The sequence below is a fragment of the Cytobacillus sp. Bac17 genome, assembly GCF_024519925.1.
Taxonomy (GTDB): domain Bacteria; phylum Bacillota; class Bacilli; order Bacillales; family Cytobacillaceae; genus Cytobacillus; species Cytobacillus pseudoceanisediminis.
In genome coordinates this window covers 346,029-403,699 of record NZ_JALJRC010000001.1, presented here as the reverse complement: position 1 = coordinate 403,699, position 57,671 = coordinate 346,029, and the positions used below count along the sequence as shown (strand labels likewise).

The 57,671-nt window shown below is 40.5% G+C and carries 56 protein-coding genes, 1 tRNA gene, 1 pseudogene and 1 riboswitch; of the genes and pseudogenes, 45 read left to right on the top strand and 13 right to left on the bottom strand.

What is annotated here, in order from left to right:
• Positions 1-123: 123 nt before the first annotated feature.
• Positions 124-1,188, bottom strand: a complete 1,065-nt coding sequence (locus NR125_RS02025; protein WP_009330576.1) for a YeiH family protein — start codon at positions 1,186-1,188, stop codon at positions 124-126.
• Positions 1,189-1,600: 412 nt separating this feature from the next.
• Between NR125_RS02025 and NR125_RS02020 the strand changes: the two genes are divergently transcribed.
• Genes NR125_RS02020 through NR125_RS02010 form a run of 3 tightly spaced genes read left to right on the top strand, consistent with a single transcriptional unit; the run spans position 1,601 to position 4,488 of the window.
• The gene (locus tag NR125_RS02020) at positions 1,601-2,596 is read left to right on the top strand and encodes a TRAP transporter substrate-binding protein (RefSeq protein ID WP_071156582.1); all 996 of its coding nucleotides are present in this window, start codon (positions 1,601-1,603) and stop codon (positions 2,594-2,596) included.
• Between the two features lie 19 nt (positions 2,597-2,615).
• Positions 2,616-3,188, top strand: a complete 573-nt coding sequence (locus NR125_RS02015; RefSeq protein ID WP_009330574.1) for a TRAP transporter small permease — start codon at positions 2,616-2,618, stop codon at positions 3,186-3,188.
• A gap of 19 nt (positions 3,189-3,207) precedes the next feature.
• Positions 3,208-4,488, top strand: coding sequence for a TRAP transporter large permease (locus NR125_RS02010; protein WP_071156580.1), 1,281 nt, complete (start codon positions 3,208-3,210; stop codon positions 4,486-4,488).
• 17 nt (positions 4,489-4,505) lie between these two features.
• Here the strand turns inward: NR125_RS02010 and NR125_RS02005 are convergent, their stop codons facing one another.
• A complete protein-coding gene (locus NR125_RS02005; RefSeq protein ID WP_009330572.1) occupies positions 4,506-5,123 on the bottom strand; it encodes a trimeric intracellular cation channel family protein in 618 nt (205 codons plus the stop codon).
• Between the two features lie 238 nt (positions 5,124-5,361).
• Between NR125_RS02005 and hflX the strand changes: the two genes are divergently transcribed.
• The 7 genes from hflX to NR125_RS29575 all read left to right on the top strand — a co-directional run bounded on the left by hflX (position 5,362) and on the right by NR125_RS29575 (position 11,720).
• The gene (gene hflX, locus NR125_RS02000; protein ID WP_256814675.1) at positions 5,362-6,618 is read left to right on the top strand and encodes a GTPase HflX; all 1,257 of its coding nucleotides are present in this window, start codon (positions 5,362-5,364) and stop codon (positions 6,616-6,618) included.
• A 13-nt stretch (positions 6,619-6,631) separates the two neighbouring features.
• Complete coding sequence (locus NR125_RS01995; RefSeq protein ID WP_071156576.1) at positions 6,632-7,903, top strand: methionine gamma-lyase family protein; 1,272 nt, start codon at positions 6,632-6,634, stop codon at positions 7,901-7,903.
• 188 nt (positions 7,904-8,091) lie between these two features.
• Positions 8,092-8,499, top strand: a complete 408-nt coding sequence (locus tag NR125_RS01990) for a MerR family transcriptional regulator (protein WP_009330569.1) — start codon at positions 8,092-8,094, stop codon at positions 8,497-8,499.
• A gap of 105 nt (positions 8,500-8,604) precedes the next feature.
• Positions 8,605-9,939: a type I glutamate--ammonia ligase gene (gene glnA, locus NR125_RS01985; protein ID WP_009330568.1), complete on the top strand. Its 1,335-nt coding sequence runs from the start codon at positions 8,605-8,607 to the stop codon at positions 9,937-9,939.
• A 473-nt stretch (positions 9,940-10,412) separates the two neighbouring features.
• Positions 10,413-10,643, top strand: a complete 231-nt coding sequence (locus NR125_RS01980) for an HNH endonuclease (protein ID WP_019381829.1) — start codon at positions 10,413-10,415, stop codon at positions 10,641-10,643.
• Between the two features lie 121 nt (positions 10,644-10,764).
• The gene (locus NR125_RS01975) at positions 10,765-11,256 is read left to right on the top strand and encodes a CBO0543 family protein (protein WP_071156572.1); all 492 of its coding nucleotides are present in this window, start codon (positions 10,765-10,767) and stop codon (positions 11,254-11,256) included.
• Entirely contained in the window at positions 11,253-11,720 is a 468-nt protein-coding gene (locus NR125_RS29575; protein WP_071156569.1) for a CBO0543 family protein, read from the top strand. Before NR125_RS01975 ends, NR125_RS29575 begins: the two co-directional genes overlap by 4 nt.
• Before the next feature lie 137 nt (positions 11,721-11,857).
• Here the strand turns inward: NR125_RS29575 and NR125_RS29870 are convergent, their stop codons facing one another.
• From NR125_RS29870 to lexA, 3 genes are all read right to left on the bottom strand, one after another.
• Complete coding sequence (locus tag NR125_RS29870; protein WP_341002609.1) at positions 11,858-12,220, bottom strand: hypothetical protein; 363 nt, start codon at positions 12,218-12,220, stop codon at positions 11,858-11,860.
• A gap of 325 nt (positions 12,221-12,545) precedes the next feature.
• The gene (locus NR125_RS01970) at positions 12,546-12,830 is read right to left on the bottom strand and encodes a DUF4257 domain-containing protein (RefSeq protein ID WP_009330566.1); all 285 of its coding nucleotides are present in this window, start codon (positions 12,828-12,830) and stop codon (positions 12,546-12,548) included.
• A gap of 285 nt (positions 12,831-13,115) precedes the next feature.
• Positions 13,116-13,739, bottom strand: a complete 624-nt coding sequence (gene lexA / locus NR125_RS01965) for a transcriptional repressor LexA (RefSeq protein ID WP_009330565.1) — start codon at positions 13,737-13,739, stop codon at positions 13,116-13,118.
• Between the two features lie 155 nt (positions 13,740-13,894).
• On the opposite strand from lexA, the gene yneA reads away from it, so the two are divergent.
• From yneA to NR125_RS01920, 9 genes are all read left to right on the top strand, one after another.
• Entirely contained in the window at positions 13,895-14,227 is a 333-nt protein-coding gene (gene yneA, locus NR125_RS01960) for a cell division suppressor protein YneA (protein ID WP_071156567.1), read from the top strand.
• 9 nt (positions 14,228-14,236) lie between these two features.
• Positions 14,237-14,884 carry a YneB family resolvase-like protein gene (locus NR125_RS01955; RefSeq protein ID WP_071156565.1) on the top strand — a complete coding sequence of 216 codons (648 nt, stop codon included), beginning with the start codon at positions 14,237-14,239 and terminating at the stop codon, positions 14,882-14,884.
• A 143-nt stretch (positions 14,885-15,027) separates the two neighbouring features.
• Positions 15,028-15,261, top strand: a complete 234-nt coding sequence (locus NR125_RS01950) for a DUF896 domain-containing protein (RefSeq protein WP_035330672.1) — start codon at positions 15,028-15,030, stop codon at positions 15,259-15,261.
• Positions 15,262-15,491: 230 nt separating this feature from the next.
• Complete coding sequence (gene tkt / locus NR125_RS01945; protein WP_071156563.1) at positions 15,492-17,498, top strand: transketolase; 2,007 nt, start codon at positions 15,492-15,494, stop codon at positions 17,496-17,498.
• A gap of 276 nt (positions 17,499-17,774) precedes the next feature.
• Complete coding sequence (gene sirA, locus NR125_RS01940; protein WP_009330560.1) at positions 17,775-18,212, top strand: sporulation inhibitor of replication protein SirA; 438 nt, start codon at positions 17,775-17,777, stop codon at positions 18,210-18,212.
• 86 nt (positions 18,213-18,298) lie between these two features.
• Positions 18,299-18,514, top strand: coding sequence for a YneF family protein (locus NR125_RS01935; protein WP_009330559.1), 216 nt, complete (start codon positions 18,299-18,301; stop codon positions 18,512-18,514).
• 134 nt (positions 18,515-18,648) lie between these two features.
• Positions 18,649-19,089, top strand: coding sequence for a DUF6376 family protein (locus NR125_RS01930; protein ID WP_251155984.1), 441 nt, complete (start codon positions 18,649-18,651; stop codon positions 19,087-19,089).
• Positions 19,090-19,195: 106 nt separating this feature from the next.
• Complete coding sequence (locus NR125_RS01925; RefSeq protein ID WP_071156559.1) at positions 19,196-20,944, top strand: ABC transporter transmembrane domain-containing protein; 1,749 nt, start codon at positions 19,196-19,198, stop codon at positions 20,942-20,944.
• Positions 20,945-20,948: 4 nt separating this feature from the next.
• Positions 20,949-22,742, top strand: coding sequence for an ABC transporter ATP-binding protein (locus tag NR125_RS01920; RefSeq protein ID WP_071156557.1), 1,794 nt, complete (start codon positions 20,949-20,951; stop codon positions 22,740-22,742).
• A 39-nt stretch (positions 22,743-22,781) separates the two neighbouring features.
• Here the strand turns inward: NR125_RS01920 and NR125_RS01915 are convergent, their stop codons facing one another.
• On the bottom strand, positions 22,782-23,543 hold the full coding sequence (locus NR125_RS01915; protein WP_071156555.1) for an MBL fold metallo-hydrolase: 762 nt from the start codon (positions 23,541-23,543) through the stop codon (positions 22,782-22,784).
• A 118-nt stretch (positions 23,544-23,661) separates the two neighbouring features.
• Between NR125_RS01915 and NR125_RS01910 the strand changes: the two genes are divergently transcribed.
• Complete coding sequence (locus NR125_RS01910) at positions 23,662-24,069, top strand: Lrp/AsnC family transcriptional regulator (protein WP_071156553.1); 408 nt, start codon at positions 23,662-23,664, stop codon at positions 24,067-24,069.
• 60 nt (positions 24,070-24,129) lie between these two features.
• Here NR125_RS01910 and NR125_RS01905 read toward each other — a convergent pair whose 3' ends face one another.
• Positions 24,130-24,300: an aspartyl-phosphate phosphatase Spo0E family protein gene (locus NR125_RS01905; protein WP_009330553.1), complete on the bottom strand. Its 171-nt coding sequence runs from the start codon at positions 24,298-24,300 to the stop codon at positions 24,130-24,132.
• Positions 24,301-24,646: 346 nt separating this feature from the next.
• Here NR125_RS01905 and NR125_RS01900 point away from each other — a divergent pair, with 346 nt between their 5' ends.
• The 3 genes from NR125_RS01900 (at position 24,647) to NR125_RS01890 (ending at position 26,633) form a co-directional block, all read left to right on the top strand.
• Positions 24,647-25,354, top strand: coding sequence for a cytochrome c biogenesis CcdA family protein (locus NR125_RS01900; RefSeq protein ID WP_071156551.1), 708 nt, complete (start codon positions 24,647-24,649; stop codon positions 25,352-25,354).
• Between the two features lie 278 nt (positions 25,355-25,632).
• A complete protein-coding gene (locus NR125_RS01895; protein ID WP_009330551.1) occupies positions 25,633-25,992 on the top strand; it encodes a response regulator in 360 nt (119 codons plus the stop codon).
• A gap of 152 nt (positions 25,993-26,144) precedes the next feature.
• On the top strand, positions 26,145-26,633 hold the full coding sequence (locus NR125_RS01890; protein WP_009330550.1) for a CcdC family protein: 489 nt from the start codon (positions 26,145-26,147) through the stop codon (positions 26,631-26,633).
• A gap of 50 nt (positions 26,634-26,683) precedes the next feature.
• Here NR125_RS01890 and NR125_RS01885 read toward each other — a convergent pair whose 3' ends face one another.
• Positions 26,684-27,178 (bottom strand): DinB family protein, encoded by a 495-nt coding sequence (locus tag NR125_RS01885; protein ID WP_071156549.1) that lies wholly within the window; start codon positions 27,176-27,178, stop codon positions 26,684-26,686.
• Positions 27,179-27,324: 146 nt separating this feature from the next.
• Complete coding sequence (locus NR125_RS01880; RefSeq protein WP_019381898.1) at positions 27,325-27,750, bottom strand: DUF2621 domain-containing protein; 426 nt, start codon at positions 27,748-27,750, stop codon at positions 27,325-27,327.
• A gap of 123 nt (positions 27,751-27,873) precedes the next feature.
• Between NR125_RS01880 and NR125_RS01875 the strand changes: the two genes are divergently transcribed.
• A tRNA-Sec gene (locus tag NR125_RS01875) sits at positions 27,874-27,970 on the top strand.
• Positions 27,971-28,164: 194 nt separating this feature from the next.
• Positions 28,165-28,659, top strand: coding sequence for a YehS family protein (locus tag NR125_RS01870; RefSeq protein ID WP_071156547.1), 495 nt, complete (start codon positions 28,165-28,167; stop codon positions 28,657-28,659).
• A 256-nt stretch (positions 28,660-28,915) separates the two neighbouring features.
• On the opposite strand, the gene NR125_RS01865 is transcribed toward NR125_RS01870, so the two are convergent.
• Entirely contained in the window at positions 28,916-29,884 is a 969-nt protein-coding gene (locus NR125_RS01865; protein ID WP_071156545.1) for a helix-turn-helix transcriptional regulator, read from the bottom strand.
• Between the two features lie 97 nt (positions 29,885-29,981).
• Here NR125_RS01865 and NR125_RS01860 point away from each other — a divergent pair, with 97 nt between their 5' ends.
• From NR125_RS01860 to NR125_RS01840, 5 genes are all read left to right on the top strand, one after another.
• Entirely contained in the window at positions 29,982-30,893 is a 912-nt protein-coding gene (locus NR125_RS01860; RefSeq protein ID WP_071156543.1) for an SDR family oxidoreductase, read from the top strand.
• Positions 30,894-31,052: 159 nt separating this feature from the next.
• Positions 31,053-33,128, top strand: a complete 2,076-nt coding sequence (locus NR125_RS01855; protein WP_251155985.1) for a DUF4179 domain-containing protein — start codon at positions 31,053-31,055, stop codon at positions 33,126-33,128.
• Between the two features lie 159 nt (positions 33,129-33,287).
• On the top strand, positions 33,288-33,659 hold the full coding sequence (locus tag NR125_RS01850; protein ID WP_009330543.1) for a GntR family transcriptional regulator: 372 nt from the start codon (positions 33,288-33,290) through the stop codon (positions 33,657-33,659).
• Between the two features lie 4 nt (positions 33,660-33,663).
• Complete coding sequence (locus tag NR125_RS01845) at positions 33,664-34,530, top strand: ABC transporter ATP-binding protein (RefSeq protein WP_071156539.1); 867 nt, start codon at positions 33,664-33,666, stop codon at positions 34,528-34,530.
• Entirely contained in the window at positions 34,523-35,128 is a 606-nt protein-coding gene (locus tag NR125_RS01840; RefSeq protein ID WP_251155986.1) for an ABC-2 transporter permease, read from the top strand. Before NR125_RS01845 ends, NR125_RS01840 begins: the two co-directional genes overlap by 8 nt.
• 128 nt (positions 35,129-35,256) lie before the next feature.
• Here the strand turns inward: NR125_RS01840 and NR125_RS01835 are convergent, their stop codons facing one another.
• Entirely contained in the window at positions 35,257-35,967 is a 711-nt protein-coding gene (locus tag NR125_RS01835; RefSeq protein ID WP_071156535.1) for a FadR/GntR family transcriptional regulator, read from the bottom strand.
• A 199-nt stretch (positions 35,968-36,166) separates the two neighbouring features.
• On the opposite strand from NR125_RS01835, the gene NR125_RS01830 reads away from it, so the two are divergent.
• The 7 genes from NR125_RS01830 (at position 36,167) to add (ending at position 44,086) form a co-directional block, all read left to right on the top strand.
• Entirely contained in the window at positions 36,167-37,558 is a 1,392-nt protein-coding gene (locus NR125_RS01830; RefSeq protein ID WP_071156533.1) for an FAD-binding oxidoreductase, read from the top strand.
• A 4-nt stretch (positions 37,559-37,562) separates the two neighbouring features.
• Positions 37,563-38,537: a bile acid:sodium symporter family protein gene (locus tag NR125_RS01825; protein ID WP_009330538.1), complete on the top strand. Its 975-nt coding sequence runs from the start codon at positions 37,563-37,565 to the stop codon at positions 38,535-38,537.
• Positions 38,538-38,801: 264 nt separating this feature from the next.
• Positions 38,802-40,169 carry a glycerol-3-phosphate transporter gene (gene glpT, locus NR125_RS01820; protein ID WP_009330537.1) on the top strand — a complete coding sequence of 456 codons (1,368 nt, stop codon included), beginning with the start codon at positions 38,802-38,804 and terminating at the stop codon, positions 40,167-40,169.
• 202 nt (positions 40,170-40,371) lie between these two features.
• A complete protein-coding gene (locus NR125_RS01815; protein ID WP_009330536.1) occupies positions 40,372-41,136 on the top strand; it encodes an NUDIX domain-containing protein in 765 nt (254 codons plus the stop codon).
• 30 nt (positions 41,137-41,166) lie between these two features.
• Positions 41,167-41,862 carry a nicotinamide riboside transporter PnuC gene (pnuC, locus tag NR125_RS01810; protein WP_071156531.1) on the top strand — a complete coding sequence of 232 codons (696 nt, stop codon included), beginning with the start codon at positions 41,167-41,169 and terminating at the stop codon, positions 41,860-41,862.
• The gene (gene nadR / locus NR125_RS01805) at positions 41,863-42,885 is read left to right on the top strand and encodes a multifunctional transcriptional regulator/nicotinamide-nucleotide adenylyltransferase/ribosylnicotinamide kinase NadR (protein WP_071156529.1); all 1,023 of its coding nucleotides are present in this window, start codon (positions 41,863-41,865) and stop codon (positions 42,883-42,885) included. It abuts the gene before it with no gap.
• Between the two features lie 45 nt (positions 42,886-42,930).
• Positions 42,931-43,030: riboswitch (purine riboswitch) on the top strand.
• Between the two features lie 54 nt (positions 43,031-43,084).
• Positions 43,085-44,086: an adenosine deaminase gene (add, locus tag NR125_RS01800; RefSeq protein ID WP_071156527.1), complete on the top strand. Its 1,002-nt coding sequence runs from the start codon at positions 43,085-43,087 to the stop codon at positions 44,084-44,086.
• 87 nt (positions 44,087-44,173) lie between these two features.
• Here add and NR125_RS01795 read toward each other — a convergent pair whose 3' ends face one another.
• The gene (locus tag NR125_RS01795; protein ID WP_217025236.1) at positions 44,174-44,677 is read right to left on the bottom strand and encodes a GNAT family N-acetyltransferase; all 504 of its coding nucleotides are present in this window, start codon (positions 44,675-44,677) and stop codon (positions 44,174-44,176) included.
• Between the two features lie 232 nt (positions 44,678-44,909).
• On the opposite strand from NR125_RS01795, the gene NR125_RS01790 reads away from it, so the two are divergent.
• The 3 genes from NR125_RS01790 (at position 44,910) to NR125_RS01780 (ending at position 46,527) form a co-directional block, all read left to right on the top strand.
• Complete coding sequence (locus NR125_RS01790) at positions 44,910-45,440, top strand: cell wall hydrolase (protein WP_256814669.1); 531 nt, start codon at positions 44,910-44,912, stop codon at positions 45,438-45,440.
• A gap of 126 nt (positions 45,441-45,566) precedes the next feature.
• Positions 45,567-46,049: an AraC family transcriptional regulator gene (locus NR125_RS01785; protein ID WP_256814668.1), complete on the top strand. Its 483-nt coding sequence runs from the start codon at positions 45,567-45,569 to the stop codon at positions 46,047-46,049.
• A gap of 106 nt (positions 46,050-46,155) precedes the next feature.
• Positions 46,156-46,527, top strand: coding sequence for a DUF5367 family protein (locus NR125_RS01780; RefSeq protein ID WP_019381974.1), 372 nt, complete (start codon positions 46,156-46,158; stop codon positions 46,525-46,527).
• 426 nt (positions 46,528-46,953) lie between these two features.
• Here NR125_RS01780 and NR125_RS29865 read toward each other — a convergent pair.
• Positions 46,954-47,149 (bottom strand): annotated as a pseudogene (locus tag NR125_RS29865) (toxin C-terminal domain-containing protein); the annotation flags it as partial.
• 709 nt (positions 47,150-47,858) lie between these two features.
• Here NR125_RS29865 and NR125_RS01770 point away from each other — a divergent pair.
• From NR125_RS01770 to NR125_RS01750, 5 genes are all read left to right on the top strand, one after another.
• On the top strand, positions 47,859-49,034 hold the full coding sequence (locus NR125_RS01770; protein WP_071156522.1) for a styrene monooxygenase/indole monooxygenase family protein: 1,176 nt from the start codon (positions 47,859-47,861) through the stop codon (positions 49,032-49,034).
• A gap of 827 nt (positions 49,035-49,861) precedes the next feature.
• Positions 49,862-50,947 carry a Wadjet anti-phage system protein JetD domain-containing protein gene (locus NR125_RS01765; protein WP_009330525.1) on the top strand — a complete coding sequence of 362 codons (1,086 nt, stop codon included), beginning with the start codon at positions 49,862-49,864 and terminating at the stop codon, positions 50,945-50,947.
• Positions 50,938-52,449: a hypothetical protein gene (locus tag NR125_RS01760; RefSeq protein ID WP_226280715.1), complete on the top strand. Its 1,512-nt coding sequence runs from the start codon at positions 50,938-50,940 to the stop codon at positions 52,447-52,449. The genes NR125_RS01765 and NR125_RS01760 overlap by 10 nt, the downstream gene beginning before the upstream one ends.
• On the top strand, positions 52,449-53,195 hold the full coding sequence (locus NR125_RS01755; protein WP_034295673.1) for a DUF6063 family protein: 747 nt from the start codon (positions 52,449-52,451) through the stop codon (positions 53,193-53,195). Before NR125_RS01760 ends, NR125_RS01755 begins: the two co-directional genes overlap by 1 nt.
• Entirely contained in the window at positions 53,173-57,633 is a 4,461-nt protein-coding gene (locus NR125_RS01750; protein ID WP_256814666.1) for a coiled-coil domain-containing protein, read from the top strand. The genes NR125_RS01755 and NR125_RS01750 overlap by 23 nt, the downstream gene beginning before the upstream one ends.
• The last annotated feature ends 38 nt before the right edge of the window (positions 57,634-57,671 follow it).

The window sequence follows — 57,671 nt, the reverse complement described above, 5'->3', positions numbered from 1 at the left end:
TTTATATAGGAAAAATGGTTCAATGGCCCAACCTATTTTATTAAATCATTAACGGGTCAAGTAATCAACACCGCTATCTTAATTTTCTCAAAAAGGTAAATAGAGCTGCCTTCATAGGCAGCTTTAAATGAAATAAACGATTAAAAATCCCAAGGCTGCTAAGGCGGCAGCTCCGAAAGTTCCAGTAAAAATCACCTTGCTGTTTAACTTTTTAAATTCAGTATAATTAACTCCTAAACCTAAGCCTGCCATGGCCATGGATAATAAGAAGATACTTAGTGCGATCAGCATTTGGGTCATTCTATCAGATAATATGCCAGCCGTATTAACCAGGCACATAATCAGAAAGCCGAAGATGAACCAGGGGACCGGCAAATCTCTGAATCTTGTTTTTTGTTTCTTTAAGCTGTTCTTATTAAATATCACTCCAAGTATAATCGCTGCAGGAATTAATAATGCTACACGTCCCAGTTTTACCAGAATGGCAGTATCACTGCTCACATCTCCTCCTGGAGCAGAAGCTGCAATGACATGCGCAAGCTCATGCAAGGTTGCCCCTGTTAAAACTCCATAATCATAAGGGCTCAGGCCCAGTACGGGGAACAAAAAAGTATAAATGATTGTCACAATAGTACCCACAATGGCAATAAAAGCTACGGAGATTGCAGTAAACTCATTTTTAGCCCGGATCAGGGGGGCAACAGCAACTATGGCAGCAGCCCCGCATATTGCTGTTCCAACGGCAATCAGTGCTGATAAATGGCGGTCGATCGAGAGAAGTTTTCCGATATACATCATAAGGACAAGAGTGAAAGCGATTACAAGGATATCGACAATAATAAGAGAGAAACCAGCGGCAAAGATTTGTTCAACATTCAGTCTTAATCCCATCAGAATAATACCCGCACGAAGAAGAGTCTTGCTGCTGAATGTGATCCCTGCAGATGCATCGGCTGGTACATCCATTATTCCTTTCCAGCTCATGCCAAGCAGTATGGAAACAATCATAATTCCCATTACTGAAAAAACAGGCAATTTCGCTATGGAACCAGCTAATACAGCAAGTATTAAAGTTAGCAGGACTCCTTTTAGCCAGCCCTTTTGCAACTTTAGGGTTTTAATTTTTTTTCTTGTGTGAAGGGGAACTGTTTTTGCTTTATGCAGTTTTGTTGCTCCAGCATTGCTCAATCTTCTGCCTCCTTTTCCGCAAAATTGGTCCAATGGTCAGGAGACCCAACCAATATAATCTCATTTAAGCATTTTTAAAAAGAGTTATCAAGAAAAATATAAAAATTAAACAAAAAAATTTAGAAAGTATTGATTTTTTAGAAAATTATAAATAGAATATGGATAGTGGTTGGGTGACTGTACCATAACTTAAGTATTCTCCTTTAAGAAAAGTCAGTCCATAAAGATTTTAATAGATCAGCAGGCTAGTGAATAAAAAGGAGGAATTTTAAGTGAAAATCAATTTAGTCTAATCAATTAACAATATTAACAACTATTTTTGTAGACCTGGCGGCGGTAAATCTGAGGATATTAGCAGTTTTTCAATCATGTATTTGTAAGGGCTTACAATATAGTGCGGGAGGCGAATTATATGAGAGTATACCTGTCTATCTTATCAATCCTATTGTTAATATTTGTGAGCGGCTGCTCCAGCAATGTTAATGGCAAAGAGCGGGATGCAGAATATGTTTTGAGACTGGGCCATCTTCAAACGGAAACTCACCCTTACCACAAAGGGGCATTGAAGTTTAAAGAACTGGTGGAAGAAAAATCTAACGGGCGGATAAGAATCGATATATTTCCAAGCAGCCAATTAGGAAATGGAAGAGACCAAATAGAAGGAGCGCAAATTGGCTCCATCCATTTTCATATTGGCTCAGTAGCACCAGTAACCAATTTCGCCCCTAAATTTAATTTGCTTAACCTTCCATATTTATTTGAAAGCCGGGAGCATGCTTTTCGGGTCCTGGATGGGGAGATCGGCAAAGAGATAGCTTCTGATTTAGAGAACAGGGGCCTTATCAACCTCGGCTATATGGAGAACGGCTGGAGGCATATGACGAATAATAAGAAACCCATTAAGACAAGTGCCGATGCAGCGAAATTAAAATTGAGGGTCCAGGAGTCACCTCCATACATCTCATTCATTAAAGCTCTTGGCTCAACTCCTGTTCCTGTTCCATTCGGTGAACTATATACTGCTTTGGAACAGAAAGTGGTCGACGGCCAGGAAAATCCCCTTGCGCAAATCTATTTAAATAAATTTCAAGAGGTGCAGAGCTATTTGACATTAACTGCCCATAACTATGATGCTGCTGTTTTTCTTATGAGTAAAACAACATTCGACACATTGCCTGAAGAACTGCAAAAGGCAGTATCTGAAGCCTCTGCAGAAGCAGTTGATTATGAACGCAAAGTAGCAATGGAGGATGAGAAAAAACTGTTGGAGGACCTTAAAAAGACGGAGATAGAAATTGAAGAAAATCCAGATTTGGATTCATTTAGAGAAGCAGTAAAGCAGGTTTATGAGGAATATGAAGAAACGATAGGAAAGGAACTGTTTGATAAGATAGAAAGCTTAAAATAAATGACGGGGGTGTAGAAAAATGAGTGAATTTTTCAGGAAATTGAGTGACAAAGCGGATAAGATATCGAAAAAAATTGTTATCTTATTTTTTGTCATTGCCTTTATCTCCACAGTGTATCAAGTATTTTCAAGATACGTCCTGCAAAGTGCGTTTGCAAAAAGTATACTCCCTTTTGCAGATTTCAGTATTTTCAACTTAACCTGGATTGAAGAACTTATCAGGTACATGTTTGTATGGATCGTGTTCTTAGGAATCGGAATCGTATATAAAAGCAAAGGGCATGCACAAGTAGAAATTCTCCATCATTATTTATCTGAAAAATGGAAAAGTAAAGTAATGCTGCTGGTTGAATGTATTAACAGTGCACTTTTTCTGTTTCTCATTATTTATGGATCAAGAATATTGAAGTTCTCCATTCAGCAGATTTCTCCTTCGCTTGGGCTGAATATGACTTTTATTTACGGAGCAGTCCTAGTCAGTTCAATTGTCTGTTTTGTTCACTCATCGGTCAATATTTTGGAGCTCCGCACTGCAAAAAGAGATGAAAGAGTGGTCGTTCAAGCAGAATCCCAAAATACAAATATGGGTTAGTTGAAAGGGAGGGAAATTGATGACGGTAGCAATAATAGTATTGGTTGTATTGTTTTTATTAATGATTCTGGGTGTGCCAATTGCAATATCTTTAATTATAGCTTCCATTTCCGGATTTATATCAAGCATATATTATATTCCTCTTGAAGTGGTTCCACAGCGTTTGATTACATCAGTTGATTCCTTTCCGCTGCTGGCAATTCCATTCTTCATGCTTACAGGGGAATTTATGATGTCAGGAAGCATGGGGAAAAGAATAGCAGCATTTGCTTTTGCTGCTGTGGGCTGGGTAAGGGCAGGTCTTGCACAGGTTTCAACCTTAACAAGTATGTTTTTTGCAGGGATATCCGGTTCAGGTGCTGCAGATACAGCTGCTGTAGGTAAAATGATGATACCGATGATGGAGTCAAAGGGATATGATAAAGGGTTTGCAGCTGCCACTGTTGCAAGTGCAGGAACAATAGCTGTGGTTATACCTCCATCCATTCCCATGATTGTATACGGTGTAACCGCAGGAGTATCCATAGGAGACCTGTTCACAGCAGGCATCATACCCGGGATATTAATAGGCTTGTCTTTAATGATGTTAAATTACTGGTTAACCAGGAAAAACAATTATTCTGAAGAAAAAAGGACATTCGAATTCACAACATTCCGGAAAACTTTATATGAAGGGATATTGGCTTTGCTCTTGCCGTTAATCATTATTTTCGGCATCAGGGGAGGGATCTTTACTCCTACTGAAGCCGGTGCAGTAGCAGCTGCATATGCTTTTATCATTAATAAGTTTGTTTATAAAGATATGGATTGGAAGGATATACCCGAAGCGTTTATAAACGCAGGAAAAATGTCTGCGATGGTTGTCTTTATTATAGCCGGGGCAAATTTATTCGGATGGTTATTAACGGCTGAACAAATTCCGCAGCAGCTTGCACAGCTTGTCATGAACGCAACAGAAAATAAATATTTGATACTATTTATCTTCAATATTATTTTCTTTATTGCAGGGTGCTTCCTGAACGCATCAGCAGCGATTACAATCCTAACGCCATTGCTTCTCCCGATTGCTCTCGGAGCAGGCATTGACCCGGTTTTCTTTGGATTAATCATGGTTGTTAACTTATCAATCGGTTTAATTACACCTCCAGTTGGATTGGATTTGTTTATAGTGAAGGGAATAGCTGAAGTTTCCTATGATAAATTAATAAAGGCTGTAATTCCTTTTATTGCTGTAATGGTTTTTGATTTATTTATTATTACTTATTTCCCTGCTATATCAATGTTTTTAACAACCCTATAAATATTTAAAAGCATCGGCTAGCCGATGCTTTTACTTGTTCCCAGCCTCTTAACCGGAAGCTTCCAATTATATGTGTAAGATAAAACCCGTAAAGCTGTAATAATAATGAACAAAGTGTAAAGTTCAAATGGTGCTGAGGCGATTCCGAGTCCGACTCCAAAACCGCAAAGGATAGCCCAGACCGCATAGATTTCAGACCGCAATACAAGCGGTTTTCTTCTTGCAAGAAGGTCACGGATGATGCCCCCTCCGCTTCCAGTCAATACAGCAGCCACAATTACGGCGCTTAAAGGATGGTTCATTTCCGTTGCGTACAGTGCTCCTTGGATGGCAAAGGCGGATAACCCGATTGCGTCAGTGAAATTGCCCCATCTTTGCCAGTGTTTGAGCAGGTTGTTCGGGAACAGCATTACTGCTGTGATTGATAAAAGGGCAATCTGAAAAAATAAACCCTGTTCCCAAAGGGCAGAGACAGGAACACCGATTAGCAGGTTTCGGATCGCTCCGCCGCCAAAAGCGGTGACAATCCCAAGGATATATACACCTAAAATATCATATTCTTCTTCCATCGCCACAATTGCACCGCTGACAGCGAAAGCAACAGTGCCGATCATACTTAAAACTTCCCATGTCATATGCCATTTCTCCTCTTGATGCAGATCTATAAATCTATTTAAGTTTAAGTTATTTAAAAACGTAAATTCTTTCCAAACAATATGATTTTAACACGGAAAAAAAGAAATACAACCATTTTTTTTATCATTTCAAATGGACGGTGCAAAGGCCTGTGATTAGCGGTAAAAATTAGTATTTGAATATGATTTTTGTTATGATGTTATCAATTAAAATAAGCATATGAAAGAGGGATGCTGGTTGGAACGTAAGCCAGATTATGAAAAAGTCATTCTTGTCGGCTGCCATACTGATGAAGATGACCAGCGGTTTGAATATTCAATGGAAGAATTGGAATCGCTGACTGAAACGGCAAACGGAAAAGTTTTAGCTTCGATTACTCAAAAAAGGGAACGAGTTCATCCGTCTACATATATAGGAAAGGGGAAAGTGGAGGAACTGGCTGCACTTCAGGAAGAAATGGAAGCAGATATTATCATTTTTAACGATGAGCTCTCACCAAGCCAGGTGCGCAACTTATCAGCAGATTTGGATGCCAGGATCATTGACCGCACACAGCTGATTTTAGATATCTTTGCGCAGAGGGCGCGCTCTAAAGAAGGGAAGCTGCAGGTCGAATTGGCACAGCTGCAGTATCTGCTGCCGCGCCTGTCAGGCCAGGGTGTTCAGCTTTCAAGACTTGGAGCGGGAATCGGCACAAGGGGACCAGGTGAGACCAAGCTTGAATCAGATCGCAGGCATATCCGCCGCCGTATTGATGATATTAAAACCCAGCTTTCCGTCATTGTGCAGCACCGTGACAGGTATCGTGAACGAAGGAAGAAAAACAAAGCATTTCAAATTGCACTTGTCGGCTACACAAATGCAGGTAAATCCACCATTTTTAACAGGCTGTCTGAGGCGGAATCCTATGAAGAGAACCAGTTGTTTGCCACACTTGATCCGATGACCCGCAAACTGATTTTGCCAAGCGGATTTATTACACTTGTGACAGACACGGTCGGTTTTATTCAGGATTTGCCGACTACTCTTATTGCAGCCTTCCGTTCCACTCTGGAAGAAGTTAATGAAGCAGATCTTCTTCTTCATGTGGTCGATATGTCCAATCCGGATTATTACCAGCATGAGCAGACAGTCAATAAACTGATAGAAGATTTGGAAAATGATAAAATACCGCAGCTGACGGTATATAATAAAAGAGATTTAAAGCATCCTGATTTTGTCCCGACTGCCAGAACAGAAACGATTCAGATCAGTGCCTTTGAAGAAGATGACCGCAATGAGCTGAAATGGAAAATCGAGCAGATGATTCTGGGAATGATGAAGCATTACCATGTGGAGGTGCCGTCAACAGAAGGAAAGCTGCTGTCGCAGCTCAAGAACGAAACCATCCTGCGGGAATTGACTTTCAACGAAGACAAAGAACTTTATGTTTGCAAGGGCTATTACCTCGAAGACCATCAGATTTCAGGGCCTTTAATGAAATATACCGTATAGTTAGGAGAACATCATGTTTCAACAGTTATCACAAGGGGAAAAGCTCCAGCCGATTGTAAAAGAAGTGGAGCAGCAAATTTCAGAGGTATTAAAGAGCATTGATGAGCGGATTGATGAGAATCAATTCCGTGTTTTAAAGAGCTTTCAAAATTTCAAAGTCAGCGATTCGCATTTCAATCCTTCAACCGGCTATGGTTATGATGATATCGGCCGGGATACGCTTGAGGGAATATATGCAGAAGTTTTCGGCGGGGAAGCAGGATTGGTCCGCCCGCAGATAATATCAGGCACGCATGCCATTTCCATTGCACTCTTTGGCGTACTGCGGCCAGGTGATGAATTGCTGTATATCACCGGCAAGCCATATGACACACTGGAAGAAATTGTTGGGATTCGGGGAACAGGTAACGGTTCGCTGAGAGAGTTCGGCATTGGATACAATAGCATCCCGCTGAACGAAGATGGAAGCATCGACTATCCTGCCGTTGAAAAAGCAATCAGGCCGAACACGAAAATGATTGGTATCCAGCGTTCCAAAGGATATGCGACAAGACCTTCTTTTACAATTGAACAAATTAAAGAAATGATCCAGTTTGTAAAAGAAGTTAAGCCGGATACGATTGTGTTTGTTGACAATTGCTATGGTGAGTTTGTTGAAGACCGTGAGCCTTGCCATGTTGGGGCAGACTTGATGGCCGGGTCGCTCATCAAGAACCCTGGCGGCGGGATTGCAAAGACGGGCGGTTATATTGTCGGGTTGAAGGAATGGGTGGAAGCCTGCTCCTACCGAATGACTTCACCGGGAATTGGTGCAGAAGCGGGTGCGTCCCTTTACAGCCTTCAGGAAATGTATCAGGGCTTTTTCCTGGCTCCCCATGTTGTCGGCCAGGCGCTGAAAGGGGCTGTTTTTACAGCAGCGCTTCTTGAACGGCTTGGCATGAATTCCAACCCAAAGTGGGACAGTAATAGAACTGATTTAATCCAATCTGTTCAATTTGATGATAAAGAAAAAATGGTGGCGTTTTGCCAGGCAATTCAATTTGCATCTCCTGTTAATTCACATGTAACTGCCTATCCTGCTTATATGCCTGGATATGAAGACGATGTAATCATGGCAGCTGGGACTTTTATTCAGGGTGCAAGCATTGAACTGACCGCTGATGGTCCTATCAGGCCGCCTTATGTTGCTTATGTTCAGGGCGGGCTGACTTATTCTCATGTGAAAATGGCTGTATGCATCGCGCTGGACCAATTGCTGGAAAAAGGTTTAGTCCAAATAAATTAGGTGAATATTAAAAAGGACAGCTACATAGTTAGTTGTCCTTTTCTGTTGCTTTACAGAGAATTATATGAAAATATGAAAGGCAAAATTTTTTTGAAAAAATCATGTTATAAAAGCTAACATATAGTTGACAGATTATCTGACATTACATATAATAATCTCAAGAAGTAATTGAAAAGGGGGAGAAATAGTTGACTGGAAGCGAAATTCGACGTTCCATGCCGCTTTTCCCGATTGGTACTGTCATGCAGCTGACTGACCTGACCGCCAGGCAGATTCGCTACTATGAAGAGCACCAATTAATTTCTCCAGCTAGAACTGACGGAAATAGAAGGCTTTTTTCCTTAAACGACATCGATGTCCTTTTGGAAATCAAAGATTTGATTGATCAAGGCGTGAACATGGCTGGGATCAAGCAGCTATTTTTCGTGAAAGAACAGCAAGCGATAACTGAAAACTTGAATAAGCAGGCAGAAAAAGCGAGACGCGATCTATCAGATGAAGAAATCCGGAAACTTCTTCGCAAGGAAATTGTGCAGGCAGGCCGGTTTAATCGCTCATCATTGAGGCAAGGCAACATGCACCGCTTTTTCCATTAAAAACGCCGTTTTTAAGCTCGTTGATATTGTCTTGGATTTCTGAGAGAAACATTAACAGAGCAAAAAATAAATCACTCATGTAATTTTTTAAGGGAGGAACTACCAGTGGCAAAGTTTACTAAAGAAGACATTAAGCGTATTGCAGAAGAGGAAAATGTAAAATTCGTCCGTTTACAGTTTACGGATATTCTTGGAACAATCAAGAACGTAGAAATTCCGATCAGCCAGCTTGAAAAAGCGCTTGATAACAAAATGATGTTTGACGGATCTTCAATCGAAGGTTTCGTGCGTATTGAAGAATCAGACATGAATCTATATCCAGACCTTGATACATGGGTGGTATTCCCTTGGACAGCAGAAAAAGGAAAAGTTGCACGTCTGATCTGTGATATTTACAATCCGGATGGAACTCCCTTCCTTGGCGATCCGCGCAGCAACTTAAAACGTATTTTGGCAGAGATGGAAGAGTTAGGATACTCTGATTTCAACTTAGGGCCTGAGCCGGAATTCTTCCTATTCAAGCTTGACCAGGCTGGAGAGCCAACTCTTGAACTGAACGATAATGGCGGATACTTCGATCTTGCGCCAACTGACCTTGGTGAAAACTGCCGCCGCGATATCGTGCTTGAGCTTGAAGAAATGGGCTTTGAAATTGAAGCTTCCCACCATGAGGTTGCACCTGGACAGCACGAAATCGACTTCAAATATGCGGATGCATTAACAGCTTGTGACCAGATCCAGACATTCAAGCTTGTTGTTAAAACAATTGCCCGCAAGCACGGCCTGCACGCGACATTCATGCCAAAACCGCTGTTCGGTGTTAACGGATCAGGTATGCACTGTAATGTTTCATTATTTAAGGATGGCAAAAATGCATTCTTCAACGAAACAAGCGATCTTCAATTAAGTGAAGATGCTCGCCACTTTATCGCAGGTATCATTAACCATGCGACAGCATTTACTGCTGTAACAAACCCAATCGTTAACTCTTATAAGCGCTTGGTTCCTGGTTATGAAGCACCTTGCTATGTTGCATGGTCTGCTCAAAACCGTTCACCGCTTATCCGTATCCCGGCTTCACGCGGTGTAAGCACACGTGTTGAAGTTCGCAGCGTTGACCCTGCTGCTAACCCATATCTTGCTATGGCTGTACTTCTAAAAGCTGGTCTTGACGGAATCAAGAACAAATTGACTCCACCGGCACCTGTAGACCGCAACATCTATGTAATGAACAAGCAGGAACGTGAAGAAGAAGGCATCAAGGATCTTCCGGCTACATTGGCTGCTGCCCTTGATGAGCTTAAGAAGGATGAAGTCATCGTATCCGCACTAGGCGACCATATCTTCGAACACTTCATTGAAGCGAAAGAAATTGAGTGGGATATGTTCCGTACGCAAGTGCATCCATGGGAGCGCGAGCAGTACCTGAGCATGTACTAATAAGTAAACCCCTTGACACCATAGGTGTTGAGGGGTTTTTGTTTTCGGGTAAATTATTTAAAAAATTACCACAAGAACCTTAGTTCATAGTAAGAAAAAAAATACAACAATCAAGCCTATTGATGTAATTCCGTAACCTTTTTTAATTCTATAATCGGTTCCAGGAATCTTAGTTATTAAGTAATAAATTGGAATTACAAGTAATATGGGAAGAAAAACCCTTGCATTAGCTGAGAGGTTTTCAAATCTTGAAATTATCGTACCAATAATCAAAAGAGGAATAAAAGTTAGCAAATAGGCAAGTGACACTCTTATCACACCTTTTTTCTGAATTATACCAAATTTCCAAAATTAAGGGCATCAATTATTAAAGTAACATGGATTCCTAAAATGATGTAAAAAGAAACCAAATTTATACCTTCCTAAAAATAATCGTAAATTTCAGGCAACATTATGAGTAGTTTTATAACAGTGTGGAATGGAAGAAGCTACGAGTAGTAATCAAGAAGCGTGACAACTATGAATGCCAGGAATGTAAACGGAAGGGGCGCTTAAGCATTGAAACAAATGAATACAGTGAGAGTGGTAAGGGTAGGAAGATCCAGTTGCTTGTTCACCATATCAAGGAGCTCGAGCTTCATCCAGACTTAGCGTTTGGTGAAGATAACATGGATACTGTTTGTGTCGATTGCCATAACAAATAACATGGCCCAGACTTCAAAAATATGAAGCTAAACAAATGGCAGCATGATGAAAAGTGGAGTATCGATTTTTTTAATTATGTAAACAAATAGTATTAAATAGTTCTAATGAAAGGTGACTTAAATGAATCTTGAAAGATGGATTATAATGGGGGTATTAATACTAAGTATCATGTGTCTCAAGCTGCTAGTACCGGGAGACAAGGTTAGAGAAGCGTGGGTTATCTTTTTATTTCTGCAGGTCATTACATGGCCAGCCGGTTTAATAGCAGTAGAAATGGGTTGGATTGAATATCCGATTCAATTGTACCCTAAGGCAAATTTATATAATAGGACTAGTTTTTCCTTTGAGTTCTTCCTATTCCCGGTAGTCGCCATTATTTTTAGTTTGTATTTTCCAAGGAACAAAAAAGGGTTTGGCTCACTATTGTATTATGTTTTCTTTGCTGGATTTTTTACCTTCTTAGATGCTGTATTAGAATCTAAAACCAAACTGGTTGAGTACCATGAATGGAAATGGTATTGGACACTAGTAACAGTAATGATTGCTCTATATATAAATGATAAATTTTATCGATGGTTTTCTAAAAGATTAATTTTGGTGGACTTAAAATGACCAGAGAAGTCCTGATTTTAGTATGTTCGTGGATTTTATCATTGTACTTGTTATTAAGATATATCCCAACCGAAAGTAAAAGGTTAGCTTGGATAACCTTTATATTTGTTCAATCAATAGCATGGATACATGAATATATACAATTGGTATTTGGATTAGTTGAGTTTCCGTATAGAGAATTTAATAAAGCGACAAATATGAGCTTTTCATTGCATTATATTGTTTATCCCACAATTGCGGTGTTTTTTATACTTTTTTATCCAAAAGAAAAAGGGACAAGAAGAACATTTTTGTACTACTTACTATTTTCAATGGGGATAACAACTTACTCCTATCTTCTCGAAAAATTTAGTTCATTGTATCACTATATTCACTGGAACTGGTTCTTTGGATTAATTACCAACATGATTCTTCTTTATGTTGTAAAGATATATATATTTTGGTTTAAAAAAGGTCTGGTGTAACGAGTTGAAATATCTAGGTTCCCCCCGAGAAATATTAATAGTAAGGATTCTGTGTTAGACGACTAATTTAACCAAGGCAGGGGGCGTAAATTAAGAATAAGAATTAAGAGCTCAGGCGATAAAGGCGTGGCAACAAATCATTTACTTAAAATAAACGCCAGTACAGTGCCCCATATGAAAATCACTAAATAGAATAACCTTTGCAATAGACCGGCGTGCATAGGGATGAAAATTATTAACATATTGAGTGTGACTATGACTAGTAATGTAACTAAACAGTATTGAGTCCAGCGTTTTCCAATTTCTAAAGATTTTGCGTATAGCCAAAGACCGGGCAAAACAGTTATCATGTCAAGTTGAGCTGCTATTGAATGCCAAAATAGATTTATATCTGCTGGTATAAAGCCAGTCACAATATTCCCTAAAGCTAAGATAAGAATAAATATGGTTGCTAGCCGGTTTAGTCCTGTTTTCAAGGGTTTGTGAAAGATATAAAACACCAATGCTGCACTTATATAAAAAAATCCATTGGGCCTTTGCTTATTCCTTTTTTATCTTAGTTTCACTATACTTAATTGCCCATTGGTTCAGCAGAAGGAGCAGTTTTGAAAAAATAGTTAAAGAGGATTTCTAACGGCAAGGATTAGTATTTATGTTTCGTACGCAAGTACATCCCTTGGAGCAACGAACACTACATGAGCAATTACTTTAAAAATTCGAAAACACTCTGTTTGCATGAGCAGGGGGTTTTTACATAGCTAAAATACAAAAACCCCGTTTCTAAGTGAACGAGGTTTTAACTAATTTGTATTTCCCTGCATCTCTCTATTCTTTATGTCTGATCTTTAGGAAATCGAGACATGTCAGCAGTGCATCTCCTCCAAATCCTGCAATTACCGCAAGGAGCACTACCTTTAAGGCAGAGTCAGGATCTGAAGATACGACCAAAAAAACAGCCGCTAAAGCCCCCATGATTACTTCTTCAAAGACCCCCAGATAGATGAATTTTTTTGTCCTTCTGGGTTTGACCATTTTGCCTTCTTTCCGAATATGTCCAACGACACCGACCAGCCCACCAATCAACAAAGCGAAGGTAATGTTCAAAAACATTTTTTCTTCACACTCCTAAAGTCGAGATTTTGGACAAGCGACCTTAGGTTGATTCTCGGTGTATTACCATTATATAGAAAGTGGCTATAAAATAATATGCATAAAAATACCGAATTTTCTGAATAATAAAATAGTCATACATGACTGCAACTTAGTACCAACAGAAAAGGTATCAGTTACTTTCGTATGATTTCACTAATAGCATCAGGTAATAGGAACTGATAACCTTCTTAAAATTGGAAAAAATAAAAAGCAGGCAGTGGCTGCCTGCTTTTTATCATTCTATTAATGCATATGGCGGTATACACCTATAACTTTGCCAAGGATGGAAACATTTCGAAGGATGATAGGTTCCATTGTAGAGTTTTCCGGCTGAAGCCGGATATAGTCTTTTTCTTTAAAGAATCTTTTGACAGTTGCTTCATCTTCCTCTGTCATGGCAACCACGATATCTCCATTATTAGCAGTGCTCTGCTGTTTGACGATGACATAGTCGCCATCAAGGATTCCGGCTTCAATCATACTTTCCCCCATGATTTCAAGCATGAATACATGCTCATCAGCTGGTGCCATTCTTTCTGGAAGAGGGAAGTATTCTTCAACATTTTCAATGGCTGTTATCGGCTGCCCTGCAGTTACTTTACCGACGATCGGAACATTGACTGCACTGACCTTAGGGATGTGAGAAGACTCGTCCAGATCTAAAATTTCAATGGCGCGCGGTTTAGTAGGATCTCTGCGGATCAGCCCTTTGCTTTCAAGACGGGCGAGATGGCCGTGAACTGTTGAGCTTGAAGCCAGGCCGACTGCTTCCCCGATCTCCCTTACAGAAGGCGGATAGCCTCTCAATTTAACTTCCTCTTTAATAAACTCTAATATATCTTGCTGCCTTTTTGATAATTTCACCATCTTTACGCACCTCGTATGTTTTTGTTGTCTCAATTATAGCATCAATTACCATATGATACAAACATAAGTTCGAATTTTTATTGACACAAAACAAATGTTCGGTCTATAATAAAAACATCAAATGCGAACATACATTCTTTTAGAGGTGGTATATCATGCTGAAAAAATTGTGGAAATCATATTCTTATGCTATTATTCTCTTCGTTTTAAGCCTGACAGCATCGTTTATTATGCTCATTCAGATAGAGACACCTGATACGGAAAAGTTTGTGAAAGTCACTGTTGCAGAAGGTGACTCTTTATGGGAAATTGCTGAGAGTTTTTCGGCTGAACATTCGCTGTCTACAGATCAATTTATTAATTGGGTCGAACAAAATAATGAGATAGCGGCAGGCAGGATTTTTCCGGGCGATGAAATTGTTATTCCAGTAAAAGCACTGGATGACGAGCCTTATAAAGAGCTTGCCAGTTCAGACTTTTATGAATAAGGAGAAGTTATGAAAGCAATTATTTACTGCAGGGTTAGTACAACAAAGGATACTCAGGAAACGTCCCTTTCAAGACAGGAAGAAGAGCTGGTGAATCTGGCGAAAAAGCATGATTTTGAAGTAGTCAAGGTGATACGCGAACAGGCCAGTGGATATGACCTTGAAAGAGACGGTATATTGGAGCTTTTAGACTTAATTAAAGAAAAGGATATCAAGGTTGTCCTCATTCAGGATGAAACCAGGCTGGGGCGGGGTAATGCAAAGATAGCGATACTCCATTGCATCCTAAAGGAAGAAGTTCAGCTGTACAGCATTTCGAATAACGGCCAGCTCGAGCTTTCGGAATCAGATTCGATGGTGCTGAACATTGTTGGGATGGTAGAAGAATATCAGAGAAAGCTTCATAACATCAAAATTAGACGCGGCATGCAGCGGGCTGTTGATAAGGGATACCGCCCCGAGAAGAACTTAAGCAATCAGGGAACAAATGGCGGCAGAGAAAGAATAGAGGTGCCGATAGAGGAAATTGTCCGGCTAAGGAAAAACGAGTTAACATTTGCAGAGATTGCTGCAACACTCAGAGGCTTTGGCTATAATATCTCAAAAGCAACAGTCCACAGAAGGTATAAAGAGTATATGGAATCACTTGTTGAATAGAGCACTTTTCTTGTCAAAAGTGTTCTTTTTTAGTATGATGGCAGTTGAGTTTCAGTATTGTTCCATATCTGAAGCTATTGTATAATAAAAACTTCTATCAGAATATCCAAAGGTAAACTTTTGATATAAAGGAGCTTTAATATATGCTGCCAAAACAAAAACTTGCCCGAATTAATGAACTGGCAAAGAAGGCAAAGGAATCAGGTTTAACAGAAGCAGAAGCAAAAGAACAGACTTCTCTCCGCAAAGAGTATTTGGAGACTTTTCGCTCTGGCATGCTGAACACGCTTAAAGGTGTTACAATCGTTGACCCGAAAGGAAATGACGTAACTCCGAAAAAGCTAAAAGACTTCCAAAATAAAAACCGCCTTCACTAATATTATAATTGCAAGGGATACACAATGCTGTATTCCTTCTTTTAATAGAAAGCGGAGATGACTTCTATTACCGGCTATCTCCGCTTTTTTTACATACGCCGGGTCTTTTTGTGTCAATATAGTAACAAACCGGCTTTTTTGTCCTTTTCCTGACCCTATTGGTTGTGAAAAAAAAGGACACCCGATAATATTAAAAGAGTAAAGAATTACTACTCGAAAGGATGTATTGAATGTTTAATCACACAGATGAACTATCCATCAGTTCCATTCGTACTTTATCAATCGACGCCATTGAAAAGGCGAATTCCGGCCATCCGGGGATGCCGATGGGTGCAGCGCCAATGGCTTATACGCTTTGGACACGCTTCATGAACCATAACCCGAAAAATCCTGAATGGTTCAACCGTGACCGTTTCGTCCTTTCTGCTGGACATGGCTCCATGCTTTTATACAGCCTTCTTCATCTTTCTGGCTATGATGTTTCCATGAATGACATTAAAGAGTTCAGACAGTGGGGAAGCAAGACGCCAGGTCACCCTGAATATGGCCATACTCCAGGTGTTGACGCAACAACAGGCCCATTAGGTCAAGGTATTGCAATGGCTGTTGGTATGGCAATGGCTGAACGCCACCTGGCTGCAACATACAACAAAGACAACTTCAATGTTGTTGACCACTATACATACAGCATCTGCGGTGACGGAGACCTTATGGAAGGCGTTTCGGCTGAAGCTGCTTCCCTTGCTGGCCACTTAAAGCTTGGAAGACTGGTTGTTCTATATGATTCAAATGATATCTCACTTGATGGTGACCTTGATAAGTCTTTCTCTGAAAGTGTTGAACAGCGATTCAAGTCATACGGCTGGCAGTATATCCGCGTAGAAGACGGCAATGATCTTCACGAAATTGCAAAAGCAATTGAGGAAGCGAAGCAGGATGAAAACCGACCAACAATGATTGAGGTTAAAACAGTCATTGGCTACGGTTCTCCAAACAAATCAGGTAAATCTGATGTTCACGGCGCTCCACTGGGTGCTGATGAATTGAAATTAACGAAAGAAGCCTATAAGTGGACTTTCGAAGAGGATTTCCATGTTCCTCAGGAAGTATATGATCACTTCAAGCAGCAGGTTGTAGAAAGCGGCTCTAAGAAGCAGCAGGAATGGGAAGACCTTTTTGCACAGTATAAAGAAGCGCATCCTGAGTTAGGAAAACAGCTGGAGCAGGCAATCAATGGCGAGCTTTCAGAAGGCTGGGATAAAGACATCCCTGTTTATGAAGAAGGAAAGAGCCTTGCAAGCCGTGCTTCTTCCGGAGAAGTGCTAAATGCAATCGCACAAAACCTGCCTTCCTTCTTTGGCGGTTCTGCAGACCTTGCAGGCTCCAACAAAACAATGATTAAAGGTACAGGCGACTTTACAGCTGAGTCATTTGACGGCCGCAACATCTGGTTTGGTGTACGTGAATTTGCAATGGGTGCTGCACTTAATGGTATGGCCCTTCACGGCGGATTAAAAGTATTCGGCGGAACATTCTTCGTGTTCTCTGATTACTTGCGCCCGGCAATCCGTCTGGCTGCACTTATGAACCTGCCTGTTACGTATGTATTCACACATGACAGTATCGCTGTAGGTGAAGACGGACCTACACATGAGCCTGTAGAACAGCTTGCTGCATTGCGTGCAATGCCAAACCTATCTGTTGTCCGCCCTGCTGACGGAAATGAAACAGCAGCTGCATGGAAAACAGCAATTGAATCAACAAACAAGCCAACTGCATTAGTATTGACCCGTCAAAACCTTCCTACATTAAAAGGAACGGATTCAGCGGCATACGAAGGAGTACAAAAAGGTGCTTATGTTGTTTCACCAGCTTCCAACAGCAACGCGGATGTATTATTGCTTGCTGCTGGATCTGAGGTTAGCCTGGCTGTTGAAGCACAAAAAGCGCTTGAAGGCGAAGGCATCCATGCATCTGTAGTGAGCATGCCTGCTTGGGACCGCTTCGAAGCTCAATCAAAAGAGTACAAAGAAAGCGTAATTCCTAAGACAGTCAAGAAGCGTCTTGCCATTGAAATGGGATCTTCACTTGGATGGCACCGCTATGCAGGAGACGAAGGCGATGTTCTTGCAATCGATACCTTCGGCGCATCTGCACCAGGTGAGAAGATCATGGAAGAATACGGATTCACAGTTGAAAACGTTGTGGCACGCGTAAAAGCATTGCTGCAGGGATAATATTTACCGGAAAGGGAGAGCTGAGAGGCTCTTCCTTTTTTGTGAGATAGGTTTATATTAAAAAAAACAGGATTATATTTCAGTAAAACCGGGAAAATGACGAAGTAAATATTTTGAGCAGCTATTATAGCAGTTCTCCCAGCAAGAATCCTCATAATCAACTGAATTCTTTGTTTTCGACAAAATTAGTGAAAGTTTTTAACATCTTCAGACACATTCCTTATTTTTGGTTGCTTATAATTGAAAGAAATGGATTGTCCCGGAAGGAGGGGCCAGATGAGAGCTTATCAATTGTATTTAATAGAAGATGAATTTGCGGCCCATTATTTTGGCAGAGAGCGGATGTTTTTTCAGTTGTTTGAAGAGTATGAGCATTCGTCAGGTGAAATGAAGTCTATTCTATCGAAGCAAATTGATTTTGTGACTAAGCCAATCCCGGGTTTGAAAGTGCATCAATACATCCATCAGCAGCTGCAGCGAAAAAAGGACTTTATAATAGAAAAAAGTGCATACTATATAGAGATGAGCAAAAGAAGCAGGGCGAAGCTTGAAGTATTTGAACGGAGCCTGGTTTTAGAAGCGGCCGGCAGCTATGAGGCAGAGACGGTATTTTTCGAAGTACTGCGAAAAAGCGAGTCCTCCTTCCTGGCTGTTGACCTCAAGCATAAGCGCTATGGGTGGCTAAAACCGATAAAAGAGAGAAAATTCGTCTAAAATATGAGAAAAAATGAAGCAAATATTGTATAATAACCTTTGGTCTAGTACACTGTATGATAGACAACATGAAGGAGGAAGTTAGTATGGGTATGTACATTCTAGTTGGTGTACTGGCGCTTCTTGCCGGTGTAGCACTAGGATTTTTCATTGCTCGAAAATATATGATGAGCTACCTGGAGAAAAATCCGCCAATTAATGAACAAATGCTTAAAATGATGATGATGCAAATGGGCATGAAGCCATCTCAGAAGAAGATCAACCAAATGATGAATGCCATGAACAAGCAGACTGGCAAGTAATCAGGGACAAGCATCCCATCTGAAACCACTTTTCTGTTACAATACAAGGAAGGTGGTTTTTTTATTTCCAAAATGAAACCTTCTTTGAAACAGACCGTATTTATACTATGACAAATCATGAAAGGAACGAGCAAATGAAAAAAGTAATTCTTATAGGGCTCCTTACCGTTTCCATGTTATTAAGCGGCTGTTCCGTTCTGGGAGAAGTGAATAATTCCATTGACTATGTTAATGAAGCGACTGAGCATATCAATACATTAAGCGACTTTGCTGAAGAGGCGCCGCAAATGATTCAGGAGGCGGCAGCGGATCCGGCATTAAAGCAGGAACTTGAAGACAGATTGACGACACTTAAGCAGGAAGTTGAAGAGTTTATCGCCCTTCAGGATATCCCGACGCTGGCAGAGGATGTTCATCAGGAGCTGGTTACACAGAATGAAGCGCTTCTGGCTGAGATCAATAAAGTATTGGAGAACGGCAGCCTAGCATTGGATCGGCTGGAGAACTCAGAGCTATTCACTACCATTAATGAAGCAACAAGCCTGATCAACCGAATAGAAGCATTAGGGCAATAAAGCATCCAAATGGGTGCTTTTTTCTTACGAGAAAAAATCTTCCTTATTTTCTCAATATTTGTTAAACTATTTAAGCTATTATGTTTCGAATTTCGGAGGATGGGGTATGAAGGTTTTTTTGGATTTGATGTGGTTTTTTAAGCAGGAGAAAAAGGCTTATGTAAACGGGATTATTCTGCTGTTATTTGTGGCAATGCTTCAGCTGGTTCCGCCAAAGGTGGTCGGCATTGTGGTCGACTCGATTAAAAATGGCGAGCTGACTGCAAAAGCCTTATTAATGTGGATAGGACTACTTGCTGTTACAGCCCTCATGATGTATGTGCTCCGCTATTATTGGCGCATCATGATTTTTGGATCAGCGGTTAAGCTGTCCAAACTCCTGCGCAACAGGCTTTATCAGCATTTTACGAATATGTCACAGTCCTTCTACCAGAAAAAGCGGGTGGGGGACTTGATGGCCCATGCAACAAATGATCTGCAGGCGATTCAGCAGACGGCAGGAGCGGGGGTCCTCACATTTGTCGATTCACTGGCGACAGGCGGGTTCGTTATCATCGCCATGGCGACAACAATCAGCTGGAAGCTTACACTTATCAGTCTGATTCCGATGCCGTTCATGGCACTTTTGACAAGCTGGTATGGAACACTTCTTCATAAACGGTTCCACAAAGCACAGGAGGCTTTTTCTTCACTAAATGACAAAACTCAGGAAAGTGTTTCAGGAATTAAAGTGATTAAGACATTCGGCCAGGAAAAAGAAGATATTGAAGATTTCGGCAGGCAGTCTGAAGATGTAGTGCAAAAAAACATTTCTGTTGCACGTGTTGATTCTTTGTTTGATCCGACGATCAGCATTATTGTAGGGATCTCTTTCTTCCTATCTATTGCATTTGGATCAAGATATGTGATTGCAGGAGAGCTGACAATCGGGCAGCTGGTTTCATTTACTACCTATCTAGGTCTCCTGATTTGGCCCATGCTCGCATTTGGCTGGCTGTTCAACATTGTCGAGAGAGGCCGCGCCTCCTATGATCGAGTCTCTGTGCTTCTAGCAGAAGAAATCGATATTAAGGATGATGAGACTGGCATCAATGAAGTTCCTAGCGGAGATATTGAGTACAGGATTGAGGAGTTCGCCTATCCGGGTGAACAGGAAGCGCTTCTTAAGGATATTCATTTTAGGTTGGAAAGAGGAGAGACTCTCGGCATAGCAGGTAAAACGGGTGCGGGCAAAACCACACTGCTGAAGCTATTGATCCGTGAGTTTGAAGGCTATAAAGGGGAAATTCTTTTTGCCGGACATCCTATTAACCGCTATAAAATCGAAAAGCTGAGGGAAGCAATTGGCTATGTCCCGCAGGAGCACTTCCTGTTCTCGGCCACCGTTGCTGAAAATATAGCTTTCACGAGACCGGATGCAGACCTTGAAGATATTTATACGGCGGCGAAACTGGCCAATATCCATGAAGATATTCTCGAATTCACAGATGGCTATAAAACCGTTGTGGGTGAAAGAGGGGTCTCTCTTTCCGGAGGACAGAAGCAGCGTATTTCTATTGCACGAGCCCTTCTGGTGAAACCGGAGGTATTGATTTTGGATGATTCCCTTTCTGCCGTTGATGCGAAAACGGAGGAAGCGATTCTCACTTCATTGCGTGGTGAGCGGGCAGGCAAGACAACGATCATAACCGCTCACAGGCTGAGCGCCATTCAGCATGCGAATCTGATATTGGTGCTGGATGAAGGGAAAATTGTTCAGCGGGGTTCACATGATGAACTGATGGCTGAAGAAGGCTGGTATAAGAATATGTATCTGCGCCAGCAGCTGGAAGAGCTTGTGGAGCATGGGGGATAAGACGATGGAAAAGACACCGATTATGAAGGGGAAAGAGCAGCGGATGGTCCTTTTTCGGCTGCTTTCCTATACAAAACCGCATAAGAAAACAATCATACTTGCCTTCAGTCTGCTTCTGTTAACGACGATTGGAGACATACTGGGGCCGATTCTTGTCAAAATTTTTATCGACGATTATTTAACACCAAGGAACCTGGTTTTCGAGCCGTTATTTGCTCTTGGTGCAGCATATCTGGGCATTCAGATCATGAATGTGCTGGTATCCTATTTTCAGCTGCTGAAATTTCAGGAAATTGCCCTTAAAATCATTCAGCAGCTGCGTGTGGATGTCTTTTCAAAAGTTCAGTCACTGGGCTTGAAATACTTTGATAAAACGCCTGCCGGAAGCATTGTATCCAGGGTTACCAATGATACAGAGGCGATTAAAGATATGTTTGTCAGTGTCCTGGTTACCTTTATTCAGGGTGCCTTCCTTTTGACAGGGATCTTTGTGGCGATGTTTATCCTGAATGTGAAGCTGGCTCTATTCTGCCTGGTGATTCTCCCGATTCTTTTTATGATCATTCGTACGTACCGTAAATACAGTTCTGTATTTTATAAGGACTTAAGGGAAAGACTGAGCCAGCTGAATGCAAAGCTGAGTGAATCACTGCAGGGAATGTCCATCATACAAGTTTTCAGGCAGGAAAAAAGGCTGCGGAAGGAATTTGGTGATATCAATAAGCAGCATTACCAAGCAGGTATGCGCAATATCAAAATGGATGGATTGCTGTTAAGGCCGGCCATTGACCTTGTGTATGTTCTGGCACTTATTATTGTATTGAGCTTCTTTGGTATTTCTTCTTTTAACAGTCCGATCGAAATCGGTGTGCTGTATGCCTTTGTCAGTTTTCTGGACCGCTTTTTTGAGCCTGTGAATCAGATCATGATGAGGCTTTCCATGTATCAGCAGGCAATCATTGCGGCTTCAAGAGCGTTTGCGCTGCTGGACGAAAAGGAGCTTGCTCCTGCACAGGAGGATAACCTGTCTGATGGAATTAAGGAGGGAGAGATTGAGTTCAGGAACCTCAGCTTCTCCTATGACGGCAAACGGGATGTGTTGAAAAATATTTCTTTTACAGCCAAGCCGGGTGAAACCGTTGCCCTGGTTGGACATACCGGAAGCGGCAAGAGCTCAATCATTAATTTAATGATGCGATTCTATGAATTTGAGCGCGGTGATATTTTCATTGACGGAAAAAGCATTAAGTCTTATCCAGCGGAAGAATTGCGCAAGAAGATGGGGCTCGTCCTACAGGATCCTTTCCTATTTTACGGGACGATTAAAGATAACATCAGACTTCATAATGAGAAAATGACAGATGTAGAGATTAAAGCTGCAGCTCAGTTTGTTCAGGCCCATGCATTCATAGAAAAGCTTGACGACGGATATGAGCATGCGGTAGTTGAGCGCGGCTCGACTTTTTCGAGCGGGCAAAGACAGCTTATTGCCTTTGCAAGAACGATTGCTGCCAATCCGAAAATTCTTGTGCTCGATGAAGCAACAGCCAATATTGATACAGAAACAGAGGAAGCGATTCAAACCGCACTGGAAAAAATGCGGAAGGGCCGGACGACGATTGCGATTGCTCATCGATTGTCTACGATACAGGATGCAGAATTGATTCTCGTTCTTCATCAGGGGGAAATAGTAGAAAGAGGAACGCATCAGGAATTGCTTGCAAAGCGGGGCTTGTATCATAAAATGTATCTGCTGCAGAATGGGTCTGCTGAAAAAGTGGAGGATGCAGTAGGGTAATAGAAAAGACGTGTGAATGGCCACACGTCTTTTCATCTCTTAAAAGGAGTAGGATTCTCCATCTTCAGGCACTAATAGTTGATCGGAAAAGCCGTTTTCTTTACTATAGCTTTTTAACTCTTCCTTTGATAGTGTCCAATGGTTGACTGCCTCCATATGGACAGAAATAATCCTGGCATCCGGGGCAGCTTTGGAAACTTCATAGATATCCTTCTTCCCCATAACAAGCGAGCCGCCTTCAAGAAACTGGTTATCTCCGCCATTTACAACAATGACTTCAGGGCTGTGTGTTTCAATAACTTCCTGAACAGCATCATACCAAACTGTATCTCCTGCTACATAAAGTGTTTTTTCACTGTGATGTTTGAAGACCACTCCACAAACGAGACCGGCCATTTTTAGAATTTCGCCCCTGCCATGTTCGCCCTTTGTTTTTATTAGTTGGATATCTTCAAAAACAGTATTCTCATGGAGGACTTCAATATTATTAAAACCAGCATTTTTCACTTCAGCAGCATCTACTTCATTTTGCACAAACATGTTAATGTCCTTTGGCAATGCCTGTTTGGCTGCATCATCAAAGTGGTCTAAATGCAGGTGGGTAACAATCACTGCATCCACATTATGAATAATTTCATCAATGGAGATTGGAAGCTCTGTTAAAGGATTGTTTTCATCTTGTCTTAATGAATTTGGAAAAGGCGGGTAAGTCCCTTTTTCGGCTAAAAAGGGATCAATTAAAAACTTTTTCCCTGCATAATTGACGACTAGTGTAGCGTTGCGGATTTGCTGTATATTCATATAAATGTACTCCTTTTCTTTGATTTACGTATAGTTTATACTAAGACCCATTGGTACTTACATAGATAAAATCAAGTCTTTTTGCCGTTTAACTTGAAAAGTGAAAGGAGTTGAAAAAATGCTGGATCACACGGATCAGCGTATTTTGGAGGAACTCTCCAAAAACAGCCGGATCACCATGAAGGAGCTGGGGGAGAATGTCCATTTAACTGGCCAGGCGGCCGCATCAAGAGTGGCAAAATTAGAAGATCAGGGCGTAATTGAGGGATACACAATCAAAGTGAACCAGGAGAAATTAGGGTATTCCATCCATGCTTTTATTACGGTTATTACTCAAAGTATGAATCATCAGCCGTACCTGACCTTCGTAAAAACACAGCAGGAAATCATCCATAATTTTAAAATCAGCGGGGATGGCTGTTATATACTTGAATGCAAATTTCCGTCCAATGAGCGGTTAAGTCAATTTTTAACAGATTTAAATAAGCATGCAAATTATAAATTATCGATTGTTATTAATAAATAACTGCTTAAAACCAGAGGGATGGAATGTAAAAACAGCCTGCATAGGTTGCATGGCTGTTTTCTAATGTGTCTGCACTTTTTTTATAAAGGTTCGGTTATATTCATTTAATAGGGCATCCAGTTCCTGGCTGTACCGGATTGCTGCGGCAGAGCTTAAGCCGCTTTTCATGGCCACTTGAATTAACTCTGTTCTTTTTTGTTCAATCAATGTAAGCAGTTCCTGTTTACACATGGCCAATAGTTCCTCTCTGATAATTTCTTATATGTAGGCTTTTCACTGCCAATTTGATTCCATGTCAAAAGCTGAAAGATAATAACAGAATTTGTTAAGTCCTATCCTAGTATATCGAATAATGGTAATTAATTCAAAAGAAACTTGTTTTAAACTTTATTAACATTTACATTAAAATTACATGTTTTAGGTTGAAATCTAATATGAATTAATATATTAGCAGGTGGTTTACTCAGAAATGTGTGAAATATTCGTGACACAAAATGTTCACATTCAATCCATTATCTTTTCTATATGGGATTTGTTAGAATGAAATGGGAATGAATGAGTATCAGGAGTTGTGACTATGACAGATTTGAATGTATTTATTGCATTAGGGGCAGGGTTCTTAAGCTTCATTTCTCCTTGCTGCCTTCCGTTATATCCAGCATTCTTATCGTATATTACAGGAATGTCTGTAGGGGAGATTAAAGAAGAGAATGCAATGCTGCAAAGACGGAGCATGCTGCACACGCTTTTCTTCCTGCTTGGATTTTCGGCTATTTTTATTGCAATTGGGTTTGGCACTACTTTTATTGGCCGTTTCTTTACTGAATATCAAGACCTTATCCGCCAGCTGGGAGCAATATTTATCTTCTTCTTTGGTCTGTTGGTAGTGGGAGTTATCAAGCCGGAATTTTTAATGAAAGAAAGACGGTTTGAGTTTAAAAACCGCCCTGCCGGATTGCTTGGTTCGGTATTAATTGGGATGGCATTTGCTGCCGGCTGGACCCCGTGTACAGGACCGATTCTGGGAGCTGTGATTTCACTCGCAGCATCTAATCCAAGCTCAGCAATGGTTTATATGATTGCCTATATCCTTGGCTTTGGAATTCCATTCTTTGTGCTTTCGTTCTTTGTGGGCAAGCTGCAATGGATCAGACGAAACAGCGCCAAGATCATGAAAATCGGCGGAGTATTAATGATGATTATGGGTGTTGTCTTATTCTTTGACTGGATGACAAAAATCATAGCGATTCTTTCACCGTTATTTGGCGGATTTACTGGTTTTTAAAAGCAGGAGCACATTCAAATTGGGAATGTGCTCCTTTTTTTGCTATAAGTAAAAAGGCTATGAGGTCTGGTCGAAATTTGTCATATTCTTTCAATTGCCATTTATCTGATACTTCGATATATTGTAATATGTGTTCTTTGAGCGTGGAAGAGTGTTTTCCACAAAAGGAAATAAATTTCTTCCCCAATATGTTTAATATTTGTTATTATGGGTATTTTTTACTATGATTATAGTATAATAGAGATATAGCTTCCAATGCACTACAAGGGGGAAACAGCGTGGCGAGAATATTAATAGTAGATGATGCAAAATTTATGAGGGTTACCCTTGGCAGCATTTTGAAAAAAGCAGACCACGAAATTGTGGGAGAAGGCGAAAACGGAAAAGAAGCCGTGTACCTATTCGAAAATCTGAAGCCTGATCTGGTGATGATGGATATCACAATGCCTGAAATGAGCGGACTTGAGGCTGTCAGGGAAATTAAGAGGGACAACCCTAATGCAAAAGTAATCATGTGTTCAGCCATGGGCCAGCAGAAGGTAGTGGTTGAATCCATTGAAGCCGGCGCGAAAGACTTTATCATAAAACCATTTGATGAAGGCCGTGTATTAGAAGCAGTGAATCGGGTATTAAGCTAGGAGCTGACTCAGGGTACCCTGGACATACGGATGTGTCCGGGTATCAGCTGGAGTGGCTTTTTTTAATGAACTTTTATCCTTCTGAGTACCTAAATCAAGCCTATTAAGATATAATATGGGTAGTAATCAAATGAAATAGAGGATGAAATCGAATGGACTTTGTATTAATTTCATCAATCGGTGCCGTTTTTATGGCGATCTTCGTGATGTTCATCCGCATGAAGGCTGCAAAAAAGCCGGCTTCCGCCAAGAAAATCATCTTGCCGCCGATTTTTATGAGCACAGGTGCTCTTATGTTTGTCGTTCCTTATTTTCGCGTAACTCCAATGGAGATCTTAGAAGCAGCCACAGTTGGAATGCTGTTTTCCATCCTTTTAATTAAGACTTCTTCCTTTGAAATCAGAGACAGCGACATTTACCTGAAGCGTTCCAAAGCTTTCGCTTTTATATTGATAGGATTGCTTGTTATCCGGATTATTGGAAAAATGGTCCTTAGCTCAACGATTGATTATGGTCAGCTGAGCGGCATGTTTTGGATTCTCGCGTTTTCAATGATCTTACCGTGGAGGATAGCGATGTATATGAATTTTCGGAAGCTTCATCAGGAGCTGCATGGATCGGGGAATCCGAAAACAACTTGATAGAATGAAAGCCGCCGGGCATTTCGCTCGGCGGCTTTTTGCGTTTGCGATTAATGGACTCCATTCTTAGGGTCCCAAAGTCCATACATTTTCCGTATTTCGACGATCTGTCCGATATGATAGGCGTTGTGGATGGTTAGGTTGGAAATGACAGACGACCAGGGTTCAAATGGTTCTTTATAAGCGGATAAGAGAAGCTTTTCTTCACTGCATTCTTCCAGGGCTTTGATCCACTCAGACAATACGTTTTGAAGAGCTTTTATGGCAGACTGCCAATCCTCTTCCGTAAAGGATTCATTGGTGCTGAATGTTTCGTCATTGGCGATATGGATTTGGGAGAGCGGCAATTCTTTGAATCTTGTTAGATACCGGTCATTCCAGAAGGTAAGGTGGGTGATGATCTGCCAGACCGAATTGGCGGTTCCAGACTTGAATGATGCTTCTTTTGCTGATAGTCCTTCTATGGCAGCGGATAAAGGGACAAACCAATTGGGCTGGTCTAGGCAGGCGGATAGTTGTTTTAATAAGACTTCTTTTGTGGTCATTGGATTTCTCCTTTTTGGAAAGAGTACTCTTCATTTCTATTCATTAGATATTCAGACTATCCTATTTAATTTCAAGAATTGAATTAAGCATGTGTGGCTTTTAAAAGCCCGTATAATAAAAAACCATTCCGATGATACGAAATGGCCTAAAATAAGTGCTCGTATGGAGTCATATTTATCTGTTTTTCCGTCAATTTCTTGCGGAGAAATTTGTGATCTCTTTTTGGAGTGGCTAAAATATAGCCGCGAATCAGGAGGTCCTGATCGATTTGTGCTGCCTTTTCCTTTAGGGCAAGTTCGCCGATTTTGCCGGCTATTTTCATTCTTGCTACATCTCTGAATAGCTCCGGCACTGGACTTACTAGATCCTCAAGCAGATCTTTTTCCTTCTGCTGCCATAGATGGCGTGTTTCATTGACGTAATGCTCTTCCCAATCCAAATCCGATTTGCCATCTTCTTTCGGCATGCGCTTTAAGAATTTACGGAACATAAAAAAGCCGCCGATCGCGAAGAAAGAAATCAAAACAACAACCCAAAACAATATAAAATACATAAACCAGCCTTCTAGCATTTCCTTCACCTACACACATATTTTCCTGTCTTTATTATAAGCCTTGTGCCGCGATACGACAAGAAAGGAAGCATTAGTCTTGAAAACAGCACCATTTGCCCTTATAATAGGAAGAGTCTTTACGGGGCTGATTGGGGTGCTGGTGCCCTCCACGGTCTTCAAAACCGCTTGTGACCACCGTGTGTGGTCAGCTGGGTTCGATTCCCAGGCGGTCCCGCCAAATATACATATAATTGCCGCATAGTGGGATGCTGTGCGGTTTTTTGTGCCTATCTATATGTGATAAAACATATTAAATAATTGTTTGCGTAATCTATGCATTGTGAGGATGCGTTGATGATAGACTTAAGATAGTTAAAAGGGCCTGTTGCTATAAAGACCAGTGGCCACTTTAAAATAGGAGGAATTAAGTTGATGGATAATAATGATATATTAATTCGGTTGAGATATGCGTTAGAAATCAAAAATAGTGAAATGGCAGAGATCTTTAAACTTGGGGGATTAGAGGTGTCCGTACCAGAGGTGGTAAAGATCCTTATAAAGTCAAATGATGAAGTAGAGAATGACAGCCAACTAAAATTGACAAATAGTATGTTAAATTCATTTTTGAATGGCTTCATTATCTATAAAAGAGGTAAACAAGAGCCAAAACCAGGTCAAACTAATACGCCAGAACCGTCCATAGAAAATAATACAAACATAAACAATATCCTTTTAAAGAAGATCAAAATCGCCTTGGCATTAACAACAGAGGACATGATAGATGTATTCAAAAAAGCTGGATTAAACGTATCAAAAGGAGAACTCGGAGCTTTTTTAAGAAAAGAAGGACACAAAAATTATAAAGTATGCTTAGATAATTTTGCCAGAAACTTCTTAAAAGGTCTAGCGATCAAGTATAGGGGTTAAGGAAGAAAAGAATTCGAGTGATAACTTATAAATAGCATAGAAAGCAAAGCTGTCTTAGATCTTTGAAAAGTTAATAGTACATGAAATAAATTTAATCTATAAGGAAATATAAATGGACTCCTGGTAAATATTAAAAACGAGCCTGAGAAATGATTAGGACTCGTTTTTGATATTTAGCGCCTGACCTTTGCATGCGTTAATCCTTTTATTGACACCGGGAAAGACGCTGATCATCTAAAAAACCCTTTTTCTCTGCTTATTCATCATATTCTTTATATAAATCAACAACACCCTCAGCCATCCCCCTAACACTTTTCCTAAGCGAAACAGGCCTTACAATTTTAATCTGATCCCCAAACCCAAGTATATACTCCCTTGCCTCCTGTTCAGTATCAAAGCAAAGACTTGCTGAAATCCAACCATCATCCTTAGGACTATCCTTGTGCATCACCTGTACAAATCGCCCAGTAAAATTAATCCGCTGAATAATAGACGGAGACATCTCCACTTCTACCTCAAACCGAGGCAGACTGCTAATGAATTTCTGCTTCGATTCCTGCCAATAGCCTGAGAGATCAAAGTCATTCGGTCTGCTGAAGTTCTCATTAATCAATTCGGCATCCAATATTCTTGAAACACGATAGCTTTTTATCTTTTCTTCTGAAGCAGCGATTAGATACCAGGTGTTCCCTTTAGCGACCAGTCCTAATGGCTCAACAATTCTGTCGCTCGTTTGTTTATCTGCCTTCTCGTATTGAATTTGAAGTTTTTTTTCTTCCCATACCGCCTGCTGGACTATTCCAAATGACTTCATTTCCCGTGGTGTTTGTCTCCACGTGCTGGTGTCTATATGAATCCGATTGGAAATGTCTTTAACATCCTCTTTCAGGGGAGCAGGAATGGCCGCGAGGAGTTTCTGGCGTGCTTCTTTCCATTCCTCACTGATTCCAAGGTCCGCAAGATGCTCGAAAGAAGGGGATAGAAGCAGTGTTTTGATTTCATCAGCTTTTAAACCTGTAAGATTTGTTCTGTATTTCTCAAGCAGTTTCCATCCGCCAAATTTTCCGCGTTCAGCAAGGACAGGAATGCCTGCAGCACTTAATGCTTCCATATCCCGGTGTATGGTCCGCTCTGTTACCTCCAATTCTTTTGCCAATTCCCTTGTGGTCATTCTTTCGTTATTTTGAAGCAATAATAATATAGAAATGAGTCTGTCTGCCCGCATTCTGTTCACTCCTGGACAATATAAATGTTAAATATGACATTAGATGTCAACATTAATGATTATAGTATAGATATAACACAAAAGGGGGCAGATAGGAATGACATCATTAAGAGGCAAGGTAGCATTGGTAGCCGGAGGAACAAGAGGAGCTGGCCGCGGCATTGCCATGGAACTGGGAGCTGCAGGTGCGACCGTGTATGTTACAGGCCGTACGACACGAAATCAGATGTCGGAATATGGCCGTAAGGAAACCATTGAAGAAACAGCTGAATTAGTCAGCGAACTGGGCGGTAATGGTATTGCTGTCCAAGTGGATCATCTGGTACCTGATCAGGTGCAGTCATTGATTGATAGAATAGAGAAAGAAGAGGGAGGGCTGGATATCCTCGTCAATGATATATGGGGAAGCGAAAATTTGATGGAATGGGATATTCCTGTCTGGGAGCATTCTCTGGAGAAGGGGATGAGAATGCTTCGTCTGGCGATTGATACGCATATAATCACAAGTCATTATGCCCTTCCGCTCCTGATTAAAAATAAAGGCGGACTAGTTGCCGAAATCACAGACGGAACAGAGGAGTACAATCAAGATCGTTACCGTCTGTCTCTATTCTATGATTTAGCCAAAAGCTCGGTTATCCGGATGGCCAAAGCGTTGGCACATGAACTTGCTCCTTATGATTGCACAGCGGTTGCTGTTTCACCCGGCTGGATGCGTTCTGAAATCATGCTGGAGGTGTTTGGGGTAACAGAGGAGAACTGGAAAGATGCAGCCGTTAAGGAGCCTCATTTTGTGATCTCTGAAACACCAAGGTATATAGGAAGAGCGATTAGTGCCATTGCAAAAGATCCAGATAAAAAACGGTTAAACGGCGGCTCCTATTCCAGTGGCCAGCTGGCTAAAATGTACAACTTTCATGATCTGGACGGTTCGCAGCCGGATGCCTTCAGATATCTGGTGGAGGTCCAGGAGGCGGGGAAACCGGCCAATGCTGAGGGATATAGATAGCTTTTCATTGGAAAACTCCTTTGCAGAACTTCTGCAAAAGGAGTTTTTAATATGTCTAAGGGAACACGATTTTCTTATCCAAATTTTGGTGAATAATATCACTTTAATCGTTATAATAAAGCCAGGTATATAAATAATTAGGCATACATAGAGGGGAGAATGGTCTTGATCATCCCAGTAAAAAATAATCCCATTTTACCAGTGAAGATTAGAGTAAAAGACATAGAATCCATCGTTAACTGGTTCGAACAGCATCAGCGATCCTTATATGCAATTGGCTGGTCCTATCTTGGGAATCAACGCAAGATAGAGGAGCTTTTTTATCGGGCCATTTTACAGGTGCATAAGGAGCTGCCTAGGTTTAAAAGCAGCACATCTTTCGAAATATGGGTTTTATCTATTTTTATCCATATTTGCAGGGAACTTTCTCTTAATAAAAGTTTACAAGCTTCGGAGGAAAGTGATTCCCATCAAAAGATATTTCATGAACTTCATAAGTTAATAGAGAAGGAAAGAGAAGTTCTAGGTTTAACATACATAAGAGGACTTTCAAAGGGCGAAACAGCACAGCTTCTCCAGGTTTCTTCCGAACAGGTTAAGGAGCTTTTATTTTCAGGACTTCAGTCACTCAGAAACGGAATGGGATATGGAGAGCACTATCACGGCTGTAATGAGTATCGAAAGCTTTACGTTGATTATCTGGAGAGAAACCTGGAACGGCCCGCAAAAATTGATTTTGAAATGCATATCTATCATTGCCAGGACTGCCAGGAGGATTTAGCAGCCTTACAGGAAGTTATGGTAGGCTTTACTGAAGCGATTGAGAAATTCCGTGTACCTGATGGTTTTATTGGAAATATCAAAGAACGAGTTGCACAAAGGGAAAGGCTTATTCAGCAAAAGAACAATAAACGTAAAAGAAATGGCATAATTGCCGCAAGTATATTCGTTCTAGCCATTTTTGCAGGGATTTTTTCAGGTGTCTTTTCAAAGCTTTATTACACCTGGACAGAAGAAAATCAGGAGCTACGTGCCTTTCTGCAGGAGGATGTGGGTGAAAGGCTGAACCTGGAAGCAGAAAGTGGTGGGGTGAAAATAAAGATTAAGAGTGCGATTGCCGATGATACTCAGACCCTTATTTTTTATGAGATAGAAGATTCAAAAGAAAACAATCAATATATGATTAACATTGATGATGGCGTTTTTATAGAGAACGAACGGGAGATCATGGTGGCAAACACCTTTCCAAGGTACTTCCCTCCTGATACTGAGATGGAGCTTAATAATAAGGAAAAGAACATATATCATGGGAAGATAAGCCTTAGGCCGCTGAAAGAGGATACAGGTAAAGTTAAACTCAAAATAAATAAGGTTATGAAATTAAAACGTAACCCCTCTGATTCCTACGTGAATATGGTGCCGGAAGAAGGGGAATGGAATTTTGAAATTCCTGTCACCAAAAAGCCATCCACCGAATATGCGTTAAATGAAAAAATCGAACTTGAGGGAGTTCCGGTTCGGCTGGATAAACTGATCCTTGCTCCAACAGCGACAATTCTGCAATATAGCATAAATAATGAACAGCCAGCGAAGCGAATTGAAATTATTAATTTTAATGATCTTGAAGTTAACAATAAATTTTTGAAAGCTGATCTATATGGAAATTCTTATGTGCATAATCAGCCAGACATAAATTGGAGCATTTTCCAGGCGAATTTTGAACCTCTTTTTGAAAAAGAAACAAATGAGGTTAAGGTTCAGTTTGGCAGTGTGTATTTATCAATTGAAGATCATAAAACAATTAAACTTGATGCTTCCAAGGAATACCCTCAAACCTTTAAATATGCAGGCAGCACCATCACCATTAATAAGGTGGAAATAGGTCAGCCGTCCACAGTTATCTTCAGTAATCATGAAATTAAGAACCGAGCGTATGAATCGCTTCATTACTTTATTGAGACTGAGCAAGGGGAAAATTCAATGGAGGGAGACTATGAAGGAGTCATTGTTGATAAAAATGGGAAAGAATATGATATGAATAAAATCACAACAAAAATTTACGAAGAAATGGAACAGCCCCGCCACTTCTTTACTGTTCAAAGCGTGAAATTACCTGGTAATAAAGTAATTCCTAAAAGCTTAGATATTACAGGATATAATACTACTAAATATTTGGATGATGTAGTAGAGGTTGAGACAGAGCTTATTGTAAAAGATAAAGCAGGAACCCAATAAGGGTTGCCTGCTTTTTTACTTCACCAAAATGGAAACTATTGCAAAATACGTGTGTATAGTGTATATATAGTATATACACAATATATTAGGGTGTGAAATAATAACTTTGATCCAAATGTAACAATAATAATGGCACTTATTTCGAGATGAGGGATTGGCATGCAAATCATTATTTCCAACAGTTCAAAGGAGCCGATTTATGAACAAATTACGAATCAAATTAAATCGTCTATTTTAGCAGGTGATCTGCAAGAGGGTACTGCATTGCCTTCCATACGTCAACTTGCAAAAGATCTGCAAATTAGTGTAATAACGACAAAGCGTGCCTACGAGGAATTGGAGAAGGCGGGCTTTATCTATTCCATTGTGGGAAAAGGTTCTTTTGTCGCAGAGCAAAATCTAGAGGTAATTAGAGAGAAAAAACTGAAGGTCATTGAAGAGCAGCTGAGTGCAGTCATTACCAATAGTAGAGAAATTGGCCTGACTTTCGATGAACTGCAGGAATTGATGAAGATTTTATATGAGGAGTGAGAAGATGGAAAATGTAGTGGAGTTAAAAAATGTAACGAAACATTTCAAAGATTTTTCAGTTAAAAATATTGATTTGCAAGTGAAGCAAGGCTTTATAACAGGGTTTATCGGGGCAAATGGGGCTGGTAAGTCGACTACCATCAAAATGATGATGAATCTGTTAAAGCCGGATGCCGGGGAAATAAACATTTTTGGGCTGGATTACAAGAATCATGAGAAGGCGATCAAGGAGCGCATTGGTTTTGTGTACGATGGAAATGTATTTTTTGAAGGACTGAACTTAAGAGATATCAAACGTATTGTAGCACCAGCCTACAAACACTGGGATGATGAACTGTTTGATCAATACATTGAAACATTCGGATTGCCTCTTAATAAAGCAATTAAAACCTTCTCAAAAGGAATGCAAATGAAGGCATCCTTAGCAATAGCACTTTCACATCGGGCGGAGCTGATTATTATGGATGAGCCAACAGCAGGTTTGGACCCCATTTTTAGACGCGAGCTGCTGAATATTTTACAGGAATTGATGATCGATGGCAGTCGTACCATCTTCTTCTCTACGCATATTATAACAGATTTAGATCGGATTGCAGATTATATAACTTTTATGCAGGGTGGGGAACTGGTTTTTAATCAGTCCATTCACGACATAGCTGAAAACTATGCACTTGTTAAAGGCGGATTGGACCTCCTGGATCGAGACACGGAAAAAGACTTTGTCCATATTCATCGTGCACCAACGGGATTCCAGGCCTTAACTGCCAATGTCAATGCGGTGAAAAGAACGTTCGGAAACACAGTTGTCATTGAACGCGCTTCTCTGGAAGATATTATGTATTCCTTTAAAGGGGGCGTACACCATGTTTAATTTAATCAGACGTGATGTCATCCTCCAGAAAAGACAGCTATTAATCTTTATTCCTTTTATCTTATTCTTTATTATAATGGGGGCTCAGCCTGCTCTAATTTTTCTGGTTGCCAGTATCTTCATTCCATTTAACACTTATGCTTATGATGAAAAAGCAGAGACCAATATATTGCTAAATTCCTTGCCTTATACACGCAGGGAAATTATCGCCTCGCGCTATCTTGGTGCACTCCTATATATGATTCTATCAATTGGGATCGCAAGTTTGGCTTTGCTGGCTTTTAATAAACCTTTTTCCATTACTGATATTGCAATTGGCAGTGGCTTATTTTTATTATTTGCTGCGTTTACCTTCCCGTTATTTCATCTATTTAAATCAGGTTATATTACTACTGTCGTTCTTATAAGTTTCCTGCTTTTAACATATCTATCTGGGCCTATTGTGTCGTTTATTAACGAAAACCTAACGGTGATTACAGATTTTATTTTCAGTTTATCTACCCAGCTTTTATATATGGGAGCAGCAGCTGTAATCTTAACTTTCTATGCGGTTTCCTGGGGAGTTACTACAGTTATTTATCAGCGAAAAGCATTCTAAGTCCGAATATGGAGCGGGAGAAAACAAGTGCCTGCCCCGGTTGGTTTTTAAAACTGGGGCAGGCACTTTTGGAGATTTTTCTTACACACCGGTTTTTTCAATAAAAGGGGCAGGGAACTTATCATTTTTCATTTTCCTATCCTAAACACCATCGACGCCACCAATTCTTCCCGTATCTTCGTAATATGCCCCTCCATCAACTCCTTCGCTCTATCCCCATTCCCAGAGGCAATAGCCAGATAAATTTCCTTATGCTCTTCCATTGTATCCTCGTAACGAGAGGGATCCTTAAAGCGATGATTCTGTGTAGCCTTAATGGTATCTTCCATATGTCCTTTGAGGGTATGTATCAATTCAATGAAAATCGAATTATGGGTAGCCTCGGCAATCCCAATGTGGAAGTCAAGGTCGGCTTTTAACCCTAACACCGGGTCTTGTTTGGACAGAGCCATATGATTCAAAGCTATACGCAGCTTCTCCAGGTCTACAGAAGAGGCTCTTTTGGCAGCAAGGAAGGAGGATTCGACTTCCAGTGCACGCCTGAGCTCCAGCATTTCATATACTAGCGGATTTTCTACTTTGACAGCTGTGATGATTTCCTCTTTTCTTGAATGGACATCTGAGACTTTAACGTAGCTTCCGCCTCCCTGGCGGATATCGATGAGCCCGTTCAGTTCCATGGTTCTCAGGGCTTCTCTGATGGTTGTCCGGCTGACATTAAATTGGCCTGCCAATTCTCTTTCTGAAGGCAGTCTTTCACCCGGTTTGAGAGTTCCTCCTAAATAGCATTCTATAATTTTATCTACTAAAACCAGATAGGTCTTTTTTTTCTCCGACATTCCCCGTAACCTCTTTTCAAAATAGGCCTCATTCACTTTTCTAAATGTAACAGACCTAAAATCTATTAATCAATAATGAAAAAATAATTAAATTAATAATTGAATTTTTCTGATAAGTTAGTATAATTGACTTAACTTGTTGGACCAATTATACCATTGGTTTGACCAAATTTTCAGCAGAAGAAAGAAGGAGTATAGGATGGAAACAGCTAGTATGAGCCTCGTACATGCTTTAAAGGAGGTTCTTTCTGAGCAGCAGGTAACAGAAAATCAGACAGTAAGAGAATTGCATGGAAGGGATGAATCCTACCATAAGGAGAGCCTTCCTGATATTGTGGTTTTTCCTGAAACAGCCCAGCAGGTCAGTGAAGTTGTAAAGCTGGCAAACCAATATAAAGTTCCCATCGTTCCTTTTGGTCTGGGATCCAGTCTCGAGGGGCATGTCATACCTTACGAACATGGAATTACGATTGATTTTTCCTTAATGAATAAAATCCTCGAAGTGCGTGAAAATGATTTTCTTGTCCGTGTACAGCCTGGTGTGACACGCACGCAGCTTAATAAGGAATTGAAAAAATATGGATTGTTTTTCTCTGTGGATCCGGGAGCGGATGCTACGCTTGGCGGAATGGCGGCAACCAATGCCAGCGGAACAACATCGGTCAAATATGGAGTCATGCGTGATCAGGTGCGTGATTTGGAAGTGGTTCTGGCTGATGGGTCGATCATACATACAGGAAATTTAGCTGCTAAATCTTCATCGGGATACCATTTGAATGGTTTATTTGTTGGTTCTGAGGGGACGCTTGGCTGCTTTACGGAATTGACATTAAGAGTATATGGAATTCCCGAGCATGTGATGGCTGCAAGAGCCTCATTTCCATCCTTGAACGATGCGGTTGAAGCGGTTGTATCCATATTACAGGCAGGTGTTCCGATTGCCAGGGTGGAGCTTGTCGATGAACCGTCCATGAAGCAGGTGAACCTGTTCAGTGAAACAAACTATAACGAAAGTCCAACACTCTTTCTGGAATTTCACGGCAATGAAGCCGGCTTGAAACAGGATGTCGCATTCACAAGAGAAATAGTTGAGGACCACCGTTGCCTCGATATTGAATTTGAAACAGATAATGCCGCAAGAAATCGTTTGTGGGAGGCCCGGCATAACCTTGCTTATGCTTATATCCACGGCCATCCCGGTAAGAAAATGATGGTGACAGATGTATGCCTTCCGATTTCAGAACTTTCTGGCGCTATCAGCCATGCCAGGGAAGCGGTAGATTCACTGGGGCTTCCTGGAGGCATCGTCGGTCATGTGGGAGATGGAAATTATCATACACTTCTCATGATTGATATGAGTAACCCGGATGAGGTGGCTAAGGCAGAAAAGTTCAATGAACAAATTGTCCTCTATGCTCTTGAGCGGGGCGGAACATGCACAGGTGAGCATGGAGTGGGTGTAGGCAAGCAGAAATATCAGCAACAAGAACATGGGCAAGCCCTGCAAGTGATGGAAAAAATCAAACAGGCACTCGATCCAGAAAACCTTTTTAATCCAAATAAAATCTTAAAGACTAAAGAAGGAGCGTGATGATATGAAGGTATTAGAAGCGGTCAGTACCATTGCCGGAAAATATTTTGCCGTGTGGGTTATCTTAACATCGGTTATTGCCTTTATGTTTCCAGACCCATTTTTGGGATTGGGGGGCTATATCACCATCCTTCTCGGCGTCGTCATGTTTGGAATGGGGCTTACACTGAAGGCAGTCGATTTTAAAATCATCTTTACCAAACCACTGCCTGTGTTAATCGGAGTTTGTGCACAGTTCATCATCATGCCGCTGGTCGCTTTCGTCATTGCAAAACTGTTGAATTTGCCGGCGGAATTGGCAGCAGGACTTGTTTTGCTTGGGTGTGTACCTGGGGGGACGGCTTCTAACGTTATGGTGTATCTGGCAAAGGGAAATGTACCGTTATCCATCGCTATGACTTCCGTTTCAACTCTATTGGCACCGATCATGACACCGCTCCTTCTCCTGATGCTTGCCGGCCAATGGATGCCGGTTGATGCTGTAGCCATGTTTATGTCTATTGTCCAGGTTATCATTGTACCGATTGTTCTAGGTCTGGCCATCAAGAAATTCTTCCCTGTGGCCGTTGAAAAAAGCTTAACTATATTACCGCTTATTTCGGTAGCAGCTATTATCACAATTGTAGCTGCAGTCGTTTCAGGCAATTCAGCAACCATTGCCGCATCTGGGCTTCTGATTTTTACAGCCGTCATGCTTCACAATGGATTCGGACTCCTGCTTGGCTATTTTTCAGGAAAAGTGCTTGGGCAGGATGAAGTAAACCGAAGAGCGATTGCCATTGAAGTTGGAATGCAGAACTCCGGTTTAGGTGTTGCACTTGCAACTGCACACTTTGGTCCATTGGCAGCACTTCCAAGTGTGCTGGCAGCTGCCTGGCATAACATTTCAGGGCCGATTCTTGCGACTTATTGGTCGAAGAAACCTGCTGTAAAAAGTGAAGCAGAAACGGCAGTTAAGCCAGTTGAAGTGAAGCTATAGGTATGGATTTAGGTGTCTGGCCCTTAAATATTATGAGGGCAGGCACCTTTTTTGTAACTATCGAAAACAATCTAAATAGTTTTATAGGCTATTGACAACGTTTACAAATAATACTAGAATTGTGACATAACAAGTTAACTATGGTGGAGAAACGGAGAACCCATGCTTTTTTGCACTTCCATTCCTGGAAGTGTTATTAAAGTATGGGTTTTGTTTTTTTTAGCAGTTAATATTGTTGTCAAATCTATCTTAGGGGGAACCTAAATGTTCAAACTGTTTAAGCCTGCTCCCCCAATTGAAAGATTGCCTGAAGAACAAATTGATTCTGAGTATAAAAAACTTAGATTTCAAGTATTTCTGGGAATTTTCATTGGTTATGCAGCGTATTATTTGATCCGGAAAAACTTCTCACTGGCCATGCCTTACTTTATTGAAGAAGGTTTTTCCAAAACTGAACTTGGCTTTGCGCTATCTGCCATTTCTATTTCCTATGGCATCAGTAAATTTGTCATGGGGACCTTTTCAGACCGGAGCAATCCAAGGATGTTCCTGCCTGCAGGGTTAATTCTATCTGCTATTATTTCTTTATTAATGGGGTTTGTTCCTTTCTTTACTTCGTCTGTTGCTATTATGTTTATTATGCTTTTCTTAAATGGCTGGTTCCAGGGAATGGGCTGGCCGCCATCTGGCCGTGTTCTTGTACACTGGTTCAGCATCAATGAAAGAGGAAACAAAACAGCCATTTGGAATGTAGCCCATAATGTCGGCGGGGGGCTGATGGCACCTCTTGCCGTGGCGGGTGCAGCGATGTTCGCAGGCATAGCCGGAAGCTCTTCTTCAGGCTATGAAGGTGTATTTATATTACCTGCACTTGTAGCTATTGTTGTTGCATTCATTGCCTACTTCCTCATTCGTGATACTCCTCAATCGGTTGGGCTGCCATCCATTGAAGAATATCGCAATGATTATCCAAGTAAAACCAAGAAAACTTTTGAAACAGAATTAACAACAAAAGAAATTCTTTTCAAGTATGTATTAAATAATAAATGGGTTTGGGCCATTGCTATTGCAAACATTTTCGTTTATTTCGTCCGCTATGGTGTACTGGACTGGGCACCAACTTATTTGAGCGAAGAAAAAGGGTTCGATATGAGCAAGTCCAGCGTAGCCTATTTTCTATATGAGTGGGCGGGTATACCAGGAACACTATTATGCGGCTGGATCTCAGATAAGTTTTTCAAAGGGCGCCGTGGTCCTGCAGGCTTTGTGTTTATGCTGGGAGTATTGATCGCTGTTCTTGTTTACTGGTTTAATCCTGCAGGAAATCCAACGATCGATATGATTTGTTTGATTGCGATCGGTTTCCTTATTTATGGACCGGTAATGTTAATCGGCCTTCAGGCACTTGATTTCGTTCCTAAAAAGGCTGCCGGAACTGCAGCAGGATTAACTGGATTGTTTGGTTACCTCGGAGGTACTGTAACAGCTAATGCGTTAATGGGTGTTATCGTAGATGCATCTGGATGGGATGCAGGATTTATGCTGTTAACCGCATCTTGTGTCCTTGCAGCCATCATATTCGCTGTAACGTGGAATGTCCGTGGTCAAGAAGTCGTTAAAAATCAGCATTAAGATAAAAAAGAAAGTGTCTAATCATTTGGCACTTTCTTTTTTTATGCTCAAAAATGCGTTAAAAGGTAAATGAACTAAGGTAATAAGCATCTTTCTCTTAAAAGAAATCCTCTTTGTAAAATTATCTTGACTAACAGCAAATTATGGAATATATTTTAATTAACAATTAACAAAATGTTAATTAAAAATGAGGTGAACAAAATTGAAGAATAAATATATTACCCCAGACGGTTATACAAGTGATATAGCGGTTTTTACAATTACATCTGAGCTCTCGGGAGAATATAAACCTCCAAAAAAAGAATTGAAAATCATGCTGATTAAAAGAAGCGAGCTGGACCATGATGGAAATCCAAATATGGAAGCAGGAAAGTGGGCACTCCCGGGAGGATTTGTACGTCCCAATGAGACAGCGTTTCAGGCAGCAGAGCGAAGGTTAGCCGAGGAAACCGGAGTGGAAGGGCTGAAAATAAAGCATTTTGGTGTCTATGATTCTCCTGGCCGGGATCTGCGGGGATGGATTATGTCTAATGCACATTATGTCATTGCAAATGAAGCGGCATTAAGGAGCCGGAAAAAGACTTATGATGCTTCTGAAATTGGGCTGTTTACTCTTGAAGAGGCACTTGAACTTGATCTTGCATTCGATCATCGGACCATTATGGATGATGCACTTTGGTTTATTAAAAAAGATATGGCACTCACAACACTTGCTAAGCATTTTCTTCCGGAGGAATTTGTGCTTTCTGAACTTCAGGGCGTCTTATTGACAGTTTTGGATGATCCTTCGATCTCGACTGATGCTGCCTTTTTCAGAAAAGCACCGACACTTCCTTTTATTGAAGCGGTATCTGAAGACGGGAAGCCTAAGAAATCGAACCGATATTCCAAGACGCCGGCTCAGCTTTATCGATTTAATGACTTCCAGCCGATTGTGTCCGTGTATAGAAATAAGCTGCAAGGGTGAAAAGCAAATCATATAAGGGGAGAGATTCACATGGGGATTTTTAAGAACTGGACGCGGTTTGAAATTATATGGCTGATCACTTTTACGTTGGTTAACATTTATCTTTTCTTTGCCTGGTCAGATTCACTTCTGGGCCTCATATCATCCATAAGCGGGATGTTATGTGTGGTTCTGGTGGCGAAGGGGAAGATTGCAAACTATTACTTTGGCATCGTGCAGACCTTAACTTATGCTTATATTGCTTACGGTTATGGTCTTTATGGAGAAGCCATGCTCAATGCCCTGTTTTATTTTCCGGTGCAATTTATCGGGATTTATCTGTGGAGACAGCATAAAACAAATCGGGATGTTAAAGGGGAAGATGTGAAGGTTAAAAGTCTGACAACAAAGGGCTGGCTCTATACATTAGTATCCATTGTCGTCCTTACAATTGGATATGGGTATTTCCTTAGATATTTAGAGGGCAATTTTGTCTGGACGGATTCAGCTACAAACGTCCTTTCTATAACTGCGCAGATACTGATGCTGAAGAGATTTGCGGAGCAATGGCTCCTGTGGATTTCCGTTAATGTATTATCCATTATTCTTTGGGCAAGTGCTCTCATCTCACAGGGAGGCAATGACTTTTCGATGCTAGTCATGTGGACTGCTTTCCTGTTCAACAGCATTTATGGTTATATCAACTGGCGGAAATTATATGTGAAACAGAATAAGGAGGCGGTTTAAATGACAGTTGGGTTTATTGGAGGCAAGTTTCTCCCCCTGCATCTTGGCCACGTCTATGCCATCGTGCAGGCCTCATCCATCGTTGACGAACTGTACGTTGTACTGTCCCATAGCGAACTGCGTGACAGGCAATTGTGCCAGCGTTCTAAAATGGATTATATTCCGCCTCAGATCCGTTTGCGGTGGCTCAGTCAATTAACAAAAGATATGACGCATGTTAAGATCATTTCCATTCAAGACGATCAGGGGAATGAAGATTACAACTGGGCTGAAGGTGCCGGGAATATAAAAAAGGCAATTGGAAAGCACATTGATTATGTCTTTAGTTCAGAGTATGAATATAGCGATATCTTTAATGAACTTTATCCTGAGGCGAAACACGAATTGATTGATCCGAATCGGGGACATGTGAATATATCAGCAACAGCGATCCGTAATGAAGGCGTCTTTCATCATTGGGAGTACATTCCTGACTTTGTTAAACCTTATTTCGTTAAAAAGGTTGTTTTGGTAGGAACCGAAAGCTGCGGGAAATCTACCCTGACAAGAAATCTTGCTAAAGTTTATAATACTTCCTATGTTGAGGAATATGGCCGAATTGTATGTGAAGAACTAGGCGGCTGCGAAGGTATCATAGTGAAGGAAGATTACCACAAAATCGCTTACGGCCATAAGCTTGAAGAAATGAAGGCGATTGAAAAAGCGAATAGGATTGTTTTTATCGACACAGAGGCAATCGTGACTCAATTTTACTCAAATCTATACAACAATGAGCATCAAACAGTGCTGGATGAAATAGCGAGCCTGCAGGATTATGACCTTTGGCTATACCTTGAACCTGATGTGAAATGGGTGGACGATGGACTTCGTGTTCATGGAGAGCACGATATAAGGCTCCAAAACAACGATGCTCTAAAAACACTGCTGAACAATCATAAGATTGATTACAAAACCCTGAGCGGAGATTATAAGGAACGGCTTCATAGTGCAATAGGGCATATTGAAGAGCTGCTAAAGCTTTAAAAAAGTGATTGACAAAAAAGTTAATATTATTTATCCTTTAAAAAAACCTAATGAAATACTTTCATTCGTATAACTCCAATAATATGGTTTGGAGGTCTCTACCAGGAACCAATAATTCCTGATTACGAAGAAGATACATGTGCTGTATTTTCTTCGTAATCAGGAATTTTTTTTTGTAAAAAATCTAGGAGGTCCAGCTATGAATTTTACTATTTTGCCTAAAATTGAACTTCACTGCCATTTGGACGGGAGTGTCAGACCAGAAACCATCATAGATATCGCCAAAAGAGAAGGCATTAGCCTGCCTTCCTTTGATAAAGAAATAATCAAAGAAGAACTAATTGCCCCGTTGGATTGCGATTCCCTGGATGAATATTTAAAAAGATTCTCCATTCCAAACTTAGTCATGCAGTCAAAGGAAAATTTAAAAAGAATTTCCTTTGAGCTCTTTGAAGATGCAGCAAAGGAAAATGTGAAATACATGGAGGTCCGCTTTGCCCCATTACTTCATACGCGAAAGGGATTAACCGTAGAAGAAATCATCCAAAGTGTGATTGAAGGAATGAGAGAAGCAGAAGAAGAATTTGATATTAAAGGAAATATCATTTTGTCATGTATGCGAACGATGAGTGTGGAAAGTGCATTTGAGGTCGTCGAAAAGGGAAAGGCATTCCTCGGAAAAGGGGTTGTCGCAATCGATTTATGTGCATCTGAGGAGGAAGGCTTCTGCGGAAAATTCATTGAACCGATCGCACTGGCCAGAGAATATGGATACAAAGTCACCATCCACGCCGGTGAAACGGGAATCGGTAAAAATGTGCTGGAGGCCGTTGAATGGCTGGGAGCTGAAAGAATTGGACACGGTGTATTTATTAAAGACTGTGAAGAGGCATACCAAATTGTGAAGGAAAAACAAGTGGTGCTAGAGCTATGCCCAACCAGTAATGTTCAAACCAAAGCTGTTAACCAATTCAGCGATCATCCCATTTACGACTTCCATAAGGATGGCATAAAAGTAACAGTTAATACGGACAACAGAACGGTATCAGATACAACAATGACAAAGGAATGTGATATAGTCTCAAATGAATTTGCTATGAGTGCTGAGGATTATAAACAAATATATATGAATAGTGTGAAAGCTTCTTTTGCGGATGAAGCGACAAAGGAAAAACTGATGGGAAATTTAATGGATATTTAAGTTTGAAAGAAGGTGTCTGCCCCGGCATAATTTTTAATGAGTGGAGGAGACACCTTTTTTAAAGGATAGAAAAAATACTCCAAGAACTTATTTTTCGGATGCAAACAATTTAAGCTTTTCCTTATCTAAAATAATCGTTCCTTCATATTTCATCCCGATTTTTTCAAGCAGCCCGGAGGAAGCCTGATTTTCCAAGGAAGTGATGGCAAGGATCCGTTTCAGATCCTGCTGCTCATGACCATATTTCAATGTAGCAGAAGCTGACTCGAACCCATAACCTTGCGTTTGATATGTTGATAAAAAAGCAAAGCCAATATCAACATTATCTAAAGTATCCCGTTTTATCAATCCGCACATTCCAATAGGAATGCTTCCTTCCTTTCGTTCAACCATAAAAAGGCCAAAGCCCATCTGGGAGTACATTTTCATGGGGCCGGAAACAATATAATTCTTAGCATCCTCGAGGGTACGTACACCTTTATCTCCAATAAAACGAATCCATGAAGGCTCATTTAAAAGTTCAAGAATAAAGGCTGCATCATCTGGTGTTAACCAGCGAAGAATTAATCGATCTGTTTCAAGTACTTTCAATTAAAGTAACACCTCTTTCAATTCTTTATACCTGTTTAACCGATTCTTAAAAATATTTTTTTCAGTCATGCTATAACAAATTATAAGTTAAGTTATTACATGAGCAAATTAAAAATTCCATTTTCTAGATTGGTAATTCTCCCATAGATTCACTAATGAGTTATCCCTGTAAACCTGTTAGCCTTGTAAGTGGCCTGTTTTTGCCTAAAAACTACAAACAGGAGGTTTACAAATGGAAAATTTAGTAACGTTTGTTGCTGCCATTTCACTCATAATGGGTTCATATAGCGTGTTTCCTGCTGATCATTTTGATGCTGAGACAGTGGATCAAAAAGCCGCAGATACACTGACATATAAAAAAGTTGAGATTGACGCGAAGGAGTCATCATCAACGGATCATCGCTTCATCAAAGAGGAAGAAAAAAAGCTGCTTGCCCGACTTGTACAGGCTGAAGCAAAAGGGGAGCCGTTTGAAGGGAAAGTTGCGGTTGCTGACGTGGTGCTGAATCGTGTCGAGCATGAACAATTCCCGGATACAGTCAAGGATGTTATTTATCAAAAGAATGCTTTTGAACCTGTTCAAAATGGTTCCATCAATGAGCCGGCAAGTAATGAAGCAGTTCAGGCCGTTGAGACAGCTCTTGTTGATAAGGAGCAAAACGAAGAGCTCCTATATTTTTATAACCCTGAAACAGCTACAAGCCAGTGGATCTATTCACGTCAAGTTGTGAAAAAAATCGGCAATCATGCTTTTGCTATATAAAAGCGCGTACAGTCATAAAAGCTGCGCGCTTTTTTTATTGGCAAAAAAAAATCAAAGTGAGGAGGAAATTTAAGAAAGGCAGCGAAATTTTTTTGAGGTAAATACTTCCATGAAGGAGATGTGAAAATGAATATCATTGTAATGGAATTACCACAAACTGAAGTTGCATTTATCAGGCGTGCCGGAAGTTATTTTGAACTGCAGGATCATTGGGGAGATTTGATTAGCTGGGCAAACACCAATGGGCTGATGCCGCCGAAGCAATCTTTTATCGGCATTTCATTGGATAATCCTGAACTGGTGGAAAGCAAGGATTGCCGCCACGATGCCTGTGTTACCATTCCTGAGGGTTTTGATAAAGAAAAACATCAAAAAGTGAAATTTAGAAAGCTCCCTGGCGGAAATTATGCTCTGTATCGTTTCTATGATATCCCTGATAAATTGAATGGTGCCTATCAATACATGTTTGGGGAATGGCTGCCAAATAGCGAATATGAACCGGATTACGATCGGCACAACCTTGAGTTTAATTTGAATAATCCCGCTGAAGATGAAGAGGGGAAATGTAAGGTTGATTTATATGTACCAGTCAGAAAAAGAATTTCCTGATGCAGGGTAACACCTGAAGGATCTTTACATAAAATTCACCAATTATTAGCAGGAGGTAAACGATTTCCAGCGAATAATAAAGCACATCTTGCAGGAGGTGTATTTTATGATTAACTTTGCATGGGGCTTTTTATTATGGATGTCAGCAACTATATTATTCCGTTTATTTGGACAAACTTTTTTAATCCCTGGACAGGTATTTTTAGTCCTCTCGATTTTTATTCTGGCGATTCCTTTGATTATAATTGCAACCTATCCTTACTATTATTTTAGGGAAATTCCAGAAACAGAACGTTTAAAGGCAGCTGTGCAAATTGCTCTCCCAGGAATGCTGCTGGATATATTAAGCATTATTTATTTTGCAAAAGTGTTTCCGAATTTAACTAATGATTCTCTTCCTTTATTCGCTTCCTGGCTGCTTTGGGCGTACAGTCTGATATTAATAACTGGATTTTCAATAAAAAATAATAACAAATGATATGTGAGGTCCTTGATAAAAAGGGGCTAAAATTTGGAGATCTTTTTAGTTACAAATCATTGATCTTTTCTCATGATATTATGAAGAACGGTAATCACATACGTTTGTTTTTAAAAAGCGCGGACAGCATAGGCTCCGCGTTTTTTGTTAGCAAAAAAATACTAAATTTAATTTTTAAAATTAGATATTTTGAATTTAAAATTTCCGGCATGACGTTAATCAATATCTAAGTCCGCTTTTCCATTTTTATCATAATATCTTCGCTGCTTTACACCTTTACTATCTTTTAAATCTTTAGATGATAATGGCTTCCCTGTTTTATCTAAGGAGGATTTAGTTGATGTCGACTGCGTTGAGTGATTTGATGCCTAGAACCATCTTTCTTTGCCTTTTCATATGCTTTTTCTGCAAAATACGCAGCAACTTTTCAATATCATAGGTGCCTGACCTAGTCTTTTTACTTCCGGGGTTTTTGATTGTGGTTGGGTCCTTCCACGCTCCCCCTATATGAGCATCTTTACTACTAAATACCTTTTCCCATTAAATAAATCCTAGCTCCGTGTGAGTATTGACCTTTTACTTCGGAATAAACTAATTCTTTAGCAACAGCCTTGGCAGCAGATTCATTCATCTATAAGAAGTTTGGTTTAAAGTTGTTTTTCCATATTTATTGCAGCCTTTAATATCTGTTTAGCGATAAAAGCTAGGATTAGGCTGTTGTGTACCTTTCCTAAGAAGCAAACATATTGTTAGAGATAAACTCGATAAGTCACGAAGAGACTCACTAATGTTTGTTTTCATGGATTAAGCTTAGCAGACGAAATGCTCCTGGAGTTTAATCTATTCTTTGCAGACTCCACAAGCTTTCTTAATGCAAGAAAGAGGGAAGGGGGTAACAAAATAAATCTTCCAAATGGCGAGCGGATCAATGCTCCTGAATCAATGTCCACACTAAATATAATCAAACAAAATATACTGTTCTTATTAGGACTTGAAGAAATAAAAAACAGGCAGCCATCGTTTACAGAACTGATAGTGGCATAAATACCATTTAAGCTAATCTTTTGATCAGCTGTTGATTTAAAATAAAGTTCGATAATCTATAAAAAAGATTGGTTAAAATTCCTGTATTGATATACAGGAATTTTTTATTCTGCAATCGGGCCAGATTGCGGAAAAAGCGATCGTTGACTTAGACATCATAAATCTGGAAATTAAATAAATCGTCGCATTTACATCACTCTGTGTTTTATTTAGACTATAAAAGTCAGAAAATTAACAATGCTATTATACTATCTTTACGGCTACCAAATAACAAAGGGGAGAGAATCTTGAGAAAGAAAATATGTATTATAGGCAGTGGCACAGCAGGTTTACAGCTGGCTTATTCTCTTAAAGAAGAATTTGATGTGACTGTAATTCACTCAAACTCTTCGGATAAGATCCGAAATGGACGAATTTTGTCTACCCAAGTACACTTTGGATCAACAAGAACCCGTGAAAATCGCTTTAAAATGCCAAAGTGGGAAGATAAAACTCTTCTCAAAAGTATCCATATGACAATTGGTAATCAAAAACTATTTGTTGGAAAGCTAAAAGAGCCAGCATTATCTGTTGACCAGCGTTTCTACTTTTCACACTGTTTGAAGGATCTTGAAAGCAAGGGTGTCTCTTTTCGACTTTTAAGAGTAAATAAACAACGGGTAGAAAGTTTGGTAGATGAGTTTGATTTAATAATTGATTGTACTGGAAAATCGGGCCCTCTCTTTTCATTTCCTATTGAAAAGGAGTTTTCTCCCTTCCAAGTGCCTCAACGAAAATGCATCGTTGGTTATTTTTTGGGGGTGAAGCCAGTTCATCCTCTTGGTATAAGCGTAACAGTTCTGCCTGAAATAGGTGAAATGTTTGAGATTCCTGCAATCACAGAACAAGGGCCTGTTACTATATTGTTCATTATGGCAATTCCAGACAGAGAGTTAGATGTATTTAAAGAAATTAAGCACGAAAAAGAATTTACAAATCAAATGAAAAATGTAACAAAAAAATATTTCCAAGATATCCATGAACGTATCGAACAAGATATCTTTGCTCTTTCCGATGAAAATGGCTTCCTCAAGGTTGCCATTAAGCCTGTAATTAGAAAACCTTACGTAACGTTTAAAAACAAACTAATAGTTGGTTGTGGAGATAGTGTTTTTCTTAATGATCCGATTACTGGCCAAGGCTGTAATCTTTCTTCCCATTGTGCTGAACAATTGTATGAGACTTTGATTCAATATAGAAATTCAAAATGGGACATCCAACTTGGAGAGACATATTGGAATCGTACAAAAACATTTGTAAAAGAAGTAACAGCATGGACAAATGCAATGACTCAGGTACTGCCTGAGCATGTTGTTCAAACCCTGTTATCGGGAGCAGAAAATCAAAAGATCGCAGATGAAGTTGCAGAATGGTTTGCAAATCCACGAAAAGCTTATGAAGCTTTTTTTCAACCACTACATTAAGAACAGAACAAAATAAAAAACCTAATTTCTTTTTGAGGATATGGCAGCTCCCATTTCTACTAATAATCCCAAAATGAAGAAAGAACCAGGCTATTATAAATAGCTGGTTCAATACATGAAGGAAAAAAAGGTATATTAAATATCTATATCCAACTGTTGGAAACGGACATTTCCTTAGATCTCCCTTATAATTACCGACATAAGAACGGATTGGTAGCCATACTTTTTATGACTATAAAATATTTAAAACCCTACGAACAACCCTTGATGTCCTTGCATAACTACCATCTTCAGTAGAAAACAGCGTGAGTGGTGGAAATTCTTCGATTTGGCGATATATGAATCTATCAAAGAAGAGGGTGCCGGATTATCTGTAAATCTAAATCGGTTAATTGATGAAATTTACATACACCCAAACGCTCCAAAATGGTTTTTTCAAGCAGTTCAGGGATTTCTAACGAAATATAATATTAATAAACCTATAAAACAATCAACTTTGTATGCTGGACCTAGTATGGTCTGTTGAGTGAAACTACATTTCGTAAAAATTGTTTTTTACGATAAAATAGCATTCAAAAAGACACTATTTCAAACCTTAGTAAAATGTGCTAAAGACTATCTTTATAAGTTGTCCTCTTCGTCTCTTCCAAACTCAAATAGGATTACCAAAAAGGTGCATGCCCTCTGTTAATTTATACGTTAACAAGTGTGGGGCAAGCACCTAATTACTACCATCCATTTTAAAATCCAATTACCATCAATTCCTCAACTAGTTTATAATAAAAATGATGTCCTCATGGATAATAGTGGTCTCTATTGACCCCAAGATGTTTAAGAAGGTGAAAAAAATCAACATCATCGAAACAAGGGTGAGAAGTTTCATTGAAGATATTCAGCACCCGAAGCAAAAGAAGAAGTTAAACATAAACGATTTAGAATTTCAGCTGCGAAAATTGCTGGATGATTATTACGAAATGGATGGTTATTCGCTGTTTTATGAAGCCATTCAATCATTGCAAGATGAAGGGCAGCTGACTCCTATACATAATAATCAACACAATGGGAAAACACCGTCTTTGCCTTTATATTACTGGGTTAATGTGAAGGCTCAAGCCGACAAATGGGACCGGCTCGGGATGATGAAGCTGAGTGATCTGTTTGATTTTTCATTTTATGAAAGGCACCCGGAATGGCAGACGAAAGAGGAATGGAGCCGTATTCAGAGTTTATATGGTTTTCTCCAATCCAGCGGTGAACGGGAAGTCGTTTCACTAGAAGAACGAAGCCTGGAGCTGTTCGGCCATGAAGAATTCCTGCATGACGGGGTCAGTTTTCCTGATGGAAAAGGCTTTTTAGCCCGAATTGGCGTATCTGAAGAGCAGCTGAAAGTAGTGAAATACGGGGAGCCTTTTGTATTTTGGATGAAGCAGGGAAAAGAAATCAAAGATATTCAGAGAGTGCTGATTGTCGAGAAACTATCATTCTTTCATACTTCCATTCAATTATTGGAAAGTGATCTGCTTGATTATGAGCCGGAACTCATCATTTATGGGGAAGGCACTAAAATTGAACGGAGCTTTTCGTTTTTCTTTAAAATTTTTCCGGCTAAATCGTATCTCCTCTACTATGCAGGAGATCTTGATGCGGCAGGATACGGGATCATGACCCGGCTGATTGAAAAATACCCGGATTGCTGCATTCAGCCTGCATTAAAGATTTATCGTAAAATGCTTGAATGTCTGGATCAAAGAAATGAACAGAAATCTGGCCAGCTTCAAAATCTTAAATACCGAGATGCGTTCTTCAGGTGGTTTACGGAAGAAGAGCAGGAACTCTTAATGCAATTATGGCAGGAAAAAAAACGGATTCCTCAGGAAGTCTTAACAATTGAAACATGGAGGAGATGGATGTGAACGAATCATGGGAAGGATTCGCCCAGCGGATGCAGCGATTGAACCCGCTGTTTGAGCTTGGGAGAGGAATGGAAGTCGGAGAGCTGAAGCCTCATATCCAAACGATTCTGATGCAGGTGCTCCTTACCATTTTTTATCGGGAATTGAATGATGATGATCATCGGAGAAAATCGGATATTAAGTATATGGTCGAAGATTCAATTAAGCAAATGAAGCTTTTGGCCGATGAGAAGCAGGTTGAACGGATCACAAGCGGGCTTCTGTATCAGGGGAAAGAAGAGTACAGCAGACCTTTTGAAGCCCTATATTACGATGAAATCAGGCAATCATGGGAGACTCAGGTTTTCCGCTATGTGACGATGGATGAATTATATACGAACCTGGAGATAGGCGGATCCATTGTCTACAAGCTCACCGATGTCTCACAGGAGATGATTTTCATGAGCAGGGAAATGGCAGAGGAATTCTCGATCACCATTGAACAGCTTTATAGTATGCAGCTGATAAAAAACGGTAATTTCCGCAAAGCTACTCGAAACCTCGATCACCTCATTTCACGGGTTAACCGCTTAATGGCAAAAGAATTTTCCTTTCAAAAAGAAATGATCAATAATCCCAAAATCTTATTGATGGAAGAAGAAATGCAAAGGGCTGATAACCGTGCGGAAATTGAAAAGCAGTTCGAAGAAGAGAAGAATCACTTCCGCACCATCAGCAGCATGATTGAGAAAACGAAACGAAGAAATGAGGAAGATGATCTTATTCAAAAAGAATTGATCCTTCTCCAGGAAAAGATCGGCCATACAAGGCAGCTGCATGACCGTTTCGCAAAGCTTGTGATTCAAAATATCTCTTATGAAATGAAGCTGAAAGCGGAAAACCCATCCCTGTTTTGGGAAACGAGCCTTGTTTCATTCAGGGAACATATTTATGAGAACTGGTTCATGAAAGAAGGGTTTTCTTCATTCGATAGAGTTGAAAAAGTATTAGGTCCTTTATTTTCGCCAAGGAATGAATTTATCTTACCTTTGGACTGGATTTGGGGAGAGCAGGAATTTGATGAAAAGCAGCTGACAGAGGTAATGGAGGAAGAAGCGCAAGAGGAAAGCATTATCCATCAGAGGGTAACGAACTGGGATTCTGTCATCAAGGCCTGGAGCTATGTGTTTCAATATTTGCAGACATACGGAGAGTTTTCCTTGGCTGATTTAACGACATTGCCGCTCGAAGTCCAGGATTTATGGTTTGAAGAATCGGAAACGATTGATTTATGGATGATGTTTGATAAAAAACCGCTGAAGGTTCAGGTGCTGCATCGGAAAGAAGAGTCATTAAGTGATGAACGGGAGATTCTCCTCTATAAACTGATGCAGGAATACCCGCAATTCCAGGTGTTTGAAGGCTTGAAAATTTATACCGAATTTGATCATCGGGCTGAACCCTTCCTCTGGTATCAAATGAAAATCACTCCGTTTAAAATTTGTGTACAGGAGGAGAAATGATGAGTGCAGATAGTATCAAGAAAGCATCAGCGGTTTATTTTACGCTTTTAAAAGACAAAGTCATCGACGAAAACAGCGAGCACTTTCAGGCGTATTTCGATCCTGATGTAAGACAGACGGTACTTTTATTGGCAGACGAATCCGGCACCTTTATCATTGAATCGCCAAAACGGATTCAGCTCGTCGTGCAGCCGACCGGCTCTGTTTTTGCTACAAATTTTACTCATATGAAGGATAGGCATAAGCAGGTTGAAACGAAGAAACATTTTCACCTGATGAGCGTAGTCATTATGGCATTCCTGGCAAGCATCGACCGCAGCCAGGCGGCTAAAATCCGTACGAAGCGTGAAGGGATTAGCTTCTATACCCTGGAACGGCAAGTCAATGATGTCATCATGAATTGGGATAGCATACTTAAGGTAAAGCAGGATTTTGGAGAAGAGGAAAAAATTGATATGAAGGATGTTGTGACAACATGGAAATACATGGAGGTCGACACCGATGATTATGGATCTAAGAAAGCCAATCGCCGGACGCGTATCGGTTTGATTGCAAGCAGTATGCGTCTTTTGGAGACAGAAGGACTTATCGTCATTCTCGATCGGGAGGATATTCCAAAGGCGATTCCGAAACAGGAATTATTTGAGCGGATTGAATATTTGTATCATGATTATGACCGTTATGAAATGTTCAAGGAATTAATGACGACAGAGGAGGATCAGCATGCCGAAAATCCATCGAATTAGAATTGCCGGCCTGAAATATGATGGCATGCAAAAGCAATACAAGGATACAACATTTAACTTCCATAATGAAGATACCTCCACAAATGGCCTTATTTCCATGATGAATGGAGGAGGGAAAGGGGTTTTCCTGCAGACCATTTTCCAGATTCTTAAGCCAGGAACTTCTTGGGGAAAGCAGAATAATCGCTATTATCAGCAATTCTTTTTTAATAATAAAGAGCAATTCATTCCTTATACCTTTCATGTTCTTATGCAATGGGAGCTCGACGGGGCTGATTGCAGGCATTTGGTGACGGGCGGAATGTTTTCAGCAGAACAGCGGATTTCCATGAACGAAGAAGGCGGAGAAGCCAAAACACTTGAACAGGAAGCAAAAATTGTCCCGAATATTACGTTTTATACAAGGGAGTTTGAACGGAAAGAAGAAGCATCCCTTGAACATATTCCGCTCTATGAAGATGGTGAACTGGCTGATACGGAAGGCCTGAAGGATTATTTAAAATGGAATGGCTATGATGTCTACCGCGATACAAAGAAGCACTACCGCATCCTTGATACATACGGCATTAACCGCAAAGACTGGGATATTATGAAAGACATTAACAAGGATGAAGGCGGCGTTGGAAAGTTTTTTGAAGGCGCTGAGGATGATCATTCCCTGTTCCAAAAGCGGATTATTCCTACAGTCAGTCAGATCCTGCACCGAACGGAGCATCAGAAGAACGATCTGGTGGAGATTTTTAAGAGTCAGGCAAGTATTGCAAAGGACCTGCCTGTTTTGCTCAAAAGAGAGCAGGCTCATAAAGAGTTCCTGGAAGATATTATTCCATTTGAAGAGAGTCTGGCAAAGGGCATCAAGCATAAAGAAATTGTTGAAGACAGCATTAAGGTCGGGAGACAGCTGCTTGGTGCTTTGGAGCATTTGAAGAAAACGGAAGAAGAAACACTCATTGAGCTGGAAAAGGAAATCGAAAAATTAACGGGCAAGCAAGTGGAACTGCGCTTTCAGAAAGATAACCTTGAGTATGCAAAAGCTCACCGGGAAGTGCTGGATTGGGAGAAGAAACTAGGGGAAGAACAGAAGAAGCATACGATCCTGCAGGAAACGGTGAAAGAAAAGCAGGAGCGAAAAGATGAGCTGGCTTTTCACCTTTTATTGAAAGAATGGCATGAAGGGGAACAGAGCATCCGCGCTCTTTCCCAGCAGATTGTGAAGCTTGAGCAAAACAGCGGCCTGGAGCAAGTGAATCAAAGAATGGATGAAATCAAAAAAGAAGCGGCACAGCATTGGGAAAAATCCGCCGCAGCTATTAGGGAAGCCGTTCAGCATTATTCCGGATATCAGAAGTTTTTAAAGAAGAAAACAAACGAACTGTCAAAGCAGGATAAACAAAAGACCCGGGAGATTGCCCAGCTTCGTACGGAAATTGATTTTCTTTATACTAAAATTCATGAATTTGAATCAAAAGAAGAACAACTTATCAAAGAATTCGGTGATCGCTTAACCTATGATTTACAGGGATTTATCGAAAATCTTAACAAGCAGATAGAATCCAAAAAAGAGGCTCTCGAAGATTTACAGGCAAAAGAGAAACAATCAAATGAAAAGCAAAATCAGCTAGCATCTGCGCATGGTACGCTTGCTCAATCCATTCAGTTTTCTGAAGAGAAGTGTAAAGAGTTAAAGATGAAAAGTGAAGAGATGCATCGAAAAGAAGCGAAGCTGTACGATAAGCTGCAAGTTGTGCTTGACGATGTCTCAGCGCAGTTCACGAATGCTCTTTTATCCAAATATGCCCAGCAGGTGGAAGAGCTCCTCGTTCAAAATCGTGAGCAAGGGGAAGAAATAAAGAAAGCGCTCTGGGAAACGCAGCTGGATTTTGCTTTGAATGATGAGCATTTCTGGATTGCGAATAATGATGTGAAGGAACTGAAGGAATGGATTGATGAGAAAACAGGGATAGATGTGTTCTACGGCTCACAATTTCTGCAATCTTTAAAACCGGATGAAATGGCTAGCCACATGCTCACTCATCCGCTCCTGCCCTACGGCTTAGTGGTCAGCAGGCCGCAATGGGAAAAAGTGAATAAACAGGTCCTTGCAGGAAGAATGTTTAAGAGCCCTGTCCCGATTTTTATGAGGGAAGAAATGGCGGGCGAAAATCAGCAAAATACGTTTGTGATGATCACCGGTACGGAGAAGGAACTTCTGACAAATAAAAATCAGTTCACGAACTGGAAAATTAAGATTGCCAAAGAAATAGAAGAAAAAAAAGATGCACTTCTAGAAATGGAACAAACAGAGAGTTCTCTCCGCCGCATTTTAAAAGAAATCGACCGTTTCCTTTCCAATGACCTTGCCGGTGATATTGAAAGAGCGCTGCTTCAGGAAAAAGAAGCCCTGCTTTCCAAGAAAAACGAATTACAGGCCATCATCGTTCAGGAGGAAAAAGAAAAAGAACGGCAGCTGGGACTTAGAGATCAGCTTGAAAAGACGAAGGAAAAGATTGAAAATCTATCTAAAGATGTGGAGTCTCTGGAAAGCTTTAATCGTGAAAAGTCGCTGCACCTTGAAAATAAACGGGTAAAGCAGGAAAAAGAGAAACAAAAGGAAGCTTTCGAAAGTGTACAGAAAGAGCTTGCAAACGAGCATCAGACCATCATTGATCTGCAGGAAAAGTGGAGCCAAACGTACTTGGAATGGAAGCTATCAGCTGAGCAAAATATTAAGGAGATTAGCTTCTTTATTGATGGTGCGGTTTTTCCAGCCGCTGAGAAAGCAGAAGCTTCTGAAGAGGTTCCGCGATTATCATCGCATATGCTGGAAGAAATCATTGGAAGCATTGAGGAGCTTAAACAGCTGCAAAAATCAAAAGAAGAACAAGCCAGTGAATTGCTGGCGATCCAGGCGACAAGAGAATCGGAGCAAAAACAGCAAAAGAAGCTGGAGAAAAAACTTCATGCTCTTAACGAAGAGTGGAAGGATGCGTCTGTACCGGATGAACCTATGAGTATTTTGGAAAAGATGGTTCAAACAGCTGCAAAGGAAACAAAGGCAGCAGAGAAAGAAGAGCGAGAGCAGGGAACAACTGTAACAGTTGCTGACACTTCTTTAAAGCATGCGAAGGCGCAGCGTGATAAGACTGTTAAAAAAGTGGCCAAGCATGATAAACAGCCTGAAGAATGGGAAGAACTTGATCTGGAAGTGAAGACGGTTGAGATTACAGACCAGACCAAACAGACGAATGCAGAAATTAAGAAAACGGAAGAGCGCAAAAAAGAGACGGAGCAAAACATTGCTGAATTTGAAAACAATCAATTGCATCTATCCGTAATCCTTAAAGAGGAAGCAGCAGCTTTTACGGATGAAGATATTGAAAAAATAAAGAGCCAGGGAAAGCAAAGCATCATTTCCTGGAGTGAAAAACATCAGGGTATCCAGGATGAAGGCCAGGAGAAGCACGCAAAAATTGAACAATCCCTGCGCAATTTAAAACTCAATATTGAAGGCAAGGATTGGGAGATCCGCTTTAAGAATGAAGTCTTAACTACGCTTGATCATATGGATACAAGGCATTACGCACATATTCAAAGTGTTGTCCAAAACATGAAGCGCTTCTCACAGAGCGGCTTAGAGCAGCTGGAACGCGATAAAGAACGGGCAGAAAAGGCGCAAAACTTCTGGGCAAGCCGTGCGAGTATGAAGGTGATGAGTATTTCGGAAGCGATTCGCTCGATGATTGCGAAAATGAAGCTGAAGAATGAACGAGGGTCTTTCCCGCTCGTCCAGCTCAAAGAAGACATCCTGCCTAAAAAAGCGGAAGATATTGAACCTTTACTGAAACAGCATTTTGTTTCGGCCATTAACAAAATTACGAAACGATTCGAGATGATTGATGACCATAATCTGGAGCTGGATCAGGAAATCAAACAGCTCATCAGTGATGAGCAGATTTTATTTGTCTCCCTCAGGAATCGTTACCCGGAACTGCTGGTATATAATATGCGTACTGATAATGCCTTCATGTATGGAAAACCGCAGCGTGAGCATTATTCAACCTGGCAGACGATCAACCAGGGTTCAAAGACTAAATCGGATGGCAGCGGCGGCCAAAAGTTATCTGCCCGCATGGTCATGATGATGATGCTTCTTTCGGTTAAGAGTGAAACTGATCAAAGCTGGGTTCCGTTAGTCTGTGATAATCCGTTCGGACAAGCGGCTTCTGCCCATGTGCTTGACCCGATTTTCGCTGTAGCTGATAAGCTGAAGTTTCAATTCATCGTCGTTACTCCGCCTGAGTTGGTAAAAACAGAGATCAGCCAGAGGTTTGATGCGTACTATAAATTGGATTTCATCCGGGAAAAAGGGAAAGAGATTGTGTCGGATACGATTGTACCGGCATTTCGAATTTATCAGGGAGAGGAAGCAGTTCATTAGATTAAAAGAATTAAAGTATTGCCATCTTGCAAAAAATA

What these genes read in the sequence shown, in the direction of transcription:
- NR125_RS02020 (WP_071156582.1), top strand. Translation starts at nt 1,601, where the DNA reads ATGAGAGTATACCTGTCTATCTTATCAATCCTATTGTTAATATTTGTG.
- NR125_RS02015 (WP_009330574.1), top strand. Translation starts at nt 2,616, where the DNA reads ATGAGTGAATTTTTCAGGAAATTGAGTGACAAAGCGGATAAGATATCG.
- NR125_RS02010 (WP_071156580.1), top strand. Translation starts at nt 3,208, where the DNA reads ATGACGGTAGCAATAATAGTATTGGTTGTATTGTTTTTATTAATGATT.
- NR125_RS02005 (WP_009330572.1), bottom strand. Translation starts at nt 5,123, where the DNA reads ATGACATGGGAAGTTTTAAGTATGATCGGCACTGTTGCTTTCGCTGTC.
- NR125_RS01995 (WP_071156576.1), top strand. Translation starts at nt 6,632, where the DNA reads ATGTTTCAACAGTTATCACAAGGGGAAAAGCTCCAGCCGATTGTAAAA.
- NR125_RS01975 (WP_071156572.1), top strand. Translation starts at nt 10,765, where the DNA reads ATGAATCTTGAAAGATGGATTATAATGGGGGTATTAATACTAAGTATC.
- NR125_RS29575 (WP_071156569.1), top strand. Translation starts at nt 11,253, where the DNA reads ATGACCAGAGAAGTCCTGATTTTAGTATGTTCGTGGATTTTATCATTG.
- NR125_RS01970 (WP_009330566.1), bottom strand. Translation starts at nt 12,830, where the DNA reads ATGTTTTTGAACATTACCTTCGCTTTGTTGATTGGTGGGCTGGTCGGT.
- lexA (WP_009330565.1), bottom strand. Translation starts at nt 13,739, where the DNA reads ATGGTGAAATTATCAAAAAGGCAGCAAGATATATTAGAGTTTATTAAA.
- yneA (WP_071156567.1), top strand. Translation starts at nt 13,895, where the DNA reads ATGCTGAAAAAATTGTGGAAATCATATTCTTATGCTATTATTCTCTTC.
- NR125_RS01955 (WP_071156565.1), top strand. Translation starts at nt 14,237, where the DNA reads ATGAAAGCAATTATTTACTGCAGGGTTAGTACAACAAAGGATACTCAG.
- NR125_RS01950 (WP_035330672.1), top strand. Translation starts at nt 15,028, where the DNA reads ATGCTGCCAAAACAAAAACTTGCCCGAATTAATGAACTGGCAAAGAAG.
- tkt (WP_071156563.1), top strand. Translation starts at nt 15,492, where the DNA reads ATGTTTAATCACACAGATGAACTATCCATCAGTTCCATTCGTACTTTA.
- sirA (WP_009330560.1), top strand. Translation starts at nt 17,775, where the DNA reads ATGAGAGCTTATCAATTGTATTTAATAGAAGATGAATTTGCGGCCCAT.
- NR125_RS01935 (WP_009330559.1), top strand. Translation starts at nt 18,299, where the DNA reads ATGGGTATGTACATTCTAGTTGGTGTACTGGCGCTTCTTGCCGGTGTA.
- NR125_RS01930 (WP_251155984.1), top strand. Translation starts at nt 18,649, where the DNA reads ATGAAAAAAGTAATTCTTATAGGGCTCCTTACCGTTTCCATGTTATTA.
- NR125_RS01925 (WP_071156559.1), top strand. Translation starts at nt 19,196, where the DNA reads ATGAAGGTTTTTTTGGATTTGATGTGGTTTTTTAAGCAGGAGAAAAAG.
- NR125_RS01920 (WP_071156557.1), top strand. Translation starts at nt 20,949, where the DNA reads ATGGAAAAGACACCGATTATGAAGGGGAAAGAGCAGCGGATGGTCCTT.
- NR125_RS01915 (WP_071156555.1), bottom strand. Translation starts at nt 23,543, where the DNA reads ATGAATATACAGCAAATCCGCAACGCTACACTAGTCGTCAATTATGCA.
- NR125_RS01910 (WP_071156553.1), top strand. Translation starts at nt 23,662, where the DNA reads ATGCTGGATCACACGGATCAGCGTATTTTGGAGGAACTCTCCAAAAAC.
- NR125_RS01905 (WP_009330553.1), bottom strand. Translation starts at nt 24,300, where the DNA reads ATGTGTAAACAGGAACTGCTTACATTGATTGAACAAAAAAGAACAGAG.
- NR125_RS01900 (WP_071156551.1), top strand. Translation starts at nt 24,647, where the DNA reads ATGACAGATTTGAATGTATTTATTGCATTAGGGGCAGGGTTCTTAAGC.
- NR125_RS01890 (WP_009330550.1), top strand. Translation starts at nt 26,145, where the DNA reads ATGGACTTTGTATTAATTTCATCAATCGGTGCCGTTTTTATGGCGATC.
- NR125_RS01885 (WP_071156549.1), bottom strand. Translation starts at nt 27,178, where the DNA reads ATGACCACAAAAGAAGTCTTATTAAAACAACTATCCGCCTGCCTAGAC.
- NR125_RS01880 (WP_019381898.1), bottom strand. Translation starts at nt 27,750, where the DNA reads ATGCTAGAAGGCTGGTTTATGTATTTTATATTGTTTTGGGTTGTTGTT.
- NR125_RS01870 (WP_071156547.1), top strand. Translation starts at nt 28,165, where the DNA reads ATGGATAATAATGATATATTAATTCGGTTGAGATATGCGTTAGAAATC.
- NR125_RS01865 (WP_071156545.1), bottom strand. Translation starts at nt 29,884, where the DNA reads ATGCGGGCAGACAGACTCATTTCTATATTATTATTGCTTCAAAATAAC.
- NR125_RS01860 (WP_071156543.1), top strand. Translation starts at nt 29,982, where the DNA reads ATGACATCATTAAGAGGCAAGGTAGCATTGGTAGCCGGAGGAACAAGA.
- NR125_RS01855 (WP_251155985.1), top strand. Translation starts at nt 31,053, where the DNA reads ATGGTCTTGATCATCCCAGTAAAAAATAATCCCATTTTACCAGTGAAG.
- NR125_RS01850 (WP_009330543.1), top strand. Translation starts at nt 33,288, where the DNA reads ATGCAAATCATTATTTCCAACAGTTCAAAGGAGCCGATTTATGAACAA.
- NR125_RS01845 (WP_071156539.1), top strand. Translation starts at nt 33,664, where the DNA reads ATGGAAAATGTAGTGGAGTTAAAAAATGTAACGAAACATTTCAAAGAT.
- NR125_RS01840 (WP_251155986.1), top strand. Translation starts at nt 34,523, where the DNA reads ATGTTTAATTTAATCAGACGTGATGTCATCCTCCAGAAAAGACAGCTA.
- NR125_RS01835 (WP_071156535.1), bottom strand. Translation starts at nt 35,967, where the DNA reads ATGTCGGAGAAAAAAAAGACCTATCTGGTTTTAGTAGATAAAATTATA.
- NR125_RS01830 (WP_071156533.1), top strand. Translation starts at nt 36,167, where the DNA reads ATGGAAACAGCTAGTATGAGCCTCGTACATGCTTTAAAGGAGGTTCTT.
- NR125_RS01825 (WP_009330538.1), top strand. Translation starts at nt 37,563, where the DNA reads ATGAAGGTATTAGAAGCGGTCAGTACCATTGCCGGAAAATATTTTGCC.
- glpT (WP_009330537.1), top strand. Translation starts at nt 38,802, where the DNA reads ATGTTCAAACTGTTTAAGCCTGCTCCCCCAATTGAAAGATTGCCTGAA.
- pnuC (WP_071156531.1), top strand. Translation starts at nt 41,167, where the DNA reads ATGGGGATTTTTAAGAACTGGACGCGGTTTGAAATTATATGGCTGATC.
- nadR (WP_071156529.1), top strand. Translation starts at nt 41,863, where the DNA reads ATGACAGTTGGGTTTATTGGAGGCAAGTTTCTCCCCCTGCATCTTGGC.
- add (WP_071156527.1), top strand. Translation starts at nt 43,085, where the DNA reads ATGAATTTTACTATTTTGCCTAAAATTGAACTTCACTGCCATTTGGAC.
- NR125_RS01790 (WP_256814669.1), top strand. Translation starts at nt 44,910, where the DNA reads ATGGAAAATTTAGTAACGTTTGTTGCTGCCATTTCACTCATAATGGGT.
- NR125_RS01785 (WP_256814668.1), top strand. Translation starts at nt 45,567, where the DNA reads ATGAATATCATTGTAATGGAATTACCACAAACTGAAGTTGCATTTATC.
- NR125_RS01780 (WP_019381974.1), top strand. Translation starts at nt 46,156, where the DNA reads ATGATTAACTTTGCATGGGGCTTTTTATTATGGATGTCAGCAACTATA.
- NR125_RS01765 (WP_009330525.1), top strand. Translation starts at nt 49,862, where the DNA reads ATGTTTAAGAAGGTGAAAAAAATCAACATCATCGAAACAAGGGTGAGA.
- NR125_RS01760 (WP_226280715.1), top strand. Translation starts at nt 50,938, where the DNA reads ATGGATGTGAACGAATCATGGGAAGGATTCGCCCAGCGGATGCAGCGA.
- NR125_RS01755 (WP_034295673.1), top strand. Translation starts at nt 52,449, where the DNA reads ATGAGTGCAGATAGTATCAAGAAAGCATCAGCGGTTTATTTTACGCTT.
- NR125_RS01750 (WP_256814666.1), top strand. Translation starts at nt 53,173, where the DNA reads ATGCCGAAAATCCATCGAATTAGAATTGCCGGCCTGAAATATGATGGC.